Source organism: Psychroflexus torquis ATCC 700755 (genome assembly GCF_000153485.2).
GTDB classification, from domain to species: Bacteria; Bacteroidota; Bacteroidia; order Flavobacteriales; family Flavobacteriaceae; genus Psychroflexus; species Psychroflexus torquis.
In genome coordinates, this window is record NC_018721.1 from 3,978,764 (window position 1) to 4,036,434 (window position 57,671).

Below are 57,671 nucleotides of genomic sequence, written 5' to 3' on the forward strand. Positions count from 1 at the left end.
ATGCTCTTTTTATATAATTACGTATCATAATAGTGTTACCTATTCAGTTTTTAAACTATGAACCGGATTTTTTAAAGCAGTTGAAACTGTTCTAGCACTCATTATTGCAACAGCTATAATTACCATTCCTAAGCCGCTAAGTACAAAAATCCACCAACTCAAGTTCGTTTGAAATGCAAAATCCTCAAGCCAACTGTTAAGCCCTATATAGGCCAATGGTGCTGCAATAATAAAAGCAATACCAACTAACAACACAAACTCCCTGCATAGCAACACATTAAGCTGTGATAATGTAGCGCCTAAAACTTTACGAATACCAATTTCTTTTGTTCTCCGCTCTGTTGTAAAAATCACTAAACCTAAAAGCCCAAGACAACTTATTAATACAGATAAACCCATCGCCCAATTAAGCAATTTAGATAGACTTTTTTCTTGTTTGTAAAATTTCTCAACAGTTTCATCCATAAAATTCACTTTGAAATCAGCTTCAGGATAAATTGACTTATAAGCAGTTTCAATTTTAGAAATTGTTTTTGACATACTAACTTCTTCATTATTTGCCAAAGTAAAATGCATTACTCCAAATCTTGTACCTCCCCAATTTCCAATTAAAGCAAGAGGATTAATTGGATCCTTTAATGAACGTTGATTAAAATTCTTAACTACACCAACAATTGGAAATGTTTCATCTTCCCTTTTTATTTGTATTCCAAGAGCATCGCTAGGGGCTTTAAAACCAAGAATATTAAGATAGGTCTCATTGATAATAATTTCTTGGAGAGAGTCATTTAATGTTGCTCTCCCACCTAATAACTCAATACCATAAAGATCGATATAATCTTTAGTGCCTCTAAGTAACTGTAAAGGTGTTTGAAGCTCAGTACCATCTTCTTTAATATATGTAACGAGAGTCCTATTTTCACTAAATGAAGCTGGAGTAGACCCTCCTCTTGCAAGTTTGGATATTTCAGGATATTTTTTAAGCTCTTGCTCAAACCTCGCTTGCTTTTCTTCTGTATTATTATACCATGGTGTCCGAACATTAGCAATAGCATCCGTTTTAAAGCCCATATCTTTATTCATCATAAAATTAATTTGCTTAGCAACTAAAATGGTTGAAATGATAAAAACTTGTGCAATTGAAAACTGAAAAACGGTTAGGAAGCGACGTAATGCTGGCTTACCTGCTTTATTAACTACCTGATTTTTAAGTACTGAAATTGGCTTATACTGTGTTAGTACTAATGCAGGATAAATTCCTGATAAAAAGGTTACCAATGCAATTAGAACTAGGGCAAAACCAATTATTAGTGGGTCTTTAAACAGTGAAAACTCTAACCCTTTTGGTGTGAAATCAGAAAATACGTGAAGTAACCAGTATGCAAACACCACAGAAATAAGTGCAGAAGCAATAGTTAGTAATAGGGTTTCACCCATAAATTGAAAAACAAGTTGCTTTTTAGAACTTCCAAGTGTTTTGCGTATTCCTATTTCTTTAGCACGTTGATTGGCTTGGGCTGTATTGAAGTTTATAAAATTAATTACACCTAATAAGAGTAAAAATAATGCGATTAGTCCTAGTCCAACCATTACCGATTTATCTGCAGGTTCCTCACTAAAATTGAAAAGCCCAACTTCTGTATTAAAATGCAAGTCTCTAAGTGGCTGAAGATTGAAACTTTGACTCATATTATATTTTATTGCCCAATCAGATCTATGTTCAACAGCCAAGGCATCCATTTTCTCTTTAATAACAGAATTTGCTGAAGGGTTTATCACCTTAACAAATAATTGACTACTAGAACTTGTGTTATCCCATTGTGGGTCAAAAATATAACCATTAGAACTCGTCTTTTTGGCCGTTTCTAATGATAAAAATTCCTCGAATATTAAATCAGAACGCTCCTCAAAACTGGCTACAATACCTGAAACCGTAGTTTGTATAGAATCGTTATATACTAAAGTCTGACCAATTACCTTATCAGGTTGTAATGATGGAAAGTATTTTTGAGCTCTTTTATTAGTCAATACCACTTGGTTTGGGGCATTTAAAGCAATTTCTGAATTTCCAGCCAACCAATTATAATTAAATATTTGAAAATATTCTGAATCAGTGAAAATTACATAATCGGGATTTTTAAAAGTTTTCTTTGTAGCCTCTTCCTTTACTTTTTGAAGATTCGCAACATGAATTCCACTTGAAAATTCTACAGCACTAATATTGTTTTTCACCTCATTTATATAGGGCATCGGAATTCCACCGTTAGTTCCTTCAGAATCGTTAGTAGTAAAAGTAGAGGTCACTCTATAAATAAGTTCACTATCTGGATGAAATTTATCAAATGTAAGGTCATAATACACCATGAGTCCAATGACGAAGGATGCACTAAAACCTATAGCTAAACTGATGATGTTTATTGTCGAAAACAATTTGTGTTTCCAAAGATTTCTCCATGCTATTTTAAAATAATTCTTAATCATGATTTCTATTTTTGACCAGAGGGTTAATCATTCTGAGTGCTAAAAATTAAAGACACTATAAACTCTCTAAATTCTCATACTTATTATATGGTGAAGATAATGCCAAACACCTAACTAGCTATAAGCTAGGTTAATGAAATTATTTCTTATAATAAAAGTGTTCGATTTTGATACACTAATTGTTCATATCCGAACACTTTAAAAGGGGAATGACTACACTATAGGTTTCTGATTGATTTACTCTGAACGCAATGAATTCACTGGATTTGCATTTGCCGCTTGTAAAGTCTTTACACTAATTACTATTAACGCAAAGAAAATCATAGCACTTCCACTTGCTAAAAACACCCAAAAACTGATACTTGTTTTGTTTGCGAAATCTTGTAACCAATTATTGATGCCATAGTAAGCAATTGGTGATGCTATGATAAAAGCTATAGCGACTAGAATTAAAAATTCTTTACACAATAAGGTGTTAATTTGTAATAACGAAGCGCCCAAAACTTTACGAACACCTATTTCTTTGACACGTCTATTGGTGGTGTAAATCACGAGACCTAATAAGCCGAGACAACTGATTAGAATTGATAAGCCAGTTGCCCAATTCAAAAGTTTTGAAATTTTTTGTTCACGATTATAAAATTTTTCGATGGTCTCATCTAAGAACTCCACTCTATAATCATCTACTTCTGTATAAACCGATTTGTAGGTGTCTTCAATTTTTGTGAGGATGCCTTTTAACTCTTTTGACGATTCATTTTGAAATGCCATATGAATCGCTTGAAACTGACTCCACTCTGGTCGGTACCAATCACCCGTTAATGCCATTGGTTTTATCTCAGAGCTTAAGGAACGTTGATGAAAATCTGCCATAACTCCAACAACAGGAACAGCATCGCCATCCAATTGGACTATTTTCCCAATGGCTTCATCAGGACTTGTAAACCCAAGATTTTTTAGGCAGGTTTCATTAATAACCAATTCCTTAATCGTATTATTTCTTATGGTTCTTCCAGCTATAATGTCTAATTCAAATAATTCTGAATAGTTGGTGTCCCCAAAAATGAATTGTAATTCTGATTTCATTTCAGTCTTGCCATTAGTATAACTCACGTTTGTACTATTAGTTGATGTTGATGCTGGAGGCCGACCTCCTAAACTGACACTTTTTATTTCGGGTAGAGCTCCTATTTTTTCAGCAAAAAGTTCTTTTTTTGATAATTCACTTTCACCTCTTGGACTATATACAGATACGATGGCATCAGTTTTAAAACCCATGTCCTTACTGAGTAAATAATTGATCTGTTTGCCAACAAGTAAGGTGGCGATAATAAAAACTTGGGCGATTGTAAACTGAAAAACCGTCAAGAATTTTCTGAGTTTTAGCTTCTTTCCTCCAGTCCCTAAATGATTTTTTAAAACAGATACAGTATTAAACTTAGATAATATTAAGGCTGGATAAAAGCCTGAAAGAAAGGTAATAACTAACAATAAGATAATGATTCCACCAATAACATAGGGTGATTTAAATAGTTCCAAACTCAATCCAAATGGAACAAAATCAGAAAATATATTTAGCAAAAATTTAGAAAGTAACAAGGATAACAAGGCTGATACCATCACTAGTAAAAAGGTTTCACCCATAAATTGCCCAATAAGTTGTTTTCTGGAACTTCCTAAAGTTTTACGTATACCAATTTCTTTAGCACGTTGAGAGGCTTGAGCTGTGTTGAGATTAATAAAGTTAATGCAACCTAAGAGAAGTAAGAATAATGCAACTAGCGCTAGGTTAGTCAGTAAGGATTTACTGGCTTGGCCTTTACTCCAGTCATAAATTCCATAATTTTCATTAAAATGAATATCATGAAGCGGCTGAAGACTAAACTGTTGTTCTTCTCCATATTTTTTTGATTCTTCATCTTGATGTTCACTTGCTAGCACATCAAATCGACTTTGAATGGCTGCTAAATCTGCCTGTTCACTTACTTTGACATAAAGCTGTGAGTTGGAATTTGTATTATTCCAGTTTTTCTCTAGAAATTGCTCTCTTAAGCGGGTTTGAAGTAGGGTAGGACTAGAGATAAACTCTTCAAAAATAAAGTCGGTTCGACCTTCTAAATTTTCAACAATACCAGAAACAGTTATATGTAAAGAGTCGTTATAAACTAACGTTTTTCCTATAATGTCGGTTGGGCTAGTATTTGGAAAATAATCTCTAGCTCGCTTTTTCGTTAAGATGACTTTATTTGGACTTTCTAACGCATCTGCGTTACCACCAGCTAAAAATTTATACTTGAAGATGTCGAAGTAATGGGCATCTGTAAATATCACAAAGTCGGGCCATTTAAATTCAGAACCAATCACTCTATTTTCTACTTTAGAAGGTCTTTCGATATAAAAACCACTAAGCGTTTCGAAATTTGAATTCTCTTTTATAGCATCTTCAAGCGCAAGTGTCATTCCAGAATTGTAAAACTTTCCTTCAGGGCTACTAAAATTAGATACCACTCTGTAAATTCGATCCCCGTCTTTATGAAAGTCATCAAATGTAGTATCGTAATAAATCAATAAACCAATGACGAATGAAGCACTTAAACCAATTGTGAGACCAATAATATTGATGAGCGAAAACACCTTGTGCTTCATGAGGTTCCGCCACGCTATTTTGAAATAATTTAAGATCATGATTGTTAGTTATTATTAGTTGCTTTATTCAAAAAAATTCTCGCAAATCTACCTATCGGCAGACAGGGTCGCAAAGGTTTTTATCTATGCTATTTTAAAGTAAAATTATTCACTACTTAGATATAGCTTCTCTTCTTCTTAGTCTTTTTTATTAATTCGTAATTCTATTCTATTTTTTCACTCACCACTCACCACTATTTTCTTACCTCTATATTCGATATTCTAACTTCTGTACTCGATGTTCTCACCACTCACTACTGTCTAATACTCGTTTTATTCAATTTTAAGCGATTTTACGGGGTTTACTGTTGCTGCTTTTACAGATTGAAAACTTACCGTAACAAGTGCAATTACAACAGCGATTAAAGCAGATAATGCAAAAATCCACCAACTTAAATCTGTTCTGTAGGCAAATTCTTGAAGCCATTGGCTCATTATATACCAGCCAACTGGTACTGCCATAATAAATGCTATAATTACCAATAGGATAAAATCTTTATTAAGCAGTGTGACAATTTGAAAAATACTTGCTCCCGTGACTTTTCTAATTCCTATTTCTTTTCGTCTTTGTATGCACATATAGGATGTTAGACCAAATAGACCTAAAGCTGCGATGAAGATGGCTAAACTTGTAAAAATACGGAATGCAATACCAAACTTCCGATCTTCAGTATATTGTGCCTCGAATTTTTTATCTAAAAATGTATAGTTTAGAGTGCTATTAGGAAAAATAGAGGTGTATAGTGTTTTCACTTTATCTAAACTCTTTTGCATGCCTGCTACTGAATTTGAAGACGAATTAAATTTCACTAAAACATGATCATACACTTGGTCATTATAAATAATTAGAGGTTCTATTCCTGTCTTTAATCCAAAATGATGATAATCTTCCATAACACCAGATATCGTCCAATTCTCACCCCAAAACATAACCTGCTTATCAACAAGCTCATTTGGATTTGAATACCCCATTTCTCGTGCGAATTTTTCGTTAAGCACGATGGTTCTTGGACTATTTTCTGAGCTTTTCATAAAAGCTTTCCCCGCGACAAACTGAATATTTACGACATTAAAATAGTTTGGACTAGCCTGATAAATATAGAATAGTTGTCGCTCCTCAGTTTTACCATTTGGAAATTCTATACCGACTGTCGATGATAAATTATTATAACCATCTCCTGGATACGTTGAAGCTGTCGCTACGCTTTCAACAAAAGACAAATTCTTTAATTCACTCTCAAATACACCTACTTTCTTTAGTATTAAAGAATCCGTCATAGATTCTAAAACCTTTCCTTTTAAAGCGATAATTTGAGACAGTTCTACACCTATAGGTTGTTCTTTTAAAAAATGGATTTGTTTTGAGACAACCAAAGTGCCTATAATAAGTGTTATAGTCGCAAAAAATTGAAGGGTAATGAGTCCTTTTCTAATATTCAGTTTGTTGGATGAGGCACTAATTTTTCCTTTTAAAGCTTTAATTGGTGAAAAATTACTTAAAATAAGTGCTGGATAAAAACTTGCTAAAAGACTGCCTAGCAACATTAAGCCAGCAAATGGGAGTAGTGATTTAAAATTTGCAATTCTAAAAACTAAAGATTTTTCAACAAAATTATTGAAAACGGGTAACAGAAAAGCAACTAGAATTATCGCAATAATAAAAGCCAAAACAAACAAGCATAAAGATTCAATTAAAGATTGTGTTATTAACTGTGAACGTTGAGCACCAGCTACTTTTCTAATTCCTATTTCTTTAGAACGCTCTAAAGATTTTACGGTAGAAAGATTAATATAGTTTAACCAGGATAGAATGAGAATGATGATTGCAATAACTGATAAAAACCTTATCCGACTCCTGCTTCCATTTGTTTCCGCTTCATAAGGTTTGTCCGAGTATAAATGAATATCGCTTAAGGGCTCAATGTTATGACGTTCATTTGGATTATTTTCGATGTCAATATGTATTAATTTGTCCTGAAGTTCTTCAAAATCAGTGTTTTTATGAAGTTTTAAATAGGTGAAAAAATTATTCGCATTCCAGTTTAATTGCCAACCACTGCTCATGGGATACCAAGTTTTCATAGTTTCAAAAGACACCAGATAATTAAGTTTCATATGTGTTGTTTCAGATTGATCTGGCATGATGCCAACTACTTCTAAAAGAACATTTTCTTCATAAAAAGCGGAAATTTTTTTAGCTATGGGGTCTTCTTCACCAAATATCGTTTTGGCTAAACTTTCAGATAAAATGATAGTATTTGGTCTATTGTACTCTTCGATACTTCCTTTTAATAGCGCTGTATTAAAAATATCAAAATAGGAAGCATCAGCCAATGCCCCTCTTGGTTGCTCAATAATCTTATCCTTATTTACAAAGGTTACGTTCTCTAATCTAAAAAGTCTAACATAATCAATAACCTCAGGGAATTGTTTTTTAATTGTAGGCCCACTTAAATTATAGGTTTGCGCATCACCAGCCTCAAATTGATCTCCTTCTAAATAATCCATGTAAACCCGATAAACTTCATCAGAGCCTTTAAAAGTATCATAGCTTTTTTCATAACTTACATAAAGCGAAATAATAATAAAGGCCGCAATACCAAGAGAAAGACCAATGATATTAATAAAGGAATACAACTTGTTTTTAATCAAGTATCTGAATGCTATTTTAAAATAAAGTAAGTTCATTATTTTTTATTTATTACTCTTTCTTCACTTACTACCCACTGTTCACTTCCCACTACTTGTTTTATTCCGTTTTTAGACTATCCACAGGATTTGCTATAGCGGCTCTAATGCTTTTAAAGCTGATGGTTAATAATGCAACTATGCTGGTTAAAAGTGCTGCTAAAAAAATTGACCAAACTGAAATTTCAATGCGGTAAGCAAAATCTTGCAGCCACTTATTCATTAAATAAAAGCCCAATGGAAATGCAATTAAGAATGATATAATAATAAGTTTTAAAAAATCCTTGGTAAGTAAACTCACTATTTGTAAAACATTTGAACCTAAAACTTTCCGTATCCCTATCTCTTTAGTGCGTTGTTCCGCTGTGTACGTCACCAAGCCAAATAAACCTAAACAGGCTACAAAAATGGTGAGCACGGCAAAGATGGATAGAATTGTTCCCATTTTTTGTTCGGTGAGATATTGCTGGTTATACGAATCATCTAAAATGGTATAGCTGAAATTTCCTTTAGGCTTAAAAGTCAACCAAATGGCATTGGCTTTTTCTATTAAACTAGACATATCTTCTACTTTAGTTCTAACAATAAGACCGCCATACGGATTGTGTAACATCAATAACGGATCTATTCTTTTGTGAAGTGATTTAAAATTGAAATTCTTTACCACACCAATAATAGTGAGCAGTTGTTTGCCATCATCCGTGTCACGTTGAAATTGTTTACCGATAGCATTTTCTCCAAAACCCAATATTTTTAAGGCTTCTTCATTTATAATAACATTGTTCATCTCATCACCGAAATCCTTGGAAAAATTACGTCCTGAAATCAAATTCATTCCCATCGTAGGCAGGTAATGTTCGTCAATATTATAGGTAAACATTCTTCTCATGTACCTGTCTTCCAGAAAAACGCCAGACATACTTACATCTGAAGTGCCAGCGGGAACATATGCAGACTGAGCAATGTTTAAGACGCTTGGAGATTTTAGAAGTTCATCTCTTAAAGCTAAAGGCTCTAGTTTAGGTCTGCGTTGATATTAAGTTTTCATATCTAGATTCGATTTGATTATACCGTTTCAATGTACCTAGAGCAATTGTTTCTTCCACAAAGGCGTTGGCTCTATCGCTTCTAGACTTTATATTTTCCTTTATTCGATACCAATTCATATATTGTTGTAGATATTTTGTTGATACTCCCCAAAAGGTATTTTCAATCCATTTTTTAACTCTATTGTGAGTAGAATTAACGTGTTGTATGTGATACTTTCCTTTTACTCTTTCTCCTTTTGATGCATTTACGATGTGGAACTCTGTTTCGCTATCTTTGGCAAACCCTTTATAACTGTGATGGGCATCGCTACACAATATGGTTATATCCTTTATAACACGTTTACCGATAGCATTTTCTATATCTACTTTTCCTATTCGACCGAGTTTAGCCACGCTAAGGTCTAATGTTGATTTTCTATCCTGTGTTACAATTACCGCAACTTGATCTTTACTTATACCTCTCTTTTTAGACTTACCGCCTCTTTTTCTTGATTCCCTATCTTTTACCTCCATACCTTTTTCTGATCTTAGGAAAAAGGTTTCGTCACTCTCTGTAATACCTGTAAAGTTGTCTTGGTCATCGTCATTTTTAGTATCGAATGAAGCTAATATCTTATGACGCCAATCAAAGGCTGTCTTTTTATTGATGCCTAATTCTGAACTTATTTTATCTAAACTTTTTTCTTGAACCATAAGACTTAAATAAGATGAAATCATATCCTTTCTTTGAAGTCCCGCCATCCAAGTGCCAGTATATTCAGTAAAGCTTCTATTGCAAGACTTGCACTTATAGCGCTGCGAGCCTTTGTCAACTCCAAAACGAACATATTTTTCATGTAAACAATGTGGGCATCCGCCCATTTTATTATCTAAAATATGGCGACGGGAAGCCCGCTCAACCAATTGATTATGCTCAAGTGAATCTGTAATATCCTTTAACAGATTATCACGATCTAGAGTGGATAGTGATAGTATTTCCTCTTTTAGATTATCTATGTTCATAATCTAAATATACATATAATAGCTGTATTAAACTAGAGCCAAGCTAAATTATTTTCCTTAAGTAAATATGAGTTGCGCAATACAAGGAGTTGATCCTTATTATAACCCAATTCTTTTTGCTGAATAAAATCCATTTGCTGATAAACAACCAACGTCGATAAAATAAGCCCCGCAGAAATAACAAATTGAAAGACGACCAATCCACTTCTTATCCCTTTGTTTTTCCCAACACCAGAGAACTTATTTTTTAAAGCCTTAATGGGCGTAAAAGAAGACAAGAAAAAAGCGGGATAACCACCTGCTATAACGCCAACTACTAGTGTGAGTAATCCTAATATGCTGAGCGCAATAGGATTGAAAAAATTGGCTGTAAGTAATGCTTTACCAGAAATGGTATTAAAAACAGGTAAAAAAGCAACCACGAGCAACACTGCCAACAGCATAGCTATGCAACTTGCTAGGATAGATTCCGCTAAAAATTGAACGACCAATTGTTTCTTATTCGATCCCAGAACTTTTCGAATCCCTACTTCTTTAGCTCTTTTTGAAGCAGATGCAGTAGAAAGATTCATAAAGTTAATACAGGCAATCAATAACATAAAAAGGGCGACTGCACTAAAAATATACACGTATTTAATATCACCACCTGGTTCTAACACCGTAGTAGTTATAAAATCTGATTTTAGGTGAATGTCTGTTAAGGGTTGAAGAAATAATCCAATTTTATTGGTTTTAATAAATTCTGAATAAGACATTCCTACCGCACCGTCAATTTGCGGTGCCATGTATTTTTTAACAAGTGCTGGTATTTTTGCTTCGAGTGCTTTCAGGTTTGTTCCGTCTTTTAATAAGAGGTAGGTGAAAAAATCTGAATTTACCCAAGACGTTCCATTCGCTGACTCGTATTAACTTCGAATCAATAGTTCTTTATTTATAGTTAAATATTTCGTATATTTATAGATGGAAAAAATAGACTTAAGGAGTGTTTCTGATCAGGAAAGAGGTATAATTCGAAGGGATGCTGTAAAAATGATAAAACGTGGAGATAAAAAAAAAGACATAGCTCTGTTTTACGGTGTTCATGTAAATACTGTTAGAGATTGGTGGAAGCTTTACAATAAAGAAGGTCATAAATCTTTGTCATATCAAAAACGAGGAGTCAAATCAGAAGATCGAAAACTACTCAATAAAGATCAAGAAGCTGCAATCCAAAAAATGATTATTGATGTAATGCCCGATCAACTAAAGTTAGATTATGCTTTGTGGACTACAAGGGCAGTAAGGGATTTGATAGCAAGAGAGTTTAGTATTACAATCGGAAGAAGAGCTGTCGGTAATTATCTCAACGCTTGGGGATTCACGCCTCAAAAGCCAAAAAAGAGAGCTTATGAACAATGTTCCAAAAAAGTTCAAAAATGGTTAGACGAAGAATATCCAGCAATAAAAGAGAAGGCAAAACAAGAGAAGGCAACTATTCATTGGGGGGATGAAACGGGTGTAAAAAACAATAATCATCATGGACGTTCCTATGCTCCAAAAGGAAAAACTCCTGTTAAAAAACATATGTCGAAGCGGTTTTCAATCAACATGATTTCTACAGTTACAAATCAGGGTTTAATTCAGTTTATGATATATAAAGAAAATATGAACTCAGATGTATTTATTCAATTTTTAGAACAGCTCATCAAATCGCAAGAAACCAAAGTATTCTTAATCCTTGATAATTTACGAGTCCATCATAGTAAAGTTGTAAAGAAATGGGCGGAAGAAAATGGCGAAACCATAGAACTATTTTACCTGCCATCATACTCACCTGAGCGAAACCCAGATGAATATCTGAATTGCGATTTAAAGTATGGACTCTCGGATAAACCGGCACCAAAAACACAAGAAAAAATGAAAGAAAATTTAGAGAATCATATGAAAATGCTTCAAAATGATAGCGAAAGGGTAGCAAAATATTTTAAACATGAGAGCATCAAATATGCTGCCTAAAATTAAAGATCTTTAAGTGCGAGGTTAATAGCCTACTGTAGAGGCAAACATATCAAAATGAAAATGTGAATTTTTCGGCACCTCTTCCATAACAGCTGTAACCGTATATTGACGATTGTAGTTATCGATTTTTAGTGTTTTTCCGATGGCGTTTTCTGTGCCAAAATATTTTTTGGCTTCTTTAATAGAAATGACTACTGTATTTGGTTGGTCTAATGGATTTACAGTATTTCCGTCTATGATGTCTAAGGTAAAAACCGAGAAGAAATTAGGATCTACGTAAGCAAACTTAGTATCTCTATAAGTTGTGTTTTTAAAGTTAATTTCAGGATTGTATAAATTTGTGAGTCGTGTTGCTTCTATAACTTCAGGTAAATCATTTTTAAATGTCTGTGCTACTGGTGCCATAACAACAGCTTCATTTATAGTTTCCCCATTTATATTCGCCTTTAGAACAACACGAACAATATTTTCTGCTTTGGTATTGAATCTATCATAACTCAATTCATCAAAAACAAACAAAGAGATGATCACACAACTTGCAATACCCAATGCCAAACCCAGGATATTGATGCCAAACATCACTTTGTTTTTTAAGATATGTCTCCATGCTATTTTAAAATAATTTAAAATCATGATTAGTTGTTATTATTAGTTAGTTGCTCTATTCAAAAGAAAGCCTCATAAAGCTACAAAGTCTCTCAAAGGATTTTATCTCTGCTACTTTGAAGTTAAATCATTCACTACTTAGGGCTTGCTGATTTACTCAAGCTTATTTTAGTTCAAGAGGTATGTAATTTTGAATAAAAAAGGGTTTAGTGACATCAGTATTATAGAAACACCCTTTTATTTTGGGATTTAGCTTAGCGTATATCCAATTTTCAAATAAGGCACAAAAAATAGCATATTTATCTGCTATTTTTGATAAGTTTATTAAGTTCATTATGAAGAAAATGGCACTAATCCAGCTTTCTGATGTGTCTTTCCTTTTAGCTTTTATTTTGCTAAGTCCGTATGCGTTTTTTGCTTGTCCAAACTTTCCTTCTATTAGGTTTCTTTGGTTTCGCTCTTTTTTGAGTTTTCGCTTTTGATAGGCAGAAAGTTCTTGTTTTGGCGGTCTCCCTAATGGTTTTCCTACAATTCTAATCCCTTTTTCTTTGAGCCATTTTCTGTTCTCTCTGTTAAGGTATATTTGGTCTGCCAGTAGTAATTCTGGGTAGTGACCAAAGGTGATTCTGTAGGATTCTACTTGTAATACTAAATCTTTAGATTCATTAAATTGATCCCAACTTATATGTTCTACTCTACTCATTCCATCTATCTCACTAGCACTAATCTTTGCTCCAAATTCTGTCGATACTTTATCCTTTCCTCTTGGGATAGGGCGAACGTAAGGTTGATAAATATTGACTATTCTATTTTTTACACTATTAACTTTTTCGTGATACATATAGTTTTGTTGTTCATAGATGAGTTGAAGCACCCAGTAAATCTTTTGGTCCCGTTTTGGTAAAGGGAATTTACAGGGATAAGCAGTTCTAAGATCTGTAAACATGCCAGGCAAGTGTTCCTCCTTTTTTTGATCTTCTATTTGGTCTAACAGTTTTTCAATATAAGATAGGTTACGCCTGGTATATCCTAGTTGTTTTCGAATGAACTTGTTTATTTGTTTGGTTGTCTTTCTGCGTTTTTTAGAAAATACAAGATATTCTGTTCTTGCTACTCGACGGTAATCTCGAGGTTTATTAACTCCTTGGGTTTGCTCGTAAAGCAAATCTATAATTCGCTCACTTTCTTTGCGTGCTGTATTAAGCAGACCAGCATCGGTAGGGAACACTATTCTTTGATCAGCCACACTAGCATCAATCTTTAGTTTGCCTTTGTGTTTACTATCAGAGGCAGATTGATTAGGGGCCTCTTCCTCGGTGTTCTTTTGAATATTCCTTGCCCTTTTTGGCTTCAAGCTATCTGCTTTTTCAATGATTAGAGTATTCCAAGAGTCAAAATTTACTGCCCCCATTCGTTTACGAATAGCTACAAGTACAGTGGGGTGAAAAGGGGGTTTGGTTTGAAAACACTTTAATCCACAGAAATATTGCAAGTAGATGTTTTCGCTAATCATCGCAACGGTCTCTCTATCGTTTAGCCCTATCTTATGCTTTACAATAATTGCACCTATAACCATGCGGACATCAATACTCTCTCTACCATTACGTGCATTGAGTTTATTGGAATATACCTTTGCCAAAGCATCCCAAGGGATGAGTTGTGCTAATTTTACCCAGCGATTATCAGATAACAATTCTTGTTCGAAGGGATGTGAAAACTCGGATAAACTTAACTGATTAGAAGGCGTATATTTTATCATAACTGCATAGGTTTATGAGTAAAAGATACGAAAAACCATGCAATTACGCAAGAAAAAAACGTGTATTTTCATGCGTAAAACACTGATGCTTAATTTAATAGATGATAATTATAAGAAAATCAGCAAGCCCTACTTAAACATAGTCTCTCTTCTTCTTAGTCTTTTTTCTTAATTCGTAATTCTATTCTATTTTTTCACTCACTACTCACTACTACTCGTTTTATTCTGTTCTAAGTGACTCAACAGGATTAGATATAGCCGCTTTTATAGTTTTGCTAGCTATTGTTACCATAGCTATAAACATAGCAATCCCTCCAGCTGCAAGAAATATCCAAATATTAAGATCAATGCGATAAGCATAGTTCTGTAACCATTTACTCAGTGTATACCAAGCGATTGGTGTTGCAATAACAAAAGCAATAATAACCAACTTTAAAAAATCCCTAGTAAGAAGTATTGTAATTGCAGACACACTTGCACCTACAATTTTACGAACCCCTATTTCTTTTCGACGTTGCGCCACAATAAGCAAAGACATTGCGAATAAACCAATACAACTCAAAATGATAGCAAGGATAGAACCGCTCCCGATCATCGTGATCATGGTGCGCTCGTTACGTAATGTGCGATCTATATTTTCATTTAAAAATGAGCCTTCAAATTCTGCATTAGGCTCAATAGTTTCCCAAGCTGTTTTCACATCATCATAAGCTTGTTCTAAATTTTGCGGTGTCACCTTCACATAAACATTGCTTAAGTTCCAATTGGGAAGGGCAAATAAAGACATTGGGGCAATATTTTGATCGAGTTCCTGAAAATTAAAGTCCTTAACCACGCCAACAATATCGTAAGATGCCTCATCAAGTTTTATTTTAGAAGCCAGTATATCATCCTCATTAAGAAGTTTAGCCATAGCGTCATTAATAATAACCGATAGACTATCACTAGCGAGGTTATTTCGGAACGACCGACCTTGGATAACCTCTAAATCTAAGGTCTCAATATAATCGGTATCAACAACGACCATGTGTGTATCTACACCACGACCTTTATAATCAAAACCTAAAATACTTGTAGACCGAGATCCATTTTTACCAAGACCTAAAATGTTGTTGGATGCGGTTATACTCACAATATTCGGTTTATCTTGAAGTGCATCTCGAATTAATTGCATCGCTTGCTGATCATTACGCTTGCCATTGAGAGGAAATGCAATGACCTGATCTTTATTGAAGCCCAAATCTTTGGTTCGCATAAACTCTACCTGATTCCAAAGTACTAGGGTTCCACTAATAAGTAATATCGCAATACCGAATTGTAATACCATTAAACTATTGCGCAAGTAATCTTTTCCGCTACTATCCAATTTACCCTTTAAACTCTGCAACGTACCAAGACGACTCATTAATAGCGCTGGATAGCCACCTGCTATTAGCGTAATCAACAGCACTCCCAAACCTAGCACGAGTAGCAATGAAGGGTTCAATAATATGGCAAATGAAGCTTGCGTTCTAAATAGGGTTTGGAAAGGGTCTAATAAAAGCATCGCCATTAAAATACCCATACTTATTGATACTAAAAAAACGAGCATACTTTCCCCCCAAAACTGAAAAAATAACTGTTTTTGGTTTGCACCTAAAGTTTTACGCATTCCAATCTCACGCAACCTTTGTGCACTTTTAGCAATACTCATATTAATAAAGTTAACGCAAGCAATACATAAAATTAGAAAGGCAATACCTAATACGAGATAGGGCATCGTACGATTTACCGTTACTGCGCCTTGATTAAAATTAGCAAATCGTACATCTGCCAAAGGCAACAATTTAATTTGTCTATAATCACCATTCGCATTCGGTTGAATTCCGTCACGTTTCGCATTATCAATTTCGTTTTTATAGTGTAGCTGTGTGAAATTTGTGGTACTCTTTTCAAACTGTTTTGGCCTTATTCCTTCAGAAAGTTGCATATAGACCTCATGATTCTGAATGTCCCAACGTCATGATTCTGAATGTCCCAACGTCCTATTGCTAGGGCGTAGGCATGTAACGGCTGACTTTTAAAATTAAGTATCACATCAAAACCCATAGAGCTTGTATTAGGGAAATCTTCCACAATGGCTGTCACCGTAAATGGCACGTTTTTTTCGTCTCTTAAAATAGTGACTGTTTGCCCAATAGGATTTTTATCCCCAAAGAGTCGATTTGCAGCGAGTTCGGTCATGGCGACTGAAGATTCTGAAGTTATTGGATTCTTTTTATCACCTTTTAGGATTGGATAGCTGAACATATAAAAAAAATCGGGATCGACATAAGCACCATTCATCTGCAATTGCTTGTCTTCATAATTTAATAACACACCAGATCCATTATAGCGTGTTATCTTCTCAACTCCTGAAATTTCATCGCGTAATGCCGAAGCAAAAGGTTCAGATTTTGATATATTAGCTTTGATACCGTTTAGTTCACTGTCTTCAGAATATACTTGATAAAGATTCTCCCCATGGTCATGGAAACGATCATAAGATAGTTGAAAAAAGGCAAACATCGCTAACAGTATTGCCACTCCAAATGCAGCAGTTAGACCAACCATGTTTAGCGCAGTAAACGTTCTATTTTTCCAAAGATTTCTAAGTGCTATTTTGAAATAATTTAAAATCATGATTTTTAGTTATTATTTTTAAATTGCTTTTAAATTGCTTTTAAATTGTTGCTGTGAAAAAACTCTCGCAAATCTACCTATCGGCAGAATGGGTCGCAAAGTTTTTAATTTACAACTTTCTTCTTTCTACTCACTATCCACCACTCACCACTCACCACTACTCATTTTATTCAGTTTTCAGACTATTTACTGGATTTGTCATCGCTGCTTTAATGGCTTGAAAACTTACTGTTAGAAAAGCGATACCTAGCGCCAGACCACCTGAAACTGCAAATATCCACCAGCTTATGTCCATTCGGTAGGCGAAATCCTGTAACCATTTGTTCATGATGAACCAAGAGATAGGAGTAGCGATGACTATGGAAATCAGTACCAATTTCAGGAAATCTTTACTCAACAGATTCACAATTCCCATTGAAGAGGCCCCAAGAACCTTGCGTATTCCTATTTCTCTTCGACGTTGCAACGTGCTGTAGGACGCTAGTCCTAGCAATCCCAAACAAGAGATAAAAATGGCAAGTAGTGCAAAACTCAGAAAAAGTGTACCAAAGCGTCTTTCTGCCTCATACTGCTCTTTAAATAATTCATTTACAAAAGCGTATTCAAAAGTGGTATTGGGATAGGCTTTTTTAAAGCTATTCTCTATAATAGCAATCGTAGCACTGACATCATTCCCCGTCATTTTTAAATTGATTAAAGTGTTACCTGAACTGTTGTAGACCATGCTCAGCGGTACGATTTCTTCTTTTAGCGAAGTCATATGAAAGTCTTTTACGACACCGATAATCTTGCCTTTTCTGCCCCATTGATCAAAACCTTTGCCTATGATTTGTTCTGGATCTGAATAACCCAATAGTCCAAATGCTTTTTCATTTATGATCATAGATTCTAGACTGTCGCTAGCTAAGTCTTTTGAAAAATTTCTACCAGCTAGTAGCTTGAGATCAAATTGATTGATATAATCATCGTCTATTCTATACCGGTCAATAGTGAGCGTCTGCTCATTGCCTTGTTGATTTACAATTTTAGTTAAGGCGGTACTGTTATCCCCACCACCACCAGGTACAGTCGCTGCAGTGGTTATGGAAATAATATTGGGAATATTGCTAAGTTCATCAATCATTATTTTTTGCTTTGCACTGCCGTCAGTTTCTACGATCATTACCTGATTCATATCAAATCCTAAATCCTGACTGCGCATATAATCAATCTGATTATAGACTATGATCGTACTCACAATCATTATAACAGAGATAGTAAACTGACTAATAACTAGTCCTTTTCGCAATTTGGAGCCGGAGGAACTACTGGATAACTTTCCTTTTAAAACTTTTATGGGTTTAAATGAAGATAAAACCAACGCGGGATAGGATCCAGCTACGAGCGCTATTAATAGCGCCATGCCAAATAGACTTATGGGATAGATAGGACGGTCCCATATACTGCTTGCGATTTCCTTGCCTGCAAGTGTATTAAAATAGGGGAGTGCTAGCCATGTAAAACCTATGGCTAGCAAAAAGGCAAACAAACAGATGACGATAGATTCACTTAAAAACTGAATGGAGAGTTGCCCTTTTTTGGCGCCTATAACCTTACGTATTCCGACTTCCTTGGCGCGTTCTACAGATCTTGCAGTCGTTAAATTTATAAAATTGATAGCGGCAATTAAAAGAATGAAAAGAGCCACGATAAGGAAAATATAAACATTGCCTATTTGGGGAGAAGATCCACGTTCAGAATACAAGTAGATATCCTCAATAGGTTCTAAAAAGTAGGTGAGTTTCAACTCGGCTTCTTTCATGATTTCACCATGAGCGCGTTCGTTGTATGAGGCAATTTTAGCTTCTAGCGCTTTCGGGTTTACATTTTTATTCAGCAAAACAAAACCACGGTTAGTGAAATCACCCCAAGACTCCTTCAAATCTGGATCCAAAACTTCTGTATAGGTGGACATGGAGATAAGTATATCACTTTTAATTTGAGTGTTTTTTGGATTGTCCTTCATCACTCCTGTAACAGTAGCTATTCTATTGTCATCCATTATTTTCAGGGTCTTACCTAGCGCATTTTCATCTCCAAAATATTTTTTAGCAGTAGTTTCTGATAGCACCAAACTGAAGGGTGTTTTAAGTGCTTCAATCGGATTTCCCTGCAATAACTCATAATCAAAGATTTGAAAGAAACTTTCATCTACCCCCAATACTTTGCTTTCATGGTAATTGTTATTATCTAGACGCACATCAAATTCCGTATCATTTAATCTGGTATTGTTTTCAATTTCTGGAAATTCGGCAGTAATCTCACTTAAAATATTCCAGTCTACAACAGGCGTTTTATATGTATTAGAAGGGGTCTCAATGTCTGTTACAACTCTATAAAGTTGATCCTTATTAGAGTGAAAAGACTCATAGCTCATCTCATAACCGATGTACAATAGCAATAAAAAGCCTGCCGTCATTCCTACCGCAAGACCGCCTATATTAATGGCAGAATAGCTTTTGTGTCGCCATAGGTTCCTAAAGGCAATTTTGAAATAATTTTTAAACATGGTTCTTAGTTATTATTAGTTGGTTTCTTTTTTTAATTGTTGCAAGCCGCTTTATTCAAAAAAAAGTCTCGCAAAGGTTTTTATCTATTCTTTTTTTTATTCACTACTTAAATTAAGCCTCTCTTCTTCTCAGTCTTTTTTTTGATTCGTAATTCCATTTTATTTTTTCCCTCACCACTCACCACTCATCGTTTTATTCTGTTCGTAATGATTCTACAGGATTAGAGGTCGCTGCTTTAATAGCCTGAAAACTTACAGTAATTAAAGTGATGATTAATGCGCCAAAACAGGCAATCGCAAACACATCCCAACCGACAGGCGTTCTATAGTTGAACTTTTGCAACCACTCTTTCATAATATAGTAGGCCAATGGAGACGCAATCAATAAGGCAATAACGACAAGGGTGATGAAATCTTTGGAGAGTAATAACCACAACTGGCTGATAGAGGCTCCTAATACTTTTCTAACACCGATCTCTTTTGTTCTTTGCTCAGCAACGAAGGATGCCAATCCGAAAAGACCTAGACAACTAATAAAAATAGCTAAAGCTGTAAATACGCTTGCTAAACTGGCGATACGTTCTTCAGATTTAAATTTCGCGCCATATTCTTCATCTACAAACTGATAATCGAACGGGGTGTTTGGGAAATTTCTTTTAAAGACCCCTTCAATAAGTGTTAAGTTTTCGCTAGTACTTTTTTCTGGATTCAGTCTAAGGTTGTAAAAAGCTACATTATCATAACTATCAAAAATATACAAAGCTTGTTTTACAGGATTGTAAGGCGATTGTATGATCATATCTTCCACAACGCCAACAATTTTCAAAGGTGGATTTGGATTTTCGATATCTGAATCTCTGATATACTTTCCGATAGGATCTATAAGTCCCATATATTTTACTGCGGTTTCATTAATCAAAACTGCATTTGAATCTGAAGCGAATTCTCTCGAAAATCCACGTCCTTGTACAACCTTTAAACCCAATGTTTCTGTAAATTCATAAGACACCCTAGTATGTGCAAAATCTTCTTGAAAACCTGCGGATTTACCATCCCAAGTGAAGCCAGACTGATTGGACCAGACATTTGTCATTGGCCCGCTCGTACCAGCCATCTCTGCAGCACCACCTGAAGCAATAAATTGTTCGCGCAACAGATCTTGTTTTCCAATAAATTCACTACTCATTACGGGAATTTGAATTAAGCCTTCCTTATCATAACCAACGGGTCTATCCTTACTGAATTGAATCTGATTCATCACCACAAGCGTTCCAATAATTAAAGCAACAGAAACGGTAAACTGAGTCACAACTAAAACTTTTCGAGGTAACGCTGAATAGCGTCCTGCTTTAAATGTGCCTTTTAAAACTTCGACTGGGTTGAAAGCCGATAAGTATAAGGCCGGGTAACTACCTGCTAAAATTGACGTGATAATTACAAAGAGTAATGAAATTAACCAGAACTGACTATTTGCCCACGGAAAAATAATCGATTTACTAGCCAGATGATTAAATCCATTTAAGAATAATAATACCAGGCTAAGTGCACCAATAAACGATATAAAAACAATTAAAAAGGATTCACTTAGAAACTGTAAAACAAGCTGACTACGTTGAGAACCAATCGATTTTCTGATGCCAACTTCAGTTGCTCGTTTTTCTGAACGTGCTGTACTTAGATTCACAAAGTTGATACACGCTAATAGCAAAATAAATAAACCTATAACTCCAAATAACCAGACGTTTTCTATGCGCCCTCCACTTTGAATTCCATTTTCAAAATCACTTCTTAAATGCCACTTTTCCATTGGAAATAAAAATAATTGTGGATTATATTGAACCAACTCAGGATCTGCATTTTTCTTAACATCACTAATTTTTGAGGTTACAACATCCATAGATGTGTTTTCATTAATTTGAACAAAAAGTTGAAATGAATTATTTCCCCAATTATCCTTGGACCATTTTAACCATTCTTGTGTGGTTACATACTGTTTCCAAGGGATGATGTACTTCATTTCGCTAAATGAATTATTTGCTGGAATATCTTTGTAAATGGCAGTGACCATTAAGTCGTCTTTGTTGTTAATTTTTATGACTTTTCCTAGTGCAGTTTCATTTCCAAATAAAGTACTGGCTGCAGATTCAGCTAGCATAATTGAATTTTTCTCTTTAAGACCATTTTTAAGACCTGCAATAATATCTAAACCCAGCATGTCTGGCGCAGCTTTTTGCATGGCATTTCCAGTTTTGTAAATGTTGGTTTCTCCAAATTTTAGGTACTGTGATTGCTCCCAAGATGCCATAACAATATGCTTAAAATTAGCCTTGTAATTTTCACGTAGGGCAAATTCTAAGGGTCTTGGAATTGAAGGACCAGTGCTAATATTACCATTAGTCGTTTGACTTTGATAAATCTGGGCAATACTGTCCTTATTTTTATAATGGTTATTAAAATTAAGCTCATCTGCAATCCATAGGCCAATTAAGATGGTCGCTGCCATGCCTATGGCTAAACCAGAAATATTGATAAAGGAATACACCTTATTTTTAATAAGATTTCTAAAGGCTATTTTGAAATAATTTTTAAACATCTTTTTTAGTTATTATTCGTTAGGTGCTTATTAATTGTCCCACCATTTAAAAAAAATATCTGTCACATCTAACTGTCAGCAGAACTGCAAAGGTTTTTATTTAGATTTCTCATTTCTCATTTCTCATTTCTCATTTCTTAGTCTTTAGCTTTTAGCAATTAGTGTCCATTTATTCATAAACCAGATTAGTCTATTTTCTTTTCTCTATGTTCTCATCTCTCACTACAAGCTAAAAGCTACAGACTTCCGACTAACTAACACCCTCTACTCAATCTTCAAACTCTCCGTCGGATTCGCTATCGCTGATTTCACAGCTTGGAGGCCTACCGTAAAGGATGTAATTAGCAAGGCCATTAATCCACCTATTGCGAACATCCACCATTGAATAGTAATGCTATGAGCAAAACCAGATAACCACGCGTTCATTACATACCAAGCTATAGGAATAGCTAAAATGGCCGCTATGCCTACAAGAAGGATGTAATCTTTAGAAAGTAAAATGATAATCTTTAACACTCCAGAACCCAAAACTTTTCTGATGCCTATTTCTTTCACACGTCTTTTGGCCATAAAAGAAATCAATCCGAACATGCCTAAACACGAAATAAAGATGGTTAAGAGTGCTACTACATTTACGGTTTTCAACATGCCTTCAATTAAACGGTATTGCGCACTGACTTTATCAGTTAAAAATTCTTGTTCATAGGTTCTTCGAGATTCAATAGTGCCAAATCCATTTACGATAAGTTCTTCTACTGTCTTTTCATGTCCCTTCTCTACCTTTACGGAAAGAAAGCGAGGGTAGGATAAATCCTCTTTATCACGATAAAAATGGATAAGGGGTTCTACTGCATTTTGCATATCTTGAAAGTGAAAATCTTCCATAACTCCCACAATAGGATAACTAGATGAGGTGTTTCCTTTTGCTTTCAATTGTTTGCCTTCAATAGCATCCCATCCTAAAGCTTTCATTGCTGTTCTATTTATGAGTACTGGGTAATCATCAGCTTGATCTAGGTTTTTATCAAAATCTCGTCCCATTACCAATGGAATTTCGAAGGTCTGGAGGTAGTCTTGATCTGATCTTGCGTAACGCATTCTAACTTCATTATCTGTTTTAGGATCATACAGTTGCGTGTAATTAAAATTATAGTCGGAGGGAATTCCATCACTTACTGAAACATTTTTCACATAAGAATTCGCTTCGAGTTTGTCTAATAAGGCATTAAAATTTGACGAAGCTGTTTCTTCATTTTTGAACTCTAGATTGATGTTACCCACTAGAATATTCTCCTTGCTAAAACCCAAAGGAGCATTTTTCATAAAACCAATTTGACTATTTAAGATAACAGCGACACAGATAAATAGAATCGCAATACTAAATTGCAGTACTATAAATGAGTTACGAACAAGAAAATTACTTTTAATAGCGTTTAGTTTACCCTTTATTCCTGTTGAAATAGGTATGGAGATAAACCGTAAAGTGGGAAGTATACCTACTATCAAAGTTACTAGAAGCCCCAATGCCACAACAAATAAAATCACGGGATAATCTTTTTCTACTGAAAAGGAAATCTTTCCAAAGTCAGCACCATAAACTGAATTTAATTTTGGTAATAAAAAGCCTAGAAAAAGGAGCGCTGAAATGCAGATAGATGCAAAGACCAATATGCCATTCTCCATGCAAAACTGAATGATAATATGTTTTTTACTACCCCCTAATATTTTTCGTACCGCTATATCTTTAGTCCGGCGATACATTGTTGATGCATTTAGATTGAGCAGGTTGATCAGTGCAATGAGTAATATAAAAACCGATGCGGCTATACACCCATTAATAATGGTTTCTACCACAGGAATACTTTCTATTCTAATGCCTGAAAAAGGCAATGCTTTTAAGGCTGCAACTATACTTGGATCGGTATAGTTTTTTTGAACCAATTCTTCCACACGGCTTTCAAAGGCTTCAATATCTGTATTTGGTCTTAATTTTAAATAATTCAAGCTAAAGCTATCACTCCAATTCGAACGTCCTTTAAAACTGGGATAACTTTCTAAAAGTTGGGCAGGCATCACCACACCCATCCGAAAAGCAGAATACGGACTAATCGGTTCTAAAACTCCGGTAATTGTGAGGTTTAAGCTGTCATTTGCTTTTAGGATTTCTCCAACAGGATTCTTTTTTCCAAATATTTTCTCACTCACTTTATGGGTAAGGACAATAGAATACTTTTTATCTAAAGCCGTTTCGCGATTACCATGTTTTAAGGCTAAAGAGAAAACATCAAAAAATGCTGGCTCCACATAATCAGTTTGTTCTTGAAATTCCAATTCGCCATATTCTAGCCAAGGATTATTCCAGCCTTGTAAATGCGAACCTGCGACTACTTCTGGGGAAGATTTAATGATTTCATTTAGGAGTAGATAGGGCGTTTCTGTGTACGAATCTCCACCTGTAGTATATGTTTTTAAATAAAAGATATTCTCTTGATCCTCAATATTAGCATCCGCATCATAATACGCATATACAGAAAAAATAAGAGTCAATACACTACCAATCCCTATACTTAAGCCTAACAGGTTAAGTGTAGAAAGCAATTTGTTTTTCCACAGATTTCGAAAAGATATTTTAAGGTGATTTTTAAGCATAATTTCTATGGCTTACTATTCGTTTTTATTAAATTTATTTTACTTCCTTGAATCTTTGATTTCAGTATCTAATTGATTTGGCTTCAACACTTCGGTATAAGTTGATTAATTGATTTTATACTGAAGCATTTTCCACCTAATTGATTCATTCAATTTCTTGTTCGTTTTTTATTTTAATTTTCAACTTCAATTATGTTATCTGCGTTTTAACAGACCTTTTAGGTTTTCAAAACCTGAAAGGTCTTGGTTCATTGATCATTTAAACGATGCAATTTTCAGTTCCACGTTAATTATTTTAATTTCCTGTTTGTTTTTGTTCCTTTTTTAAAACTCATGTTCAATTTCGATTTCATCTTATGCCAAAATATTCTCTGTCACTTTCTGTCCGTCCAGCATTCTAATGATGCGGTGACTGTATTTGGCATCGTGTTCACTGTGTGTTACCATAATAATGGTCGTGCCAGCTTCGTTGAGGTCTATCAGTAAGTCCATGACTTCGTTCCCATTGGTGCTATCTAAGTTACCTGTTGGTTCATCTGCCAAAATTAATTTCGGGTTATTGACTACAGCTCGGGCCACAGCAACACGTTGTTGTTGACCACCAGATAATTGCTGTGGAAAGTGATTGCGACGGTGCATAATTCCCATTTTTTCTAAAACCGCTTCCACTTGTTTTTTGCGTTCAGCTGTTTTTACACCGGTATAAATCAAGGGCAATTCCACATTTTCAAAAACCGTAAGTTCATCGATGAGGTTAAAACTCTGAAAGACAAAACCGATATTGTGCTTTCGTAATTCAGAACGTTTGCGTTCATTGTAACCGGCTACTTCCACACCATTAAATAAAAAGCTTCCGCTATTGGGATCATCTAATAGTCCAAGAATGTTTAGTAGTGTTGATTTACCGCAACCAGAAGGTCCCATAATGGCTACAAACTCACCTTCTTTCACTCCAAAAGACAATTTGTTTAGAGCTATTGTTTGCACTTCTTCCGTTTTATAATACTTTTCTAAATCTTTAATTTGTATCATTTACTTCTTTTTTTATGATCCCAGCGAAAGCAAGAATCTGTTAATTTTTATTATAATTAGTATTCAATTTTGCATTTACTTTATTCTGTAATTGTATTTTTCTCACCACTCACCACTCACCACTCACCACTCATTTCTTTGTTCCAACTTCTGTATTCAATATTCGATATTCAACATTCTCACCACTCACCACTCATTTCTTTGTTCCAACTTCTGTATTCAATATCCGATATTCAACATTCTCACCACTCATTTCTTTATTCCAACTTCTGTATTCGATATTCTCACCCCTCATTTCTTTATTCTAACTTCTGTATTCGATATTCAACATTCTCACCACTCATTTCTTTATTCCAACTTCTGTATTCGATATTCTCACCACTCACCACTCACCACTCACCACTCATTTCTTTATTCCAACTTCTGTATTCAATATTCGATATTCTCACCACTCATTTCTTTATTCCAACTTCTGTATTCAATATTCTCACCCCTCATTTCTTTATTCTAACTTCTGTATTCGATATTCAATATTCGATATTCTCACCACTCACCACTCATTTCTTTATTCCAACTTCTGTATTCAACATTCTCACCCCTCATTTCTTTATTCTAACTTCTGTATTCAATATTCGATATTCAACATTCTCACCACTCATTTCTTTATTCCAACTTCTGTATTCGATATTCGATATTCAATATTCTCACCACTATTTTCTCACTTCTAAAAAACTCTATTTCAAAATCAACTCCTCTGTATCTCCAAAGGAATCATAACTTGAAGTCACCACTTTATCTCCAGGATTTAAACCTTCAAGCACCTCATAATATTCTGTATTCTGGCTTCCTAGTCTAATATTAACTTTGTAAGCAGTAGACCCCTCTTCACTAATTTTAAAAATCCAATTGCCTCCTGTTTTTTGAAAGAATCCGCCTTTAGAAACGAGCAAAGCTTCTTTCTCCGCGCTCAATGCTACCCGAATCTGTAGATTCTGTCCTCTTCTAATACCTTTTGGTACATCTCCTTCAAACTTCATATCGACCTGAAAACGACCATTGGTAACCTGAGTAAAAACTTTTTTAATGGTTAACGTGTAGTTCTTATTATTCAATGTGAATGTTCCGGTTTGGCCATTGTAAATTCTAGAGATATAATGTTCATCTATATCCACTCTTACTTTGTATCCAATGGTTACATCTACTTGTCCAAGCCGAGTGCCTTTAGTTATAGACTGGCCTATTTCTGCATCAAGCGATGTCAACTGACCATCAATAGGAGCACGGACCACTAAATCACCTACTTTTTTGCGCATTAATTCTAACGCACTTTGTGTTCTGATATAAGAGTTTTTTGCTTGGTTGTTTTCGACTTGCGTAGAAATTGTATCCTCAGATAAAACACGCTTAGCCAGTTTCATACGTTCTTTTTGGTATTCAAAATTATTGTGAGACGATTCGTAATCCATTCTACCAATAGCACCATTATCGTATAAACGTTTGTTTAAATTATAGACGCGTTTTGCTTCAATTAAACTGTTTTCTACATCCGTAAATTGATTTTGTCTATTAATGGTGTTTTGACGCGCTGCATTCTGGGAAATCTGCATTTGCGTTAATAAATTATAAACCGATGTTTCTTGATTGATCAAGCTTAACTCCAAATCGGTATTAGATAATCTTAAGATGGGTTGCCCTTGTTCTAAAATCGCACCGTCTTCTACAAATTTCTCTTCTACACGTCCACCTTCTAGAGCATCCAAATAAATAGTTGTAATGGGCAAGACAATACCATTAACAGGAATGTTTTCTTGAAAAATAGCTTTATTCACTGTATGAATAGAAATCCGTTCTGTCTCTACATTTAATTTGGAACCTCCAGAAGTTTGAAGAATCACATATAGTATTAAAGCGATGATGGCCAAAACACCACCTATAAGCCCGAGCTTTTGGTTTGAAAATTTTTTCTTTTTAAGAGGTACGTCCATTTTTAAATTTTTAATTCAATTATATAAGTAGTGAAGATGATGCCAAAGCTATAAATCACTGTATATCAGTATTTAAAATTTAAAGCGAAACTAAATATGTTCGATTTTGATACAGGTTATGTCCGAAAACGAACACTATCAAATCCTATTGGACTTTTAGTTTTTGAAGTTTAATTAGCTAGATATAAATTCGTAATATTGTCATAATGGTTTTAAAAAATTCAAAAATACTAGTCATAGACGATGATGCCGATGTGCTTATGGCAATGCGATTGCTTCTAAAGCCTTTCGTAAAAGAGGTGGTTATCGAAAAGAACCCTAATAATATTTTATCTCAAATTGATAAAGTCAGTTATGATATTATCATATTGGACATGAATTTTAATGGGTTAGTAAATACGGGTAATGAAGGTATTTTTTGGCTGAATGAAATCAGAAAACAAAAACCTGAAACGTCTGTTATTTTAATGACGGCCTATGCTGAAATTGATTTAGCCATAAGAGGATTAAAGGAGGGAGCTGCAGACTTTTTAATGAAGCCTTGGAAGAATGAAAAGATCATTGAGACTATAACTACAATTCTTAATCATAAGAAGTCTAAAAGCACTCAAAAGAGTCAACTTAAATCAAGCACTGTAGAAATTATTGGTGATAGCATCCTTATGAAGGACGTCTATGTCAAATTAAGAAAAGTAGCTCCAACAGATGCCAATGTATTAGTCCTTGGAGAAAATGGTACGGGTAAAGATTTAATTACTAGAGCTTTACACGATAATTCTCATAGACGAGACAAAGCTTTTATTAAAGTTGATGTAGGTGCCTTAACTGCATCTCTTTTTGAAAGTGAATTATTTGGTTACAAAAAAGGAGCGTTTACAGACGCCAGAGAAGATAGAAAAGGTCGCTTTGAAGCAGCAAACGGCGGCACTTTATTTTTAGATGAAATAGGAAATATCAGTTTAAGTCAGCAAGCAAAGCTTTTAACAGTACTTCAAAATAGACAGGTGACTCCTTTAGGATCAAATGAAGCCATTCCCCTGGATATCAGATTGATCTGTGCCACCAATAGTGATCCAAAATTACTAGCTGACGAAAGCAAATTCAGAAAAGATTTAATTTATAGAATCAATACGGTTGATATTGTAGTTCCACCTTTAAGAGATCGAGGTACAGATATAATGGAATTGTCGCGTCATTTTATTTCCATATATGCTGAAAAATATAACAAGAATCCATTTTCTTTTGATGCTGGATTTATTTCAAAATTGAAAAAACACGACTTTCCTGGGAATGTAAGGGAGCTTCAATATGTTTTAGAGCGTGCTATTATTATGACTGATGGACACCTTTTAAAAGCGGAAGATTTGGTATTTTCATCTATAGAGCGACCTATAACCACACCGAGTCTAGAAAGTAAAAGCTTAAACCTAGACGATTTGGAAAAAAATGCTATTCTAACCGTATTAGAGAAACACAAAGGAAATGTTTCTAAATCTGCTAAAGAACTTGGCATTACCAGAGCAGCCTTATACAGACGACTAGAGAAGTATGAACTATAACGCTTACATTTTAAAACTATTTTTCAGAATCCTACTTCTGGTTTGTACCATACTCGCCTTTGGGTATAGCATCTACATAGATAAAACGGCTTACAGTATTTTGATAAGCATCGGTTTATTTTATTTAATTATTAATACGTACACCTTCGTAAAACGCCGTTTTTTAGCCATGGACGATTTTTTTGAAGCTGTTAAATATCGTGACTTTTCTAGATGGTTTCCTGAGGATAGAGGACCAAAAGACATTCGGTTTTTATATACGGGGTTCAATGAAATTAATAGAACCATTAAAGAAATTAATTCTCAAAATCAAGCACAATACGTCTATCTACAAAAGATTTTAGAAATGGTAGATATTGGTATTATCGCTTATAATCTTGAATCTGGTGATGTGCTTTGGAGCAACGATTCCTTTGGCGAAATATTAGACATGCCCTCTTTTAAAAATATTCGATTTGTTGAAAATAGAAAACCAGAATTGTTTACTACCATTTTTGAAACTTACCACAGAGAACCAGATTCACTTTCCATAGCCTTACAAAATGATAACATAAAAATTTTAATTTCTGATACTGTTTTTCAAGTGGAAGCTGATGCGTTTAAACTCATCGTAATTCAGAATATTGACGATACTTTAAATAAAAATGAATCGGAATCGTGGAAAAAATTATTGAGTGTAATGACGCACGAAATTATGAATTCCATTACACCAATTTCATCATTAGCAGACACCTTACAAATGAACTTAAAAGTTGCTATTGAAAAACCCAAAGAATCGCATTTAGAATTGGATGATCTCAGTGCTGGTATAAAAACTATTAAAAACCGAAGTGAAGGCCTTTTAAAATTTGCAAAAACCTACCGCAGTCTTAGCAAAGTCACTCACCTTAATTTGCAAAGGACTAGGGTTTCTGAATTATTCAATAACATTCAATTACTTATGCAGCCTTCTCTAGAAGCTAAGCATATTGGAATAGAATTCAAGATCACATCTTCAAAATTAGAATTGGATATAGATGCGCATCTTATTGAACAAGTTTTAATTAACCTGATCTTGAATGCTGTTGACGCTTGCAAAAATAAAGACGATGCAAAGATTAAAGTATTTGCATCTCAAAACACGAATAGAGCAATTGTTCTAAAAGTCATTGATAATGGCTCTGGAATTCCAAAAGATATTTTAGAAAATATCTTTATACCTTTCTTTACTAGTAAAGCCACAGGAAGCGGAATTGGCTTAAGCCTCTGTAAGCAAATCATGCTGCTACATAAAGGTAGGATCATTGTAAAAAGTATAGAAGGGGAAGGTTCTGTATTTAGTTTGGTCTTTTAAAAAATAAATCTGATTTATTTAAGCTTTTAAAGCCAAATGGATTGTCTAAAATTTTATAAAAATCAAAACTAGAGTGTATTCCAAATTTATGAACTTTAAGTTCTAAAGTATCGAGAATAGGTGAGTGGTGTTGAATATGCAGAAAGCAAAATTGCCATCAAATCACTGTTTTAAACACTTCTAATATTAGTTTAAACTTGATGTAATTCATATGTTATTAACACGTAATTTTGCAGACTTAAATAAGATGAGTAATGAAGCGTATAAGTGAGAATAAAAAGCTCTTTGGAGTTGAGACTAAGATTGAGTTAAAGTCTTTAAAAAAGGCCTATCGCAATTTGGTAAAAGAATGGCATCCAGATAAATTCCAAGCGGGAGATGCTTTACAAGAAGAAGCAGAGATCCAAAGCCGAAGAATTATTGATGGTTATCATTTTTTAGTCAGTATTGCCCCTGAAACTATTGAGGCCAATGCAGATCAATTCACCCAAACTGTCAACACAGGTATTGCCGACTTTCAGCATAAGAGTATGGTGTTAGAAATCACGTTTATGGATGGTACCACTTACGAGTATTTTGGTGTGACTAAACCGATCTATATTAAAATGATAAATAGCAATAAAGTTAATCGTTTTGCTAAACGTTCCATTTATCCTAATTACACGTTCAGAATGTCTAAACGTGAGCAAGAAGCTGTTTAGACGATCAACTAGCCTTACATAGATTGCACTGAGCTTACCTGACGATCCTGCACTTAGCATAGCTGAAGTATGGAAGGTAAGCCCTTTAATTTCAGGTTCTTAACTCAACTGAGTTTACACTTAAAGTATCTGAGACTTTTTTTCTTAAGTTCTTTCTTATGAAGTTGCTTAACGAGAATCGTCTTTGATTATTTCTGTATCCCGTTTTTTTTTCTTGTTTACAATTAAATTGGTATAACAAGGGTTTTTTAACTAATTTAGATTTGTATGCGTAAATTGAATGTTTAAGCTCACAAATTAATACTTAGAAAATAAAATAATTCTAAACCGATGGATATAACCACCTTAACTCTAAATCCTGCTTTAGATAAAAGTGCAAAAGTGGATCAATTTGTACCAGAGCAAAAGCTTAAATGCCATTCCATTCACCATCAAGCTGGTGGAGGAGGGGTCAATATTTCTATAGTACTAAATACACTTCAAGTTAAAAACAAGTGCATATTCACCTCAGGTGGTGATACAGGATTATATCTTAAAAATCTTTTGGTGAAAGAAAACATCGATATAAAATCCATTGCTATTAATTCATGGACAAGAGAAAACCTATCTATTGTTGATACCAAAACAGAGTTACAATATCGTTTTGGAATGCCTGGGAATGATTTAAATACTAGTGAGATAGAATTAATAAAAACTGAACTTACTAAAGAAGTAAAGGACAATTCTATTTTGGTATTAAGTTGAAGTTTATCCGAAAAAACACCTTCAAACTTATATGCAACCTTATTAAAAATGCTTGACGGTAAAAACGTAAAAATCATTATTGATACGTCAAGTCAGGATTTGATAGAAAAAGAAAAGGAAAATCTCTGTTGAATAAAACCTAATCAAAAAGAATTAGCAAAGCTCGCTGGTTTAGAATTTTCATCTAAATATGAGCTGAAAGATTTTGCTATGGAAGTGATAAATTCAAAAGAAGCAAAACTTATTCTTGTTTATAATGAATTTGCTTGGGGTTTTTTAGCATTTTTCGAAATTATCTTTTTTAGAAACCCAGCATCTTAAAGTGAAAAGCAGACTAGGCTCTGGAAACAGCATGATAATGGTGTACGTTATACAACAACAACAACTTTCTTGCGAAGAATTCCTTATTGCTTCCTTATTTGGGGTGTGGCTTAAATGAGGACTAAAAGCATAATAATTTGGTAAGTCAAGACAACATCAATAAGGTATTAAAGTTAATGGACCAGAAGCATAGACTATTGATTTCTTTGACTCCAAATTAAACTACTTAATTTAGGTTGAAAAGTTACATAACCCGTTAATATGTCTTTATTTTAATCAAAAAACCTACACTTAGTATTGCTGAAGTGTAGGAGGGAAGCTTGAGTTTTTGATTATTTATGAACTCCTCACTGGGATGGGCTTCAGTTTAATAAACCCTAATGTATCTAAGACTCTTATGATCAAATAAGTCATATCAATTTCATGCCATTTCACACCAAAATTAGGACTACTTGAGTGTTTATGGTGATTGTTATGATAGCCTTCGCCCATCATTAAAAAATCAAATGGGAAGAGATTTTTACTCGTATTTTTCACCTTGTAATTCACATACCCAAAAATATGACCAAACCAATTGATTATGACTCCATGTATAGGTGCCATTGCAAGGGTGACAGGCAATAATAACCATTCCCACCAAGTGGTGGCGAAGAAAGAGAAAAACAAAATATAAGCAGACACCCACAATATACGAGAGATTCTAGAACTTGCAAAGAGATCGAATTCTTTCCATTGGGGAACATTTTTTGTAAATTTTTGATCTACTTTAATACGCTGTTGATTGATATCTTGATAAATCGTTTTTGTTTTCCACATCATCGCAAATAAATTCGCATCATGAGACGGGGAGTGGGGGTCTTTTTCAGTATCGGTGTAAGCATGGTGCATGCGGTGCATGATACCATAACCATAAGCACTTAAGTAACTTGGACCTTGAAAAATCCAGGTCAGCACAAAGGTGATGCGTTCCATTGTTTTAGACATCGTAAAGACTTGGTGTGCTGCGTAACGGTGCAAAAAGAAGGATTGAAAGAACAAGCCCCCATACCACAGTATTGCAACGAATAAAATTATCAACATAGCTTTTTTTACAAAGATACCTTGATGTAAGCTGGGAAACAATGAACCCAAATCAATAAAATGAGACTTATAAACGTTTTCTAATTCTGCTTAAAGCCTGTGAAGTCACCCCAATATAAGAGCTGATATATTTTAAGGGAATTTCTTTTAAAAGTTTTGGACGTTCTTTAAATAGATTTAAATAGCGTTCTTCTGCAGTGAGATTTAGTAAGTTCTGTTCGCGTTTGGATTTTATCAAATAAAGGCGTTCAGCCGTTAATCTTCCAATCAAATTACCTAATTGTGTTTTTTTGTAAACCAACTGTAAATCGGCATACGTAATACTCAACATCCTTGTACCTGTCAAGGCTTGTAATTGATAAGCTGAAGGAGTTCGGGTTAAGAAAGAATCATAAGCACTCACAAACTCATCTTTAAAACTAAAACCAAAGGTGATCTCTTTATCTGGGTCTTCCTTAGGAATGTACAAACGAACAGCACCGGATTCTATAAAGGAAATGTGGTTTTCTATATCTCCTGCTTTTAAAAAAACGGATTTCTTAGGGAAAACACGAGGTTGTAATTTTGACGTAAAGAAGTCCCAATCTAAGTCGGATATGGGAACTATTTTATCCAAGAATGCTTTGATTTGTTGCAACTTTTTTATTTAAGTAAGTTAATACTCAAAGGTAAAAATTATGAGCGTATCAAATAAGGGGAGTTGTTAATTTACTTATTCGTTAATACTTGTCTATCTAAACTTGTAACTAATCAGTTAGATTAAGTGGTTTAAAATTTTTGACTTATATCAGGCAAACCAAGAAAAAAATACAAAAAAAGCGCAAATTGATAATTCCTTATGTATACTTTTCAACGTTTGCAAATGACATAGCATTCTTTGTGTAAAACTTATAAATTAATGCAATTATTTGCGTAAACTGAATACTATAGAAAACGAAAGTGCATCAGAAAAGACTGAATCCTATTGAACGTATGACTTGAGCTTCATCAATTCCTTAAAAGACTTTCGATAGGATTGACCAATAGGAACCTTTGCATTAGCCAATTCAATTAGGTTTCCAATTACAGAACGGATTTTAGATACCGACACACTATAAGATTTATGTACTCGCAAAAAATCATCAAAGGGAAGCAACTCTTCAATAGAAGACAAGCGCTCCAAGGTTAAGATTATCTTTCCCTGATAGTGAATCTTACAATACTGCCCATAACCTTCCACGTAATCAACCTCATCAAACCTCAATTGATTGTGCTTTTTGTCAGCTTTAGTAAAAAAAGTGTTTGCTTTTTTATCTTCTTTTTTCTTACTGAGCTGTTTCTTTTTTAAGCGTTGTATCGCACTATAAAATCGATCCAAGCTGTAGGGTTTTAACAAGTAGTCGGCAACATCCAATTCATAGCTTTCTAGGGCATATTTCTCATAGGCAGAATAAATAATCACTTGTGGCTTATTTTTCAACATCTTGAGCATAGAGATACCTGTGATTTTAGGCATATTGATATCTAGAAAAAATTAGGTCGGTAGTATTTTTTTTCAGCCACTCCATTGCATCAATGGCGTTATAAGATTGGTGAGCCAGTTCCAAAAAATCAAATGCCCTCGCATAATTAATAATGACATCATGTGATAGGGGTTCATCATCAACTATGAGATACTTCATCTATTTTGTCAATTGTGAGTGAAACATCGCATATGCCATTTTCATCTTTAATAGTCAAACTATGGACCTCAGAATAAGCTAAATTTAGTCTTCGTTTTAAATTTATTAATCCTTTTTCTTCTTGTTTTTGTTTATTATTTTCATATTTATTTTTCACATGAAATTGGAGTTTACCTTTCTGAAGCTGCAATGAACAATGAATATAACCTCCTTTAATCATGGATTCTGCGCCATGTTTAAAAGCATTCTCTAGCAAATTGATGAAAAGTAAAGGAAGTACTGGATAAGAAAGTTCGTCTATTTTAGATTCAAATTGAATTTCTGTTTTGTTGCTTAAACGTATTTTTTGAATTTCAAAATAGTTATCCAAATAGTCCATCTCTTCTTGTATGGTTACATAGGGTTTACTCGGATCATAAATGACATATCGCATCAATTCAGAGAGTTTTAGTATTGCTTTGGGCGCTTTTTCAGAATTACTAAGACTAAGGGAATACAGGTTATTCAGCGTATTGAAAAAAAAGTGTGGATTAATTTGATTTTTTAAACTGTCGAGTTCAGTTCTAAGGGTCTCACTTTCAAGTTTATCGATCTTACTTTGTTGCTCAAACCATCCGAGTGATAAGTAAAAAGGCATAGAAACTAAATAGGTTATGAAAAATAGATAGACATGAATAAGATAACTCGGAATAAAAAATGACTTTTCTGGTTCTGTAGTCATCAGTTGCAATTGGTTTCCCTCATTAATATTCGAATTGAGAGAAAATATAAATGCACAGACTAAGAGGGTTCCCAGAATGTACAAACCCTGTTTTACAAAACTGCCTTTTTTTAAGTAACGCGGTGCCAAAAAATACCAGTTTAAATTGATTAAAAGTATAAAAGGAAAGCAAATCCATAAGACATATATTAACCTCGCACTTAAAGATCTTTAATTTTATGCAGCATATTTGATGCTCTCATGTTTAAAATATTTTGCTACCCTTTCGCTATCATTTTGAAGCATTTTCATATGATTCTCTAAATTTTCTTTCATTTTTTCTTGTGTTTTTGGTGCCGGTTTATCCGAGAGTCCATACTTTAAATCGCAATTCAGATATTCATCTGGGTTTCGCTCAGGTGAGTATGATGGCAGGTAAAATAGTTCTATGGTTTCGCCATTTTCTTCCGCCCATTTCTTTACAACTTTACTATGATGGACTCGTAAATTATCAAGGATTAAGAATACTTTGGTTTCTTGCGATTTGATGAGCTGTTCTAAAAATTGAATAAATACATCTGAGTTCATATTTTCTTTATATATCATAAACTGAATTAAACCCTGATTTGTAACTGTAGAAATCATGTTGATTGAAAACCGCTTCGACATATGTTTTTTAACAGGAGTTTTTCCTTTTGGAGCATAGGAACGTCCATGATGATTATTGTTTTTTACACCCGTTTCATCCCCCCAATGAATAGTTGCCTTCTCTTGTTTTGCCTTCTCTTTTATTGCTGGATATTCTTCGTCTAACCATTTTTGAACTTTTTTGGAACATTGTTCATAAGCTCTCTTTTTTGGCTTTTGAGGCGTGAATCCCCAAGCGTTGAGATAATTACCGACAGCTCTTCTTCCGATTGTAATACTAAACTCTCTTGCTATCAAATCCCTTACTGCCCTTGTAGTCCACAAAGCATAATCTAACTTTAGTTGATCGGGCATTACATCAATAATCATTTTTTGGATTGCAGCTTCTTGATCTTTATTGAGTAGTTTTCGATCTTCTGATTTGACTCCTCGTTTTTGATATGACAAAGATTTATGACCTTCTTTATTGTAAAGCTTCCACCAATCTCTAACAGTATTTACATGAACACCGTAAAACAGAGCTATGTCTTTTTTTTTATCTCCACGTTTTATCATTTTTACAGCATCCCTTCGAATTATACCTCTTTCCTGATCAGAAACACTCCTTAAGTCTATTTTTTCCATCTATAAATATACGAAATATTTAACTATAAATAAAGAACTATTGATTCGAAGTTAATAACGTAGGATGTGATGGGATTCCATCTGATAAACTTTCAGCTAATTGTCTGTTTTAGGTCATAGTCTAAATGTTTCTAATCCAAATGAGTACTTGAGCTGCAATTAAAAATATCGAATGTGTGTTTTCTTAATTTTCATCTTTTTTATAATTAAAACCAAATTATATTTATAATGCCGTATGAATAAATTGAATTATTTTTTGATTGATTGAAATCAAAAATAACTAGCATAGCCTTAGCTACGGTAATTATTTTTGATGAAAAGCAGGCTAAAAAGAAACGATTTATTGCGTCATTATAGGTCTAATTTGGTATAAGTGATTCTTATAGCAGCAATTTAGCCTAGCCATTTACACTATTAAAGTTTAATGAACCAACCCCTTCAAAATCATCACCAACGCGCATTTTTTTTATAAATTAAGGGAAGAGTAGTAACTACTATGTGAAAGTAGAAAAAGAAAATAGACACTACTCATTACGCACAACTCAATACTCATCTTAGTTCGATATTAAATTTTCAACAGTTTTAGTTTTAGTTTTAGTATTTTCCTTAGAGTGAGTAATTATTTGCCTTATTTTTTGGTTTAATTATATTCAAATTAATTTTAGTTACGGTAAAGTAAAATTGGTTTAGGTCTTATTTTGGGGTTGATAAGTAAAGGGGTAAAATATTTTTTCTATAATTTCATTATAATTTTTTTATTCCAATTTTATTAAATATATTTGTCACTTATTATAATCAATAAATTACATTAAAATGAACAAAGGAACAGTTAAATTTTTCAATGACACTAAAGGGTTTGGATTCATCACAGAAGAAGGTGTTGATAAAGATCATTTCGTTCACGCTTCTGGATTAATCGATGAGATTAGAGAAGGTGACGAAGTTGAATTTGATTTACAAGAAGGAAACAAAGGGTTAAATGCAGTAAACGTAAGAGTTCTCTAATATCTATCCATATTTTTCTAAAGAAGCCCTATCAAACTTGATGGGGCTTCTTATTTTGCTACAATTCATCTTTTGAACATGGTTTTTACCAGTAGCAAATATCTTCTCCAAAAGTTTTCTATTTAAATTTAGCCTTAACACGCGATTACCAAAATTAGCTAGTCGCTGATTACTTTTATTGGTAAGTCATTCCAGCTATGATAATATGAATCTTAAGGCAGTCATATCTAGAAAATAGTTCAATTAACTATCTAAAAGCTTAGAAATAAGCTGGCCTATACTCATAAACGACTTCATATTAAAAATCATAAATCGGAGAATTTATTCTAAACTTACTCTCCTTAATTATCTTCTGTTTACTAAACCTTGAAAGAACCCAAGAAAGAACCTAAGGAAAGGTCATTGTAAAATAGGTCAAGAAATTCGTTTGTTTTTCTCTAACTTAGGGATGTTGAAGGACTCAGTATGTTTTTAAGAATTATAAACTGGTTTATATGTTAAAAAATATTTTATTAGAACGCGAAATATATGCATCAGAAGAACATAAAATGATGCAAAAAATGATTCAGGATTTCATTAGCAATGAAATTATGGATCATACAGAAGAATGGGAAGAAAAGGGAATGGTTAGCCGAGACATCTGGGAACGTGCTGGAGAATTGGGTTTGCTGTGTATCGATGTGCCTGAACATTATGGAGGAAGTGGTTTAGATTTTAGCTTTAGCGCCTTATTTATTGAAGAATTGGCAAAAGAAGGCATAAGTGGACCTGGTTTTTCATTACATTCAGACATTGTTGCACCTTATCTTTTAAAATACGGTACCGAAGCTCAGAAGCAAAAATACCTACATCTTATGGCTGCTGGAAAAATGATTACATCCATAGGTATGACCGAGCCAAACTGCGGTAGTGATCTTCAAGCTATTAAAACAAATGCGGTGGATAAAGGAGACCACTATTTGGTTAATGGACAGAAAACATTTATTACCAATGGTTATATGAGCGACATGTCTATAGTCGCTGTAAAAACCAAAATGGGAACAGGGGAAGAAGGAGTGTCTTTACTAATCATGGAAAGCAGCTTTAAAGGGTTTGAAAAAGGAACTCCCTTTAAGAAAATAGGAATGAAAGCCCAAGATACTTGTGAATTATTTTTTGATAATGTAAAAGTTCCCAAGGAAAATTTATTGGGAGAAGAAGGCTTAGGATTTAAAATTATGATGACAGAATTGGCTAGAGAACGGTTAACTGTAGCGCTCAATGCTATTGGTGGGGCAGAGGGAGCCATAGAAAAAACGTTGGCATATACATCTACAAGAACTGCTTTTAAACAACCTATTGCCGGATTCCAAAACACACAATTTAAACTGGCAGAATGTACTACACAATTACAAGTGCATCAAGCGTTTTTAGATCGGTGTACACTATTGGTATCAAAGCATAAGCTTACTGCTGAAAGTGCTTCCATGGCAAAGTATTCAGCAACAGAAATGCACGGCAAAGTCGTAGATGAATGCCTACAGTTATTTGGAGGTTATGGGTATATATGGGATTATCCAATTGCCCGCATGTATGCAGATAATAGGGTCGCTAGAATTTATGCTGGAACCAATGAGATTATGAAATTATTGATCGCTCGCGGTTTATTTAAAGACCTGTTTCAGCAAATGAAGGCCACTAAGAAAAAAACAATAAAAAACTAAGAAAATTGCTGAAGTCGTACCGAGAACTCTTTATATAACAAGAAACATCTCGATACATGCCGATGTGAAAGTCGGAATACTCGATTAGACAAAACAATTTAATATAAGCTTTTCACACCTCACCAATTCTAGTTTATTTTATTCATTTCTATCAGTGAAATTAGTATCGAGAACTCTTCATAGAACAAGAAACATCTCGATACATCCCGACGGAAAAGTCGGAATACTCGATGAAATAAAACAACTTAATATGAAATTTTCACAACCAATCAATTCTAGTTTATTTTACTCATTTCTTTGAGTGAAATTAGTATTGATAACTCTTCATAGAACAAGAAACATCTCGATATATCCCGACGGGAAAGTCGGCATATTCGATAAGAAAAAACAACTTAAAATAAGCTTTTCAGAACCAATCAATGCTAGTTTATTTTACTCATTTCTATGAGTGAAATTAGTATCGAGAACTCTTCATAGAACAAGAAACATCTCGATAAATCCCGACGGGAAAGTCGGAATACTCGATGAGACAAAACAACTTAATATGAGCTTTTCACAACCAACCAATGCTAGTTTACTTTACTCATTTTTATAAGTGAAATTAGTATCGAGAACTCTTCATATAAAAAGAAACATCTCGATACATCCCGACGGGAAAGTCGGGATATTCGATAAGACTAAACAACTTAAAATAAGCTTTTCACAACCAATCAATGCTAGTTTATTTTATTCATTTCTATCAGTGAAATTAGTATCGAGAACTCTTTATATAACAAGAAACATCTCGATACATGCCGACGTGGAAGTCGGAATACTCGATGAGACAAAACAACTTAATATGAGCTTTCACAACCAACCAATGCTAGTTTACTTTACTCATTTTTATGAGTGAAATATGTACCGAGAACTCTTTATATAACAAGAAACATCTCGATACATCCCGATAGGAAAGTCGGAATATTCGATGAGACAAAACAACTTAATATGAGCTTTCACAACCAACCAATGCTAGTCTACTTTACTTATTTTCATGAGTGACATTAGTATCGAGAATAAAATTTTTCGTTTTAAAACAGTGTTCGTACTATTCAAACGTATGGCGTTGCTCTGCTGTTGAAGAGGCATCTAGCAATTGGTTAAACTGTCTTATGCGATTAAAATCACGTGTAATCTCGGTAGATACAGCAACACCAACAATACCTATTTCCAATAGGGCAGCAACATCTTTTGTGGTAATCCCACCAACGCCTATAATGGGTATTGGGGTTTTTAAGACATCCGTTATCGCTCTATAACCGTCTAAGCCCAAAACTGGAGGTGTGTTAGCTTTCGTAGTGGTTTCTCTAAAAGGACCTAAGCGGATATAGTCTATTTCTTTATCTAATAATGTTTCGCACTCTTGTAAGGTATTTGCTATTCCCCCAATACTTTGCCAAGTGTATAAATGTGTTCTAGCTTCAGTAGGGCAAGGATCTGTGGGTCCTAAATACACACCATCTGCTTTAAGAGTTTTTGCAATTTTATAATCACCGTTAATAATTAATCGGGTTTGAAAATGTGTGGTGGTTTCTCTAGCGGCTTCTGCTATTTTTAAGAATTTTTTTTCTGAAATGCCTGCAGTATCCTTAGAATTGCTTTTTAAGTTTAGTTGTACTAATTCTGCACCATAAGAACAGGCTTTTTGGATGTTTTCTAGATGTTCTTCTGGAGAGTTCCCCTGGGATATATAATGTAGTTTAGGTATAACCATATCTTAATTCTTGATTCAAAAATATTAAAATTAGACGCCATGCAAAAATACAAATGTTTAACTGCCCAACGACAAAGATTTCTTTAAATGACGTTGTAAAGAAAGTCATTGGGTATTCATTGATGCCAATTTATAAAATTCGTCTGTTTTCGACCAGCCACTATTTAAAAAACCAGCCTGTCCTAAGTCTAGTCGAAGGGATAGGAGCTTAGTGGAATATGCGTAAAATAAAATGAGTATTCTGAATTAAAAAACCACCCCTTTTTTAATTTAATAGACCTTGAAACTAAACCTATTTTTTAAAAATCATAGTCGAAACCTTAGCACCATCAACTAACTTCAAATTTAAAATATACGCTCCCGTATTAAGGTCATTAATATTAATTTCTCCTGATTTGAAATTGATTTGAAATGTTTTTACTTGCTGTCCAAGAAGGTTGTAAATCGAAATTTCTTGTATGGTTTGTACCGATTCTATCATCAGCTTTTCTTCTGCTGGATTTGGATATATGGTGAAATCAACTTTACCAGTATCAAAATTGTCGGTACTTAGAACTGCAGAACTTGCTATCCAATTGCTAGCTAAAGAGTTATCAGAATTAACATTTATAAGTTCTAAATAAAAACCATCACCATCCGCAGTTTCTGGCCAAGGTGCTTCATCCAAATATTCCACTTGATCAATCAGATTTCCAAAAGCGTCTGATAACACTAAATTCTGACTTTTGTTCGATAAATCTCTGGTAAATGTATCAAAAGGAACTATCCCGTATTTATCCTGAAAACGTGTTGCATTTCCTACCAAATAAAGAGATTCTCCAGCTGCAATAGTTTCATTTTGATGAAATTGATAGGAGACACCTAGTTTGATCAAGTATATTCCTGTAAGATCTACAACTGTACTTCCACTATTTTGAATTTCTATAAATTCTAAGTCGTCACTTTCTGGAAATATATCTGTTTCTTGAGGATTGTAATCAATTTTGGTGATAACCAAAGATGGCGTTTGTACCGAGTTACAACTTGAAAAGTCACCAAGTTCGATTCCCATCCAGGTAATTCTCTCTTGTATCCAGCTTTTCATAGTGGTGACCTCTCCTGAAAAATCATCTATTGTATTCCAGCGTTCATCCTCACGAACTAAAGCTTCTGAAATCAATGCAGCAGTGCTATCAATTAAATTGGATATGTAATCGTAATTTAAGGGCTCTTCAGCTCGTGTGAGTTCATTAAATCGCTTAGATAAATAACATTTAAATGTGGGGTCTGCAAAAAGATCATTCCAAAAATTAGCCCCTGTATTACTAAATTCAAATTGCCATACATCCGTAAAACTTCGGTCAAAACCAAATTGAAATAAATCATTGCCATACGTTAGGTTATAATCCCAAACTGGACCTGCTCTTAATTTGCCGCCTCGATCCTTATGATAATAAGTACTGAGTGCATAGGCATCTACATTTGAAGCCATTTCTGCCACCAACATATAATCTATAAATGAAGGCACATCAATAACCGAAGGATAGCCATTTATAATATCAGAATTAGTAGCCGTTTGGTCTAGGTTTCGAAAGACAGATTCAATGTATGCAGATTGTTCTTCTGTAATATCATCTGAGTTTGGTTTCTCATGGATATATCCGGCTCCGTTATTGTTCCAAGCTTCAGGGTCATCATCATCAGGTCTATCAGTCTGCATAATATATCCTCCTGTAACCTCTGGAAATGTATTTTCATCGTCAGCTAGCTTTGCGATGTCCACACGGTCTCCATCGCGTTTTATCTTTTCTGAAAGCGCGTATAGACCTATGTAATCGCCATTGAGTACCACCTCACAATATTTTAAATTCACAGCATATTGTCCCATTTGCCTTGCCATTTCATAACTGATAAAATCACGCATCATACTTTTATCAAAAGCAAATGAATTCAAAATCCAGTCATTTTCCTTTGGCATTCCCAGCAATTTTACGTTATCATTTTCTGAACCATCATCTGATAAGGTAGAAAATCCATACGGCTTTTTAGGTAAAAGTTGAGATGAAGACCCTCGAATTTCGATGCTTATTGTACCTGAATAATCTAAGAATTCTTCATTGTCAGCATCACATACAAAATTTCTGGCTCCATCAGGTCTTTGAATTATTTTCATCGAACCAAAAATTCGAGGATCATCAGGAATTTCATCACCGTTATCGGTTTCTATAATAACAATAGGTAAATTACTATCTGTAAATGCTTCCGTGTCCACATCTTCTCCACAAACCCTTGACTCGTATAAAAAGTCATCGATATAAGCCATTACAAAATCAAAGTTGTTTTCTGAATTGACTTGAAGTAGAACTCTATTAAAGTCTGTTCGGGTAGTTGGATCAGGTGAATCTACATCGAAGTTGATATAATTGTCAGTAGCAAAGTTAAAAGAAACGTCTTGCCATTGATCTAGTACAATAGGTTTTATAATTTCAGATTGTGTAGTCCAAGGTTGGTCGATAGTGCCATCTTGTAATTTTAATGAAATTTGATTTGGTTGTGTTCCAGTAATGCTATTAGAAGGAACATAAATTTTCAGAGAAAAAGAACTATTAACAGTAAGATCAAAATTTTCATTGGTCTGAAAACGAACATTTGCATATTGACCGCCACTGTCTTCATATTTCATTACAGTATTAGAGGTGTTTATTTCTTCAGGAAATGGGTTTGAAAACAGCACATTAATTGTACAGGCGTCTTCTGTCCATGTATTTATGTTTCCGTCACCTTCAAAATCGTCATTTAGATTTGAAACTTGTGAAAAAAGAGTTAAGGAAAAACATATACTAGTTGCGACAAGAAGCAAGTGTTTCATAAATTGTTTTTATATACAAAGTTAACCTATATAAGTTTTTTTAAATGCAAATCGTACTATACAAAAACTATACAGTATCCTATTTTTTCATTTCAGCTTTATAATAAACATCAGTAGTCAACTGCTTAACGCCATTTTTCACGTGGAAATTTTATAGCAACTAATTATATCTGTTGTTGAGTTAGTTTACTTTTCAACTATCATATTTTCCAAGTATCTCAAAGCTGAAGCAATTAAATTACTTCGGTTCCTTGCCTTATTTTCAAAACTATCTAGAGTTTCTCTATCCAGTTTTCTTCCCTTTACAAAAACGTATGTAGGATTTTTTAATGCAGACAAGTCTAATAGAGGATTATCATCAATTAATAGTAGGTTAGCAATTTTACCAACTTCAATGGTTCCCATAGTGTTCATAATGGAATGCGTTTTTGAAGCATTTAGTGTTGCTGTTTTTAGTACTTCATAATTAGAAAGTCCAGCTTCTTTATAAAAAGCAAGTTCTTGATGAATAGAAAACCCAGGGACAGTTACACCTATTCCAGCATCAGTGCCACAGATAAAAGTAACATCAACTTCATGTAACTTTTTGATGATTTCCAAATGAAATTCATGTTGTTTTTTTATCGTGTTTACTACTGAAGAGTCTTTTAATTTACTAGTAGTCCATCGGTCAAATTGGGCTTTGCTATCTACTTTTTTAATAAGAGGATTCATGAATTGCAAGGCTTCTGTTTCTAAGATATTATCATCGATAAGCATTTGATAAATGTTATTGTAAACCGTCAAAGTCGGACTAAAAGCGATGTGTTTCGATTTTTTAAAATCTGTAATTACTTCCTTTAATTTCAGTGTATCTAGTGTATAATTTAGAGGTTGCTGTATAATATCCTCAGCATGTTCTATAGATTTTATTTGTGGATTAAAGTGATAGGAGTAAGGTACTTTATGAGAAGGATGTGCAACGATATCCATATTAGAAACCAGTGCTTGTTCAATAACAGCATCAAATATATCTTCAGTTAAACCATAATAGGTTTTAATAAAATCGTAGCCTCTTTTTTTATATGAAATCACTTTTTCTTTGGCCTCAATTGGGCTTACTAGATGTAAATTGTCATCTCCAATAAATTCTGGTCCCGTCAGTTTTGGACCACTTGTAAAGAATATTGGAGCAATAATTTTATTATTTTCTATATCTTCTTTAAGTCTTAAATGCATAGGCATACCCCATAAATTACGAACAGAAGTAATACCATTGGATAGATATACCCCAAGTTCATATCTATCCCATACATGAACATGCATATCGATAAGACCAGGGCTTAGGTATTTGTTTTTTGCATCGATAATTTCAACACCCTTTATTTCAATATTATCCGATATGTTTTGAATTAAACCTTCTTTTATGTACACCATTTTGTCAACTAAAATGGTGTCTTGATTCATTGGGATAATATTTGCATTGGTAATTAGATAGGTGTTATTAGCAAATTTATTGTTCTTAATTTTTAAATAGTTGGTGCTTTGTTGATCTATGAGTACCACAATGACTGTAGATATTAGTAAAATCCCAATGAGTATGGCGATAAATTTAAGAACTCGTTTTACTATTTTCATACTGAATTTAATAATTGCTAGTATTCTATGTGATACTCATCAAAAAGGGACCAACTTGCTTTTTTACAATGTCTACTTACTAAAGATATACTATCCGACTCAGTACTGTTGACCTATACATCAAGAATTTAACCCAGACCCTTTAAACTATTTTCATTCAGCACTAAATTTTTTGAACGAAATAGTTACAATACCACATTCACCTTTAAGTATAGCACCATAACTAAAGGTTAATATACCTTATACCAAATTAGACCTATAATGACGCAATAAATAGCATTTGTTTTATTCCGTACTATTTCCCACCTGTTTTAGCGGAAACATAGTCCCTTTGTCATCGGCTCGCCATAGTGTATTGTCTTTTATGAATAGGCCTTCACTAACCTCACCCGAATGATGTACATCAACACGTACAACTTTTTCATCATAGTCATGGCTAATATTTGCAGCCAAAGTATGTCCAATAGCTATTCTATCTACTTTAAATTTTTCAAGTACCTGATTCACATGCGCTGTGCTCGCTTTTTCGCCAAGATCATCTGCACTCCTGTCTAGCGCTAAACCTCTATAAAATAGTATGCCATTGGCATCATGTATCACACTGCCGTCAATATTCCTTCTTATTACATCATCAGTCACAAAATTATTTTCTGCTTCCTTGTCAATGGATTGAAGTGTAGGATTCATGCCTAATACTTTAGGAGAGATGCCAGCATGTACAAACAAAGTACTCCCAATTTTCAGCATCACAGGTTTACTTCTTAACCAGCGTCCCAATTCTGATTTTTCAGACCATAATTCCCGTTGAGACATTTCTGTAGTGCGAAAAGTGCCATAATATTTAGAGGCGACGGACTTGGTTCTCCCATCTAATAAATAGCGTTCATGATTGCCCAATACAAAATGAACATCTCCACCAGCAAACTTAGCTTCCCCCTCTAATTTGTAAATTAACCATAGCAGAGGAACAACATTCCTACCGCGATCAACCATGTCACCAATTAAGACTAAATGACCAGAGCCATAACTCCAATTTAAAGCATGATCTATTACACCGTTTCCCTGTAATAAATGAACCATAGAGTCAAACTCACCTTCAAGGTCTGAGATAGCGAACAGCTTTTTAGGACTCGGAATACTCAATTCTGAACGTTGATGAGCTTTTCGCAAAGGAACTGTAAATTGAGTCCCTTCATCATTGTCTGCTATAACTTCAACTTCGTTTGTTACGTCTTGGCGAAGTACCTCGGAAGGAGCTTTGCCATCTCCATTGATATAAAGGGCATAACGCGTATCATTTTCGGTTAGAACATAAGGACCATCTTGACGAACAGGAATATTTTGATAGTCGAGAAATAACCATTCATTTGAGTACCCCAAATAGCGACCATCGGGTGCTTTTATTCCAATTCCTGTAACTCTACTAATCAAGGCAATAGATGCGATTACAATAAGTAAGAAAGCACAAAGCAGTTTCATTATTTTTTTTAACATTTTTATCTTTTTAAGTTAAATTCTAGTACTAGATTTATTAATTTTAAGTGATAACATCTGAATAAGTCCCCTTATAACGTCCTTTTATAATTTCGCCATCTGGCCGCGCGCAAATTCAAAATCTATTTCATCTGCATTGAATAAACGTATATAGACATTTGGTCCATGATTCCAAACATTAAACTCTTTTTTACTAATTATTGCGGTATTTAAAGGATAAAAAACACCTTTATAATGAATGCCATTTCCATTGTCAATAGTCGGTTCTGGGTCTATATCAGAATCAGAAGAGCAGGATTGGCTGGCGATGGCTATTAAAATAACTAAGAATAATTTTGCCGTTTTCATTTTAAATTTTAAATAAATTTTATTTATCCTTTAGGTTGATACTATGACGAATTAATGTTCTTTTTGTTACAAAAAGAGAGCGTTTTCTTTAATTTGATGACTTGTTGGGTTGGGTATGGATATTTTTGTTCTAAATAATCTCTATAACGATGTTTTCTACTTGTAACAAAAAGGACCTTTGTCTATAGCATATTATATAATTCGATTTCGTTAAAGGGCCTCTTTAGATTTTTTCACCAGTATCCTATTTTATCATTTTTTGCAGCAACTAATAAACCGGGTTCTATAAGTGCTGTTATCATAAAATGAGCAACTATGCACGGTGCTAAACTTCGCTCTGAGACTAAGTACACAATGGCTAAAGCAAAGCCTAATAAGGATGTGGAAATAAAAGCATTTACCCCAGCTTTTTTGTTTTTTATTCCCCATAAAAGATGGATGATTCCAAAAGCTAAACCTGATAATATGACCTGCACTATAACAGAGAAATCATGTGAGTCGAGATAATCCATAATCCATTTTCTATAAATAACCTCTTCCATTATTCCTGCAAAGACAGCTGCAAGAATTGCGACTACTTTTAGTTTATCCATTTTGAACATATGGTACTTTACTTCTGATAGTTTTGCTGCACTTAAGCAATATAAAACCACTATTAATAATGCCAATGCCCAACTTAAGGCAGTTCCACTATTACTATTTGCAAATCCTAAATATGAAATAAATCCCATTGGGTCAGAAAACAAACTAACGACAACAAATGAACCCCATAAAAAAATCATGGAAATTAAAAAAATATAAATTGACTTTTTATTCATAACATGTCTTTTAAAATTGAAAACTATATTAACAGAACTGTTCTCAATGGCTATTATTTATGAGCAACTTCTTGTGCCATCTAGGATCGTTTTTGCTAGTGTGTTTTATAATGATTTCGATGCGTGTTTCAGCAATTCACTTAATAAATAATTATCAAATTGAAAATTCGCAAATATTTTTGTAAGTAGGTGAGGACTAGCAATAAATTATATGCTGTGTTTCCATTCATTTTTTAAATTAGTCGTTCACACTCTCTTGGCTATAATTCAATACCTTATTTCTTATGTCATCCATAGCATTTTCTGTTACTGGATCAACGTCCCTATTCATTAAAATGATAACTGCATCCTGCTTTTCTAAATCAAAATACACACTGGTGAATACCCCAGGGTCGGAACCAGAATGGCCTGTTAAACCGGCTTTATTGTCTCTCCAGAAAAAACGCTGTCGAGTACTTAATGAATCGGGAAGTTGGAGTTTAAACATCTCATTAAAAGAATCTTCTGACAGTAAATTATAATCACCCTTTTTTCCTTTATTAAACACTGTTTTTATTAAAATGCTTAGGTCATTAATACTAGCCGTTAGACCTTCATCTGGATATTGATGATTTCCATAGTGAGGATATTCAATAAAGGTTTTATTCTCAAAAGGGGGATTGAAAATTTTGGAAATCAAATAATTAGTGATAGGTGTATTCGTATCGGCGCATAAATTAAAAAACGGAACACATTGTTTTACATTATAGCGCGTAGCTAATTTATTCATTTCAAATTCTGCTAGTGACCATCCGGTATTTTCCATTTTTAAAGGATGGAATATTTCTCTAGAAGTAAATTCAGCAAGACTTTCTTTTGTGATAGATTCTAAAACTAAACCAGCAACTCCTGCTCCAAGATTACTATATTCTCTTTCAGTTCCGGCAGGAGTATTCTTGAAGAACTCTCCTTGGTTGTATAAATTGCCACTCGGTGTGAGTAGGCTTTTGATATGTTTAGAAAGTGATATTTCGGCATTTTTACTAATCGCATAATTATCAATATCATAATAATCATTTATACTTGAGGTATGCGTAGCCAAATTATGAACAGTGATTGCTTTTAAACTATAGTTTGGGTTATCTATTCTGAATGGCAAATAGGAATTAATATCTTGATTTAAATCCAGTTTTTCTTGATCGACCAATTTTAATAGAGCTATGCCTAAAATAGGTTTGCTAATTGAAGCAATATAGAAGGGTGTATGTATGTCAACTTTTTTTTGACTTTTTACGTTTGCATATCCATAGCCCTTTAATAAAACGACTTCCCCATCTCTTATTACAGAAACAGCCATTCCAGGAATTGCTATTTCTTCCATTTTAGCTATAATATAGTCATCACTATTTTTAGCGGCATTACTTTTTATTTTTTGATTTGGTAAAATCAAATAAATTAAAGTTAAAACAAGGAGGAATAGTAGTATAATTTTCATTTTGATTGTTTGATTAATGATTGGTACTACTAACAAAAGTTTAATTTGTTACGATTGAAGTGGTATCTAACGCCTAGTATAAAAATAGTAAGGGTTTAAAACTTACTTATTTTTCTTTAAACCGTCAAAGTTTAAATTTGGCTGACTTTGTTAGCGTGCACCAACTTTCAGTTTGGCATTTGACCCTTATTATTTTTATATCTTGTTACCTACTAGCCTTTAAAGCCACTAAGTGAGATGGCGATTTTCTATTTCAATGTTGTATTTTTATCACTTATTGTTTTATTTTTTATAGGTTGACCTTTTATAAATTTGGAAACAACTGCGGCAAAACTATCTGGGGCAAAAAGAGCTATAAAGTGGGGTGCATCTGTGACCTTTATAAAAGTAACAGGATTATTTTTTGATAGTTGCTCAAAATTACGAATGGCACCAGAAATATGAGTTTTAGGGTCTAAGGTTCCATGTATAATTAGAGTTGGCGGCATATTCTCAGGTGTTTTTCCAATATATATATCTCGTTTATAAGTAGGCATTGCGTTTTCGGCTATTAATTTTGGTAGCTGACTTGCAGATAATAGATTTTCTGATTCTGTGATAACCTCACTCTTTTTCATCTCTGGTCTTAAATTGTTTTCAGAAGATGGAAAAAACTTTAAAGAATTGCATATACATATAATGAACATAAAAGGATGGCTTCGTGGAATTCATCATCATTGCAGTAGAGAGCGTACGCAAAATTATCTTGATGAATACCATTTTAAATACAACAGAAGGTCAAATATGGATACAGTATTTGATGTGTTAATAAGAAAAATGGTAAATTACAATTTAAACCAATAAAATAAACACTTAACAAGTACGACCTAAACGCTTATACCTATTATCTTTTCTTATTTAACAAGTCAAATTTATCTTAACAGCTACTGGGAATTGTTAACCTCGCAACTATATTTCAACTTTTATTAAGCAGTGACCTAGCTATTTAAGAGGTGTTTACGTTATTGGAAATAGCTTGCTTTAGTTAGAACAATTATTATTAACTAAGTCATCTAAAGAAGGATTATAGCTGTTGAATCTAGCTGAAAACAAAATCGTTTGGCTATTTTCTTGCGCAAATACTATTAAAGAGCAAAAATCAGTCAATGAATCGTTGGAAACAATTCTAATATCATCACAAGAAGTAAGTCCTTCTAAACCATTTATAGTAATTAAATTAATATTATTAAAGATTAATATCAGAGGGATTTTCTCTAAATTTTCTAGCCCATTTAGGGTGGTTAATGATGTATTGTTAGAAAGAAAAAGTTGGGTGCCAATATTAGTTAGACTATTAAAATAATTTAAATTTTTCAAAATACTATTTTTTACAATACTTACCCCACCAGAAACATTGCTTAAGTTAGTAAGTCCAGATAATGAAGTAAGTTCTCGGTTATATTCAATTTCCAAAAAATCTAATTCCATAATATTTTCTAAACCCTTTAAAGATTTCAAGTTATCATTGTACTTAATAAATATACCACCATTAATTTTTTCTAAATTTTCTAATTTACTTAAGTCTTCTACATCATATGTATATTTGATAATTAAATTCCCATTAATTATCTTATACTGTTGGATATCTGGGTCTTCTAAATCTTTAAGCGAGCGGATTTCCAAATTTCCTTCCAGTTGGGTTGTTAATTCTGCAAGGTTATCATCTGAAGAACATGAGATTGTTAATACTACCAATATGATAATTCCTAATAATTGTTTTTTGATCATGATTTTTTTAAGTTAAATTTTAGTACTAGATTTATTAAATTTCAGTGCTTACATCTGAATAAGTCCCCTTATAACGTCCTGTAATAATTTCGCCATCTGGCCGCGTAAATTCCCAATCTAACTCTATTTCATCTGCGGATATAGCGTTTATATGCACAGCACTAGAAACGGCTATATTTTCTGGGAGTAAGGTATGATATCGTAGAATTGTAGTCGCTAAATGAATGTGAGAAGCATCATAATCTGTATTTATGCGCATGTTATAATTAAGTACGGGTGATATAGTGCGAGTCATTACTTCGGTTGCTTCATAAAAAAAACTAAATTTATTTATGTCCAGCCATTTTGGATTTATAACAAATGGATCATCTGCATCGAATAACGGATCTGCATTGAATAAACGTATATAGACACTTGGTGCCCTATTCCAAACATCAAACTCTTTTTTCCTAATTATTGCGGTATTTAAAGGATAAAAAACACCTTTATAATGAATGCCATTTCCATTGTCAATAGTCGGTTCTGGGTCTATATCAGAATCAGAAGAGCAGGATTGGCAGGCGATGGCTATTAAAATAACCAAGAATAATTTTGCTGTTTTCATTTTAAATTTTACTTATTCTATAAGTTGATACTATGACGAATTAATTTTCTTTTTGTTACAAAAAGAGAGTGTTTTTTTAATTTGATTACTTGTTGGAGTTAAACTTAATATAGTTTTTAATCTGTTATTTTTCGGATCACCCATTCTAAGGGGCCAGATTCGTAATATTTTCTCCAAATAATAGCAAATAGGATACACAACAAACTAAATTGGATGGCATATATTACCGAAAATTCAATTGAATAATTTCCCATTTTTGAAGGGTTTATTAATTCAATAATTCCCATTCCAATAATGACGTGTGCGACATAAAAGGTCAATGCCAATTGCCCTGTTTTATTTAAAGCATCAATGATAAAACTGTTTTCAAATTTCTTGGCAATGAGTATGCAAGCTGAAATGAGTGCAAAAGCAACGGCAATACCATTAAACATATAAATGGGTAGCGGTGGCATTGGGTCTGTTCCAAAAATTTCAGTGAGTTCCATAGCAGCTTCTTGGTTTCCTTCTGATAAAATTGAGATGGACAGATAGGATACCACTTGAATAGAAATAAAAATGAGGGTACTCATCCAAAATGTTTTTTTTACGAATTTGTCGTTGTGTAAATCCTGCTTTCCAAACCAATAACCAAAAATCATAAAGGCAGTCCAAGGCATTACGGGATGAAAACCATTTAAAAATAGATTTCTCATAAAGCCTTTAAACGTCCAAAAATCTTGATAATCTAAAGTGGCAAAAATCCAACCTGTCTCGTAATTCAAAACTGTTATTAAAATAGGATACACGAGAATGATGCAAATACCTGAAATTAGGATTGTTCTTTCTTTACAAGTTAAGAGCACCAGTGTGATGGCCATATAAATCCCATAAAAATGCAGAATATCGGCTGGCCAGATTGTGATGTATGAAATACCAATAAAGAATAGGAATATAGCTCTTTTTGCTATTCTTCTCCGAGCAACTTTTAGTTTAGCCTGATCATTATTTTTAATGGCAGAGTTTGTCATTAAAGCAAGACCAACTCCCGCTAAAACAACGAATGTGGCTGCGGCTTTGCCATCAAAAATACCAGCGAACGCCCTGACCCAAGGTAGTCCATTTTCGCCGAAGACAACTTTGAAATTGACAATAATCATTCCGATAACTGCCAATGCTCTTGCCACATCTATTCCTATTATTCTTTGTTTCATAATGTATTTATTAAATCTCTATACTGTTTGCGTATTGTTTTAAACTATCAGTTATTAGAAGATCATTATTTGAGATTCTTCAAACAAGGATATTCATCGGGTAAGACTCATTTTATAACTGTTTTAATTCGAGCTGCGTAGTCGTGGTTTAGGCGTTCCAAGATAAAATGCAATTAAAAATTAACTCCTATTTCCAATGCAAACCCAAAGTTTCTATTGATCACTTTAGACGTCTGCCATTGTTGAAAGAGACCAGCTCCAATCACGATTCCATACTCTTTCCAAGGAATTATTTTTACGCCTTGGTTAGCCCGAAGACCTATTAAAAAATTAGTTGATTTTCTGTCTTCTAGATCTCTTAACACTTCCAATCCAACAGGGACACTTAAACCAAGATCGAAATAAACACCAGGGGTTATTTTGACATAACCATTGAATCCGAACCCTAAGGTATACGAATCAGCAAAGCTATACCCACGCTCTCGTACTATATCTGATTTAGCCCTAGATTGCCCGTAGCCTATTACAAAAGGAATAATAAGGTCTTTTTCATGATCTGAAAATCCAGTATATGAAACATTCCAGCCCTCATTATATTTATCTGTCATTCTTTTATAGGTTAGCATATTAAACCACTTCCCCAAAGGAACATAGGTTTCAAAAGTGGATGTGTCCTTAGGGGAAATCGCATTATCTAGCATTCCATCTTCTGTAAAACTATCAGTTGTATTTTCTTTTTGTGCATTGATGTAGCTCCGTAAGCAATATTCCAATGCTGCTCGGATTCTTTGTTCGTGGGTTTCGTAGATTTCCGTTAAACTCGACACTGGAAAACCCTGTTCTTCATAATGAGCGATTTTATAAAGTTCTTCTCCGTTTTCTGCATAGAAATAGAGTTCAACATACACTCGAGCTGTTCTCTTTTCTATACTTGTTTGTGCTTCTTCAATTTTCAAATGATCAACCTTTAAAGTAATCGGAACTCTGTTACCTGTTTTAGGAAGAACGACATCCATAAAGTTCTGGATTGTTGTTGCAGTACCATTCTCAAAACTCAATTTCACTTTCTTATTAGAACTGTCTTCTACAACTCCAAGGTCTTGCTCCAGACGATTATCGATAACTTTATCTATATAAAAATTCTGATTCGAAATCTCGAAGGGAACTATTTTTAAATCTATAGTGGTCTGTGAAAAACAAACGGCACAACTAAAAAATACTACTAAACTATTTATTATTTTTTTCATTATTTATTATTTTTATTAAATAGAACTGTTATAATGGACTTCGACATCACTAATTTCATTGATATCATATTTTAGTATTAAGGAATTCTTTGATATTGAGATGATGTAAGCTTTTACTTTATCCCCTTTTTCATCAACCATTAACACATAAGCACCGCTTGTATTTAGAATAAAAGTTCCTTCTTCTACATTGCCTTCTGATGTTGACGTATAAGTCATGTCTTCATTAAAAAGAATATAATCCCCTTTTTCCCTTTTGTTGGGTGGGAACTCCATGCTTTCGATTTTATAGGTATCTAGAAACCAGGTATTGTATAGCATATTTGTTTCGCTTTGTTGAACATGTGTTTTGCCCGTTATGGACGGTATTAAAAAGTTAGTAATGATGACGACCCAGATGTAAATTTTCATTCGAATTATTTTGTTTATGATTTATGGGGCAAATATATTTAGGTACTGCCGTAGAAATGATTCGCCCTATAATACCGAACAAAAAAAAGTGTCTCCATTTATCGGGAAGACACTTTAAATTAGTTTAAAACATTTATAATCAGTAAGTTAAATCAATATTAAGACTTATGAAGTTTTTTAAATTCGGTAGGAGTCATTTGTGTATGTTTTTTAAAAGCTGTGTAAAAAGCAGCTTTGCTATTAAAACCTACATCTAAGGAAATCGCAAATATTGTATCTGGTTTAGGCTCTATGAGTTTCTTTTTTGCCTCTGCAATTCTGAAGCTGCTAATAAAATCTGGAAAACTCATTTTAGCGCTCTGATTGATGGCCTGTGATATATGATGAATAGAGTGATTTAATTTTTCAGCGATGGTATTCAACTTTAAATCAAAATCTAAATAAAGCAGTTCCTTATTAACGACCTCTTTAATTTGCTCATAAAGCTCTGAAGAATCTGTTAATGAAGATTTTGCATATTTCTCAATAGTAGACGTGGGTAGATCTTCAAAATTTCCAGAATAAGCAAATATTGGAAAATGCATAATAGAAAAGGCGAATATAAAGAAGAATATAGAATAGATAAGTGTTTCAAATTTTAGGTAAAAGTTGAAATTACCAATATCTAAACTGCCCAGAATGGTGGTCACAAAAACTACAATTTGCATGAGTATCACTGCGACAACAATAGTCTTAATCCACTTGTAAAGGTTTTTTTGACTTTCATTTAATTCAATTTGTAATGGAGCCTTTTTTAAATTCTTATAAGCAAGAAACATAAGTGCAATATTGATAGAACTTACCAAAACATATTCAACTAAAACCAATATGCCGTAGTTGGAAGTCTCCAATGCTGCTACAAAATCTTGTAAGTTTTGATCATGATCAAATGGAAGAAACACTAAAATTCTAAGTAAAGTATAGGCCCCCACTATAGGAATCCATTTTTTTGTATTTATTTCGGATTTGGTATAAATAGAGATGAAATAGTAAAATAATAAGCCTGTGAAATGATAGAAAAAGTAGGTTATTCCAGAAAAGGTTGCAGGTATCAGGTTAGAGATCGAAAGATGGTAGTCTAATGCCGTAACAACATAAATAAAAAGTAAGGAAGATAACACATATCGTATTTTTTTGTTGTTTCCTAATCCAAATTTATTGAATAGAATAAATATAATTAAGACCAGTCCGGAAATTATACTTAAAACTGGAAAAACACTTAAAACATTCATGTTGATAAATTAAAGTGGCAAAGATAGTCTCAATAGACCTATAAATACAATACGAAAATTGTATTAGGTTATAACTAATAAATTATCGTTAAATAATACTGCCTTAAACGTCCTTATTTTAGATTATTTAAATAAGTCTTAAGCTCTTTTAAATAATGATAATAACACGCGTTATCATTCGATACTTTACTTAAACTTCTAATGCCCCAATAACTTGATAATATAAAATAGGCAACTTGTTTTGGTTCTACATCACTACTTATAGTTCCGTTTTTTATTTCCTTTTTTAACGTATTTTCAATCGTTATTTGCCAGTCTAAAGTTACTTCATTGAGCGCTGATGTAAATTCGGAATTCCACGGTGTCATTTCTTGAGTTAAATTTCCCAGTGGACAACCATATTCAAATTTTAAGATTGGATTTTCTAATAAAAGAGATCTCATTATTAAATAAATTTCCTCGATGGGTTTTAAAGCCTTTTGTAATTTTAGATTAAAAGTGTTTTGGATTGTTGGTTTAATGATTTCCTTGATGACCGCAATGCCCATTTCGTTCTTGGTTTTAAAATGATAATAGAACGCCCCTTTTGTCACTTTTACAGTCGCTATAATCTGGTCAATACTCGTGTTTTGGTAACCCTTTTTATAAATTAGGTCAAATGCATTTTCAAGAATCATATGTCGAGTATTAGATGCTTTTGTCATAGAAGATAATAAATTAGTTTAGTTAAAAAATAAGAAATTAAATGCACTTTAAAAAGTAAGATAGTTGCCTTAGATCAATAAAAGAATTCCATTTTAAATGAGTTTACACCAAATTAAATCCATAATATCACAATAAATCGTTTTACCGAAACGAATTCGGCACACGCCTTTTTTGTCTGCTTTTTATCAAAAATAATTACCGTGACTAGGGCTATGCTAATTTTTTAAATTCGACCAATCAAAAAACTTGTGCTGAGCTACGTCGTAGTATAATTCAATTTATTTAAACGACATTACAAATTTAATATTA

Annotated in this window: 44 protein-coding genes and 1 pseudogene (1 of these 45 cut by a window edge); 8 read left to right on the plus strand and 37 right to left on the minus strand. The window is 33.7% G+C overall.

The window, feature by feature from the left end; genetic code table 11:
* Positions 1–39 precede the first annotated feature (39 nt).
* The 6 genes from P700755_RS17070 to P700755_RS17095 all read right to left on the minus strand — a co-directional run bounded on the left by P700755_RS17070 (position 40) and on the right by P700755_RS17095 (position 10,690).
* The gene (locus tag P700755_RS17070) at positions 40–2,481 is read right to left on the minus strand and encodes an ABC transporter permease (RefSeq protein WP_015025873.1); all 2,442 of its coding nucleotides are present in this window, start codon (positions 2,479–2,481) and stop codon (positions 40–42) included.
* A 237-nt stretch (positions 2,482–2,718) separates the two neighbouring features.
* Entirely contained in the window at positions 2,719–5,166 is a 2,448-nt protein-coding gene (locus P700755_RS17075) for an ABC transporter permease (RefSeq protein ID WP_015025874.1), read from the minus strand.
* Between the two features lie 273 nt (positions 5,167–5,439).
* A complete protein-coding gene (locus P700755_RS17080; protein ID WP_015025875.1) occupies positions 5,440–7,854 on the minus strand; it encodes an ABC transporter permease in 2,415 nt (804 codons plus the stop codon).
* Between the two features lie 61 nt (positions 7,855–7,915).
* Positions 7,916–8,734, minus strand: a complete 819-nt coding sequence (locus P700755_RS17085) for an ABC transporter permease (RefSeq protein ID WP_051007987.1) — start codon at positions 8,732–8,734, stop codon at positions 7,916–7,918.
* A gap of 139 nt (positions 8,735–8,873) precedes the next feature.
* Positions 8,874–9,905: an IS1595-like element ISPto1 family transposase gene (locus P700755_RS17090; protein WP_015022784.1), complete on the minus strand. Its 1,032-nt coding sequence runs from the start codon at positions 9,903–9,905 to the stop codon at positions 8,874–8,876.
* Between the two features lie 32 nt (positions 9,906–9,937).
* The gene (locus P700755_RS17095; RefSeq protein ID WP_051007988.1) at positions 9,938–10,690 is read right to left on the minus strand and encodes an ABC transporter permease; all 753 of its coding nucleotides are present in this window, start codon (positions 10,688–10,690) and stop codon (positions 9,938–9,940) included.
* A 175-nt stretch (positions 10,691–10,865) separates the two neighbouring features.
* On the opposite strand from P700755_RS17095, the gene P700755_RS17100 reads away from it, so the two are divergent.
* The gene (locus tag P700755_RS17100; RefSeq protein ID WP_015023751.1) at positions 10,866–11,900 is read left to right on the plus strand and encodes an IS630 family transposase; all 1,035 of its coding nucleotides are present in this window, start codon (positions 10,866–10,868) and stop codon (positions 11,898–11,900) included.
* A 24-nt stretch (positions 11,901–11,924) separates the two neighbouring features.
* On the opposite strand, the gene P700755_RS17105 is transcribed toward P700755_RS17100, so the two are convergent.
* The 9 genes from P700755_RS17105 to P700755_RS17140 form a co-directional block, all read right to left on the minus strand.
* A complete protein-coding gene (locus P700755_RS17105) occupies positions 11,925–12,536 on the minus strand; it encodes an ABC transporter permease (protein WP_041758487.1) in 612 nt (203 codons plus the stop codon).
* 136 nt (positions 12,537–12,672) lie between these two features.
* Complete coding sequence (locus P700755_RS17110) at positions 12,673–14,268, minus strand: IS5-like element ISPto9 family transposase (RefSeq protein ID WP_015025484.1); 1,596 nt, start codon at positions 14,266–14,268, stop codon at positions 12,673–12,675.
* A 220-nt stretch (positions 14,269–14,488) separates the two neighbouring features.
* Positions 14,489–16,237 (minus strand): FtsX-like permease family protein, encoded by a 1,749-nt coding sequence (locus P700755_RS17115; protein WP_245535962.1) that lies wholly within the window; start codon positions 16,235–16,237, stop codon positions 14,489–14,491.
* Entirely contained in the window at positions 16,216–16,929 is a 714-nt protein-coding gene (locus P700755_RS20915; protein ID WP_245535963.1) for an ABC transporter permease, read from the minus strand. Before P700755_RS20915 ends, P700755_RS17115 begins: the two co-directional genes overlap by 22 nt.
* Before the next feature lie 166 nt (positions 16,930–17,095).
* Positions 17,096–19,477 (minus strand): ABC transporter permease, encoded by a 2,382-nt coding sequence (locus P700755_RS17120; RefSeq protein WP_015025876.1) that lies wholly within the window; start codon positions 19,475–19,477, stop codon positions 17,096–17,098.
* A gap of 193 nt (positions 19,478–19,670) precedes the next feature.
* Positions 19,671–22,070: an ABC transporter permease gene (locus P700755_RS17125; protein ID WP_015025877.1), complete on the minus strand. Its 2,400-nt coding sequence runs from the start codon at positions 22,068–22,070 to the stop codon at positions 19,671–19,673.
* A gap of 264 nt (positions 22,071–22,334) precedes the next feature.
* On the minus strand, positions 22,335–24,719 hold the full coding sequence (locus P700755_RS17130; RefSeq protein ID WP_015025878.1) for an ABC transporter permease: 2,385 nt from the start codon (positions 24,717–24,719) through the stop codon (positions 22,335–22,337).
* 354 nt (positions 24,720–25,073) lie between these two features.
* Positions 25,074–25,751 (minus strand): ABC transporter ATP-binding protein, encoded by a 678-nt coding sequence (locus tag P700755_RS17135; protein WP_015025879.1) that lies wholly within the window; start codon positions 25,749–25,751, stop codon positions 25,074–25,076.
* Between the two features lie 734 nt (positions 25,752–26,485).
* Positions 26,486–27,736 (minus strand): efflux RND transporter periplasmic adaptor subunit, encoded by a 1,251-nt coding sequence (locus P700755_RS17140; RefSeq protein WP_015025881.1) that lies wholly within the window; start codon positions 27,734–27,736, stop codon positions 26,486–26,488.
* A 206-nt stretch (positions 27,737–27,942) separates the two neighbouring features.
* Between P700755_RS17140 and P700755_RS17145 the strand changes: the two genes are divergently transcribed.
* The 4 genes from P700755_RS17145 (at position 27,943) to P700755_RS17160 (ending at position 32,073) form a co-directional block, all read left to right on the plus strand.
* Positions 27,943–29,295 (plus strand): sigma-54-dependent transcriptional regulator, encoded by a 1,353-nt coding sequence (locus P700755_RS17145; protein ID WP_015025882.1) that lies wholly within the window; start codon positions 27,943–27,945, stop codon positions 29,293–29,295.
* Positions 29,285–30,628 carry a sensor histidine kinase gene (locus tag P700755_RS17150; protein ID WP_015025883.1) on the plus strand — a complete coding sequence of 448 codons (1,344 nt, stop codon included), beginning with the start codon at positions 29,285–29,287 and terminating at the stop codon, positions 30,626–30,628. The genes P700755_RS17145 and P700755_RS17150 overlap by 11 nt, the downstream gene beginning before the upstream one ends.
* Before the next feature lie 254 nt (positions 30,629–30,882).
* Positions 30,883–31,329: a KTSC domain-containing protein gene (locus P700755_RS17155; RefSeq protein ID WP_015025884.1), complete on the plus strand. Its 447-nt coding sequence runs from the start codon at positions 30,883–30,885 to the stop codon at positions 31,327–31,329.
* A gap of 330 nt (positions 31,330–31,659) precedes the next feature.
* On the plus strand, positions 31,660–32,073 hold the full coding sequence (locus P700755_RS17160) for a PfkB family carbohydrate kinase (protein WP_041758489.1): 414 nt from the start codon (positions 31,660–31,662) through the stop codon (positions 32,071–32,073).
* 657 nt (positions 32,074–32,730) lie between these two features.
* On the opposite strand, the gene P700755_RS17165 is transcribed toward P700755_RS17160, so the two are convergent.
* The 6 genes from P700755_RS17165 to P700755_RS17185 all read right to left on the minus strand — a co-directional run bounded on the left by P700755_RS17165 (position 32,731) and on the right by P700755_RS17185 (position 37,107).
* Positions 32,731–33,474, minus strand: a complete 744-nt coding sequence (locus P700755_RS17165) for an acyl-CoA desaturase (RefSeq protein ID WP_041758490.1) — start codon at positions 33,472–33,474, stop codon at positions 32,731–32,733.
* Positions 33,475–33,541: 67 nt separating this feature from the next.
* A complete protein-coding gene (locus tag P700755_RS17170; protein ID WP_015025886.1) occupies positions 33,542–34,111 on the minus strand; it encodes a Crp/Fnr family transcriptional regulator in 570 nt (189 codons plus the stop codon).
* Positions 34,112–34,435: 324 nt separating this feature from the next.
* A complete protein-coding gene (locus tag P700755_RS17175; RefSeq protein WP_015025887.1) occupies positions 34,436–34,969 on the minus strand; it encodes a LytR/AlgR family response regulator transcription factor in 534 nt (177 codons plus the stop codon).
* Positions 34,962–35,135, minus strand: a complete 174-nt coding sequence (locus P700755_RS20175) for a response regulator (protein WP_157609330.1) — start codon at positions 35,133–35,135, stop codon at positions 34,962–34,964. The genes P700755_RS17175 and P700755_RS20175 overlap by 8 nt, the downstream gene beginning before the upstream one ends.
* The gene (locus P700755_RS17180) at positions 35,116–35,985 is read right to left on the minus strand and encodes a sensor histidine kinase (RefSeq protein ID WP_015025888.1); all 870 of its coding nucleotides are present in this window, start codon (positions 35,983–35,985) and stop codon (positions 35,116–35,118) included. The genes P700755_RS20175 and P700755_RS17180 overlap by 20 nt, the downstream gene beginning before the upstream one ends.
* Before the next feature lie 87 nt (positions 35,986–36,072).
* Positions 36,073–37,107, minus strand: coding sequence for an IS630 family transposase (locus tag P700755_RS17185; RefSeq protein WP_015023751.1), 1,035 nt, complete (start codon positions 37,105–37,107; stop codon positions 36,073–36,075).
* An 813-nt stretch (positions 37,108–37,920) separates the two neighbouring features.
* Here P700755_RS17185 and P700755_RS17190 point away from each other — a divergent pair.
* Both P700755_RS17190 and P700755_RS17195 read left to right on the plus strand, forming a co-directional pair.
* A complete protein-coding gene (locus tag P700755_RS17190) occupies positions 37,921–38,112 on the plus strand; it encodes a cold-shock protein (protein WP_003438688.1) in 192 nt (63 codons plus the stop codon).
* Positions 38,113–38,606: 494 nt separating this feature from the next.
* On the plus strand, positions 38,607–39,815 hold the full coding sequence (locus P700755_RS17195; RefSeq protein WP_015025889.1) for an acyl-CoA dehydrogenase family protein: 1,209 nt from the start codon (positions 38,607–38,609) through the stop codon (positions 39,813–39,815).
* A gap of 1,084 nt (positions 39,816–40,899) precedes the next feature.
* Here the strand turns inward: P700755_RS17195 and P700755_RS17200 are convergent.
* The 8 genes from P700755_RS17200 to P700755_RS17235 form a co-directional block, all read right to left on the minus strand.
* Entirely contained in the window at positions 40,900–41,565 is a 666-nt protein-coding gene (locus P700755_RS17200) for a thiamine phosphate synthase (RefSeq protein ID WP_015025890.1), read from the minus strand.
* Between the two features lie 292 nt (positions 41,566–41,857).
* On the minus strand, positions 41,858–44,413 hold the full coding sequence (locus P700755_RS17205) for a CotH kinase family protein (protein ID WP_015025891.1): 2,556 nt from the start codon (positions 44,411–44,413) through the stop codon (positions 41,858–41,860).
* Positions 44,414–44,599: 186 nt separating this feature from the next.
* Positions 44,600–46,030 carry an amidohydrolase family protein gene (locus P700755_RS17210; RefSeq protein ID WP_015025892.1) on the minus strand — a complete coding sequence of 477 codons (1,431 nt, stop codon included), beginning with the start codon at positions 46,028–46,030 and terminating at the stop codon, positions 44,600–44,602.
* Positions 46,031–46,315: 285 nt separating this feature from the next.
* Positions 46,316–47,524 carry a metallophosphoesterase gene (locus P700755_RS17215; RefSeq protein ID WP_015025893.1) on the minus strand — a complete coding sequence of 403 codons (1,209 nt, stop codon included), beginning with the start codon at positions 47,522–47,524 and terminating at the stop codon, positions 46,316–46,318.
* An 84-nt stretch (positions 47,525–47,608) separates the two neighbouring features.
* Positions 47,609–47,872 (minus strand): hypothetical protein, encoded by a 264-nt coding sequence (locus P700755_RS17220; RefSeq protein ID WP_157609331.1) that lies wholly within the window; start codon positions 47,870–47,872, stop codon positions 47,609–47,611.
* 233 nt (positions 47,873–48,105) lie between these two features.
* Entirely contained in the window at positions 48,106–48,690 is a 585-nt protein-coding gene (locus P700755_RS17225; protein WP_015025894.1) for a CPBP family intramembrane glutamic endopeptidase, read from the minus strand.
* 238 nt (positions 48,691–48,928) lie between these two features.
* Complete coding sequence (locus P700755_RS17230) at positions 48,929–50,164, minus strand: serine hydrolase domain-containing protein (protein WP_015025895.1); 1,236 nt, start codon at positions 50,162–50,164, stop codon at positions 48,929–48,931.
* 248 nt (positions 50,165–50,412) lie between these two features.
* A complete protein-coding gene (locus P700755_RS17235; protein ID WP_169314455.1) occupies positions 50,413–50,850 on the minus strand; it encodes an alpha/beta fold hydrolase in 438 nt (145 codons plus the stop codon).
* On the opposite strand from P700755_RS17235, the pseudogene P700755_RS19595 reads away from it, so the two are divergent.
* Positions 50,828–51,007: pseudogene (locus P700755_RS19595) on the plus strand (transposase); the annotation flags it as partial. The gene P700755_RS17235 and the pseudogene P700755_RS19595 overlap by 23 nt on opposite strands.
* Before the next feature lie 177 nt (positions 51,008–51,184).
* On the opposite strand, the gene P700755_RS17240 reads toward P700755_RS19595, so the two are convergent.
* From P700755_RS17240 to P700755_RS17275, 8 genes are all read right to left on the minus strand, one after another.
* On the minus strand, positions 51,185–51,931 hold the full coding sequence (locus tag P700755_RS17240; RefSeq protein ID WP_015025896.1) for a receptor L domain-containing protein: 747 nt from the start codon (positions 51,929–51,931) through the stop codon (positions 51,185–51,187).
* Between the two features lie 34 nt (positions 51,932–51,965).
* The gene (locus P700755_RS17245; protein WP_015025897.1) at positions 51,966–52,535 is read right to left on the minus strand and encodes a hypothetical protein; all 570 of its coding nucleotides are present in this window, start codon (positions 52,533–52,535) and stop codon (positions 51,966–51,968) included.
* 116 nt (positions 52,536–52,651) lie between these two features.
* Entirely contained in the window at positions 52,652–53,728 is a 1,077-nt protein-coding gene (locus tag P700755_RS17250) for a DUF418 domain-containing protein (protein ID WP_015025898.1), read from the minus strand.
* Between the two features lie 173 nt (positions 53,729–53,901).
* Positions 53,902–54,975 carry a hypothetical protein gene (locus P700755_RS18870; RefSeq protein ID WP_015025899.1) on the minus strand — a complete coding sequence of 358 codons (1,074 nt, stop codon included), beginning with the start codon at positions 54,973–54,975 and terminating at the stop codon, positions 53,902–53,904.
* Positions 54,976–54,990: 15 nt separating this feature from the next.
* Complete coding sequence (locus P700755_RS17260; protein ID WP_015025900.1) at positions 54,991–55,386, minus strand: lipocalin family protein; 396 nt, start codon at positions 55,384–55,386, stop codon at positions 54,991–54,993.
* Between the two features lie 158 nt (positions 55,387–55,544).
* Entirely contained in the window at positions 55,545–56,657 is a 1,113-nt protein-coding gene (locus tag P700755_RS17265; RefSeq protein WP_015025901.1) for a helix-turn-helix domain-containing protein, read from the minus strand.
* A gap of 113 nt (positions 56,658–56,770) precedes the next feature.
* Positions 56,771–57,361, minus strand: a complete 591-nt coding sequence (locus P700755_RS17270; protein ID WP_015025902.1) for a TetR/AcrR family transcriptional regulator — start codon at positions 57,359–57,361, stop codon at positions 56,771–56,773.
* Positions 57,362–57,668: 307 nt separating this feature from the next.
* On the minus strand, positions 57,669–57,671 hold the 3' end of the coding sequence (locus P700755_RS17275) for an HD domain-containing protein (protein ID WP_015025903.1). It continues 744 nt past the right edge of the window; 3 of the gene's 747 nt are visible here — the last part of the coding sequence; its start codon lies beyond the right edge, outside the window; it ends in the stop codon at positions 57,669–57,671.

Bases quoted from the DNA above. Each gene is read 5' to 3' on its own strand.
- P700755_RS17115 (WP_245535962.1), bottom strand. From the start codon at position 16,237: ATGCAACTTTCTGAAGGAATAAGGCCAAAACAGTTTGAAAAGAGTACC.
- P700755_RS17190 (WP_003438688.1), top strand. From the start codon at position 37,921: ATGAACAAAGGAACAGTTAAATTTTTCAATGACACTAAAGGGTTTGGA.
- P700755_RS17175 (WP_015025887.1), bottom strand. From the start codon at position 34,969: ATGCCTAAAATCACAGGTATCTCTATGCTCAAGATGTTGAAAAATAAG.
- P700755_RS17110 (WP_015025484.1), bottom strand. From the start codon at position 14,268: ATGATAAAATATACGCCTTCTAATCAGTTAAGTTTATCCGAGTTTTCA.
- P700755_RS17235 (WP_169314455.1), bottom strand. From the start codon at position 50,850: ATGTTCATTATATGTATATGCAATTCTTTAAAGTTTTTTCCATCTTCT.
- P700755_RS17090 (WP_015022784.1), bottom strand. From the start codon at position 9,905: ATGAACATAGATAATCTAAAAGAGGAAATACTATCACTATCCACTCTA.
- P700755_RS17140 (WP_015025881.1), bottom strand. From the start codon at position 27,736: ATGGACGTACCTCTTAAAAAGAAAAAATTTTCAAACCAAAAGCTCGGG.
- P700755_RS17270 (WP_015025902.1), bottom strand. From the start codon at position 57,361: ATGACAAAAGCATCTAATACTCGACATATGATTCTTGAAAATGCATTT.
- P700755_RS17145 (WP_015025882.1), top strand. From the start codon at position 27,943: ATGGTTTTAAAAAATTCAAAAATACTAGTCATAGACGATGATGCCGAT.
- P700755_RS17150 (WP_015025883.1), top strand. From the start codon at position 29,285: ATGAACTATAACGCTTACATTTTAAAACTATTTTTCAGAATCCTACTT.
- P700755_RS17230 (WP_015025895.1), bottom strand. From the start codon at position 50,164: ATGAAAATTATACTACTATTCCTCCTTGTTTTAACTTTAATTTATTTG.
- P700755_RS17205 (WP_015025891.1), bottom strand. From the start codon at position 44,413: ATGAAACACTTGCTTCTTGTCGCAACTAGTATATGTTTTTCCTTAACT.
- P700755_RS18870 (WP_015025899.1), bottom strand. From the start codon at position 54,975: ATGAAAAAAATAATAAATAGTTTAGTAGTATTTTTTAGTTGTGCCGTT.
- P700755_RS17075 (WP_015025874.1), bottom strand. From the start codon at position 5,166: ATGATCTTAAATTATTTCAAAATAGCGTGGCGGAACCTCATGAAGCAC.
- P700755_RS17245 (WP_015025897.1), bottom strand. From the start codon at position 52,535: ATGAAAACAGCAAAATTATTCTTGGTTATTTTAATAGCCATCGCCTGC.
- P700755_RS20915 (WP_245535963.1), bottom strand. From the start codon at position 16,929: ATGATTTTAAATTATTTCAAAATAGCACTTAGAAATCTTTGGAAAAAT.
- P700755_RS17120 (WP_015025876.1), bottom strand. From the start codon at position 19,477: ATGTTTAAAAATTATTTCAAAATTGCCTTTAGGAACCTATGGCGACAC.
- P700755_RS17070 (WP_015025873.1), bottom strand. From the start codon at position 2,481: ATGATTAAGAATTATTTTAAAATAGCATGGAGAAATCTTTGGAAACAC.
- P700755_RS17085 (WP_051007987.1), bottom strand. From the start codon at position 8,734: ATGTTTACCTATAATATTGACGAACATTACCTGCCTACGATGGGAATG.
- P700755_RS17250 (WP_015025898.1), bottom strand. From the start codon at position 53,728: ATGAAACAAAGAATAATAGGAATAGATGTGGCAAGAGCATTGGCAGTT.
- P700755_RS17155 (WP_015025884.1), top strand. From the start codon at position 30,883: ATGAAGCGTATAAGTGAGAATAAAAAGCTCTTTGGAGTTGAGACTAAG.
- P700755_RS17160 (WP_041758489.1), top strand. From the start codon at position 31,660: ATGGATATAACCACCTTAACTCTAAATCCTGCTTTAGATAAAAGTGCA.
- P700755_RS17125 (WP_015025877.1), bottom strand. From the start codon at position 22,070: ATGTTTAAAAATTATTTCAAAATAGCCTTTAGAAATCTTATTAAAAAT.
- P700755_RS17240 (WP_015025896.1), bottom strand. From the start codon at position 51,931: ATGATCAAAAAACAATTATTAGGAATTATCATATTGGTAGTATTAACA.
- P700755_RS17135 (WP_015025879.1), bottom strand. From the start codon at position 25,751: ATGATACAAATTAAAGATTTAGAAAAGTATTATAAAACGGAAGAAGTG.
- P700755_RS20175 (WP_157609330.1), bottom strand. From the start codon at position 35,135: ATGAAGTATCTCATAGTTGATGATGAACCCCTATCACATGATGTCATT.
- P700755_RS17225 (WP_015025894.1), bottom strand. From the start codon at position 48,690: ATGAATAAAAAGTCAATTTATATTTTTTTAATTTCCATGATTTTTTTA.
- P700755_RS17200 (WP_015025890.1), bottom strand. From the start codon at position 41,565: ATGGTTATACCTAAACTACATTATATATCCCAGGGGAACTCTCCAGAA.
- P700755_RS17220 (WP_157609331.1), bottom strand. From the start codon at position 47,872: ATGAAAACGGCAAAATTATTCTTAGTTATTTTAATAGCCATCGCCAGC.
- P700755_RS17095 (WP_051007988.1), bottom strand. From the start codon at position 10,690: ATGGCACCGCAAATTGACGGTGCGGTAGGAATGTCTTATTCAGAATTT.
- P700755_RS17130 (WP_015025878.1), bottom strand. From the start codon at position 24,719: ATGCTTAAAAATCACCTTAAAATATCTTTTCGAAATCTGTGGAAAAAC.
- P700755_RS17215 (WP_015025893.1), bottom strand. From the start codon at position 47,524: ATGTTAAAAAAAATAATGAAACTGCTTTGTGCTTTCTTACTTATTGTA.
- P700755_RS17185 (WP_015023751.1), bottom strand. From the start codon at position 37,107: ATGGAAAAAATAGACTTAAGGAGTGTTTCTGATCAGGAAAGAGGTATA.
- P700755_RS17105 (WP_041758487.1), bottom strand. From the start codon at position 12,536: ATGATTTTAAATTATTTTAAAATAGCATGGAGACATATCTTAAAAAAC.
- P700755_RS17260 (WP_015025900.1), bottom strand. From the start codon at position 55,386: ATGAAAATTTACATCTGGGTCGTCATCATTACTAACTTTTTAATACCG.
- P700755_RS17100 (WP_015023751.1), top strand. From the start codon at position 10,866: ATGGAAAAAATAGACTTAAGGAGTGTTTCTGATCAGGAAAGAGGTATA.
- P700755_RS17195 (WP_015025889.1), top strand. From the start codon at position 38,607: ATGTTAAAAAATATTTTATTAGAACGCGAAATATATGCATCAGAAGAA.
- P700755_RS17210 (WP_015025892.1), bottom strand. From the start codon at position 46,030: ATGAAAATAGTAAAACGAGTTCTTAAATTTATCGCCATACTCATTGGG.
- P700755_RS17265 (WP_015025901.1), bottom strand. From the start codon at position 56,657: ATGAATGTTTTAAGTGTTTTTCCAGTTTTAAGTATAATTTCCGGACTG.
- P700755_RS17165 (WP_041758490.1), bottom strand. From the start codon at position 33,474: ATGTTGATAATTTTATTCGTTGCAATACTGTGGTATGGGGGCTTGTTC.
- P700755_RS17080 (WP_015025875.1), bottom strand. From the start codon at position 7,854: ATGAACTTACTTTATTTTAAAATAGCATTCAGATACTTGATTAAAAAC.